Below are 56,100 nucleotides of genomic sequence, written 5' to 3' on the forward strand. Positions count from 1 at the left end.
ATCTGGGTTGAGACGAGAACGCCAAGTGCCTCGGGAAAGGTTGTCAGGCCCGAGGTAAACGCGGAGACGCCACGCGCCTCCTGGAGGAAGAGCGGGGCAGCGTAGAGCAAGCCCATAAAGCCCGCGCCCGAGAAGACTGTGACCAGGTTACAGGTGCGGAAGAGTTTGTTATTGAACAGGTGCAGATCGAGCATGGGATGCGTCGAGCTGAGCTCGACAAACACAAAGGCAACCAGCATAAGCAGGCCCACGATACCCGTGCCCAGAATGGTACCGTTGGTCCAGCCATAGACCGGTCCCTCGCTCAGCGCATACATGGTCAACGCCAGGCCGATACCTGCCAGGAGGAAGCCCAGGATATCGAAGCGCTTATTAGTGTTTTCGTAATACTCATGCAGGAAGAACAGGGCGAAAATACTGGCCAGGATGCCCAGGGGAACATTAATATAAAAGACCCAGCGCCAGGAGAGCTTATCCACCAGCAGGCCTCCGATAATCGGACCCGTGGCGGGCGCGATCACGGTCGGGATATTGAGGATGCGTGAGACCTGCACACGCTCCTCGGGCGGAAAGGTCCGGTAGAGAATGGCGGTGCCAACAGGGGTCAGGGCGCCACCCGCCAGGCCCTGCAAGACGCGAAACGCGACCAGCATTGGCAGGCTCGTTGCCAGGCCACAGAGGGCGGAGGCGACAGTAAAGAGGACGAGCGCGCTAACAAAGATTCGCTTGGTTCCCACGCGATCACCCAGCCAACCCGAGACAGGAATAATTACCGCCAGACTTACGAGATAGCCCACAACAATAGCGTCAATAGCCGTACCAGTCACATTAAACTGGCGGCTCAAAGCGGGGAGAGCCACGTTCACGACCGTCGAGTCCATAATACTCATAAACATTGCCGCGACGAAGACCACACTAACCGCCACCTTAGGATTCATCTGCACACGAGAAGACATTGATGCTCCAATTCATAGTATTTTAAGAAAAATATGTGGATATACATATGAACAAAGTGGGAAGCTGCAAATCTTCCCACTTACTCCTGGCTGGCTTTTTTCGGGCGGCGTGTATGTTGGAGACGTTTCTTTTGAGAATTGAATTCTCCACGCGACACACAGACTGGGCAGGTACACCAGGCGCGTTCGCGCGCACCTGGCATATAGCGCCAGCCCACCACCCGCGAAATAGATTGGACTTTGCGAATATCTTTGGCGCTAATTGAGCGCGCAATGATCAGCTCAAACCCTTGCAGGTCATCTTGCTGCATAAGTTCGCTGATAGCCTCGGTAACAGGTAGATGCTCATGCGGTTGAGCATAGCGGCCAAACCAGACCATTTCCTCGTCAGGCACATAAAAGTAAATGCCCACAAAGGTACGCTGACCCCAACGCTTGAGTTCGCGCATCCACTGATGCGAGACATAGTAATTTTGCATGACGGGCATGCAATAGACACCACGCCCTTTGCGAATGCCAGCTTTGCGAATACGTTTTACATCTTTTGCAGCTGTCAGGTGGACCAGAATCGGCATAGAAGATACCATCCATTACAATCTCAAAGGGGGAGCGGTTCCACACATTACCGACCGCTTACTCTTATGACGAGTAGCGGCCGGATTTTGTCACAAGAAAAGGCGTTGTGCCTCCACTGAAGGCTCTGAGAAAAGAGACGCCTCCTGCCCCATCCAACAGACTCCAGGTGAAGCAGGAAGATACGCAAAGCTGTTTCTCTCAAACATTAGAAGGACGCTGCCGCGGCGGCGACAAAGAGTACCAGGCAAAGGGGCGTATAAACTATGAGATTGAGTTTGTAGAACATTTCACTCCTGGATGCGGCCAGGCGTAGTGCCCACGCAATCCCTGCTAGACCACGCAGTAGGAGTCCTATCGTAACGGCCAGAGTGCCGAGTTGAAGCAACGAACTGGGAATGAGTTGTTCAAACATCCCAAGATAATGGACCCGAGCTAACACAATCAAGGCACCACAAAACAGCAGGCAGGCGAGTGGAACAAGGATCGCTGGCCTGAAGGAGCGGGTTTTGTTTATATTGAGTACCGCCTGTGCCAGTGAGAGCCTATCCTGTGCAGGCCAGATTCGGCCTGTTGCCCAGTAGGCATGCACCAAACCATCTGCGATAAGCACGATTGCTACGAGTATACCCGCAAGTTCTTTTATATTTTGACTCATGGCTTTCTTCTCCTCCCTATGCTGCTAAAAAGCTCAAGAGCAACTGTTTCACTTTTTCAGGCTGATCGTCATAAACGAGGTGTCCGGCATGATCGAGCACAACAATGGTGGCCTGTGGATCCAATTGGTGCCAGCGTTGAACATAGCTGGATGAGTCCTCAATCGTATCTTGCTTGCCCCAGATGACCAGGGTCGGCGTCTTCATCTTTGGAATGAGTTGATCTGTCACGCTCCAATCAAGATTGCGTTCTAGTACCCACTGCGAGGCCAGGTTGCACTGAAAAGTCAGCGGGGGATAGAGTTCTTGTGCCATATCAGCTGTCATCTCTGACTTATTGGCCAGGAGTCCCTCCAACAGTTGCCTCGTCGCATCAACGCTTGTTGGCATAGAGAGCTTCATTGCGGCTTCGCCAATTACCGGCCACTTTGCAAGCTCATAAAACCAAGGGTCGGGGAGATCTAAACCTGTATTGTCCATGCCGACATATTTGATTACCCGCTCAGGATGTTTCTCGGTAAAGTACAGAGCCATGCCACCGCCCCAGGAATTCCCGCCGAATACGGCCCCTGGGGATGTGTAGCTTATTCATAAACGTTAGCAACGACTGATCAATCGAGTCCAGCGTGTAAATGGTCGTAAAGTTGGGATTCTTTGCGGTCGGCGTTGTATACCCATCACCTGGCGGATCAATGATGTAGACTGAGTAATGCGGTGCCAGAGCGGCGGCGATAGAACGAAATTCATAGATCCAGGCACCACCACCTGGCATGAGTACGACCGGCTCTCCACTCCCTTCGTGCAGATAATGCAAATGAAAGTTGCCCGCGTCGATGTAGTGATCGAGGTGCTGCTCCTGAATTTGTATCAAATAGGCAGGTACATGTGTATGATCCTCCGGAGGCATGTAGATATAAGCAACGAATAATAAGGCAACGAGGCAAAGTGACAACAAAGCGACAAAACTATAAATCGTTCGACGTAACCACCTGTGCTCTAACCAGAAATGTTTCATATGCTTCTCTCTTTCTATTGGCAGCCGTATATTCGCTGTATGTTCAGCGAATATAACAGGCAAAAAAAACAGCCCTACCTTACAGACACTCCGTCATATGAGTGTTGACAGGGGTGGTCACTCAATTTGAGCAAAAAACGAAAGCTTCTTTGGGCTTATAAAGCCGACTCAGACAGTTGACCTCCTGGTGTTTTTGCTCATTTCGACTGCCCACGGGCGTCAATACTCATGTGACGAGGTATCTACCTTACAAGGATAGGATCAATTAGTCTGTATTGGGATGGTCAGGGATGTCTCCAAGCAGCAGATGCACAACATGCTGTTTATACCGGGCATGGAAGTTGGGATCATGGACATCGACGCCCAATGGTCTGAGGAATGTTTCAGCATGGGCCGTGGGGAACCAGCAGAGAGCAGTGAGAGCAATGAGAAATTGCTCGGCATCACCTTGCCACCCTAAATCCTCCTGTAACGCGTGTATGGCCTCGCGCAAGAGCTGGAACTGAGATGGAAGATTGCCCAGGTAGCGGGCACCATGCAAAGCTTCCCATTCGGTCAAACGCACAAAAGTTGGATGCGTTGTAAGGTCATCAAACAGACGCTCAATGACCACACGCAGAATCTCCTGCGCATTGACACCAGGAGCATGTGCCTGTTCATGAATAAACGTGACCAACTCTTGCGCGTGTGTAAAGGTTCGTGCCAGGACAGCGCGATAGAGGCCCTCCTTCGAACCAAAAAAGTAGTTGGGCAGACCACGCGTCACTCCCGCCAGATCACAAATCTCCTGAAGACTCGCAGCATCATAGCCTTTTTCCGCAAAAACTGTTTCAGCGGCATCCAGAATCGCTTGTTTGCTGGCCTCGGCAGCCTCCGTTCTGCGGGTGCTTTTTCCCTGCTTGTTCATGTTCACCTTCACTCTCAAAACAACAACGAATATTTTACTCGCTATACGTATAACTAATTTAGCAAAAAACAGAGTGATAAGTCAAGAGGCAAAGGTGTAAAAATTTCATCTAAAAACGCTCGGCGAGAAAGAAAAAAACTCCCCAAATCCAGTAAGAACTGGCTGAAATTTATCATGGGAACAATTGATGGCTTTGTGCAGGCTTATGAATAAATTTCAGAGTGAATTCAATGCAACCCTTCATGTTGGACAAAGACTTTGTTTTATCATCAGGGGCAAGGAATTACAAATAGCAGCGCGTAATGCGTTCGCGTTAATGAGAACCAGAGCTGGGCGACTGAAAGAGCAGGCTATTGCTAACGAATATGAAGACGCAGCAAATGCTTTCCTTAGTTTTGAGGAAGTGGCTGAGGCATTCAGTTTTCGTTTGCACTCAGTGCAAACGAAAACTCCATCGTTGGAAATGGAGCAAGGTCATCCTTGTGTGGCATGCTACTCCTCGATTTTCTGTACGCGCCCAACCTGTCCATCGATAAGCCGTACCTTAATCCCATGTGGGTGAGAAACAGAGTTGGTCAAAATGTCCTTGACGATTCCTCGGGTCAGTTTTCCTGTTCGCTGGTCTTGCTTGAGGACGATTGACACTTCGATTCCCGCACGTATATCTTGACGGATGCGTCCATCTGGCATTCAGTTTCGCTTTCTACTGCCATCCCTGGTGAATGGATATCTCTTTTACCAGAGCGGATTTCAAGTGTTTCCTGATTTTCACAATCACACGTTGGATGTTACGTCACTATCCATAGCAATACACTTTCCCTTCATGGGTCCATTTTTTTCTGTTGCTTTCAGGAGAGACAACACACCGGCACCGGAGCCACTTGCTATGACAATGCGGCAAGAGAAAGCTTCTGCGGGCTCGCTCAAAAGCGAGTGGACAGACCGTTACACGTATTGTACTCCTCAAGAGGTGCGACTGTCCATCTTTGAGTCTATGGAGGTACTCGGCAACCTGAAACACTGCTTGCGTATGTTGATGTGTTACATAGATGCGTTACCGAGATCCCGTAAGGCTTCAAGATGATGCGGACGAAAGGAAACTAGCAACCGCATATACCTTTCATAGTGCATGGGTTGCTTCTGCGACAAGTTGTTGCCGCTTCTCCTTCGTTTCAGTGCTGCTCGAACAGAGGGTTGCCTGGCCCACGAGATGCGCAATGAGCTAAGCGCAAGGAATTGGACGGGAAGCCCCGTGCCGCGCTGTGAACTGGAGGAATCAGTTCGAGGAAGGGGGCATTAGGGAAGGACTGAGTCGTTCCATAGCCTGGCGAATGGAGCGAGCCAGTAAGGCCATTTCCTCATCTGGAATGGCGAGCACCCCTTTTGAGGAGTCAAGAGCAGCGGTTTGCTGAAGTTCATAGGGAACACCTGGAGGCAAGGGAGCAACGTGCCAATGCACATGGCGATTGCCTTGTTGACTGCCAAGTGTTTGAATGTAGAGCCGTTCTGTCGGTACCACCCGTCTGATCGCTTCAGCGACCTGATAAATGAGCTGCTGAAGCTGGAGGTACTCCTCCAAAGTGAAGTCCCCGGTGGCTTGTTCGCGGTGCTCTCGTGGAGCGACCAGCGTGTAGCCATAGAGCGAGGGGTATTTGTTCAAAAACACAATGGCGCTCTGATCCTCATAGATCACATGATGAGGATTGGTGCCCGCCAACAGTTCACAGAGAAAACAGGAGCCTTCTTTCACTCGCTTTTCGTAGGCGCCGATATCAAAGGGATGCTTCTCAAGCATGTACTGTCTCCTGAATAGGTCATGAACGGCCTTGTCACATGAGTCCATTGTACGCACCTCAACCAGTTTTTGCAAGAAAGGCCCGGCGAAGACGCTCCCAGGTGAGCCGCTTCTGGATCGTGTGTGTTCTATGCACTCGTCAGGCCAAGCCATCTGGCAAAGGCTTCGGGGATGCCGAACAGCTTGAACGTGAGCTGACCAGTCTGAGTCTTGCGAGCATTGCGAGCCAACTGCTCATCCCATGACAAGCGGTAATGCGCACGCTCTGCCCGAGAAATCGTCGGAGGAGAGCCGGTCGGAGTGGAAGGAAGATCTGGCCCCATCTGGATGTCCAGGTGTTGACGGTGGAGCCGCAAACAGGCTCGCCACTGGTGCCGTCTGCTCCAGTCTCGCCAGAGCAGCGGAGCCGATCCCACCGGCAGAGGATGAAGCAGGAGGCTCAGCTGGCGCGGTTTGGTCGTGGTGCTGCCGTTCCATTGGCACTGTTCGCGCAAGGAACACAGACGGCAATCGTGAATGCTGGCCCCATAGACCATGCGCAGGGTGCCATCGGCTTCGCGGCGGTGTTCGTGTGGGAGGAGTGTGCTCCCAGAGGGACAACGCAGAGTCCCATCCGGTTGGAGAGGAAAGTCAGCTCCGGTGAAGCGGCCAGCTTTCCAGGCCGTCGCGGGAGCTGGTGGAGCATATCCTGAAGCGGGAGCGGAGGCAGCAGGTGAGGCCGGAGGCGTGCTCAGGCTTTGATGGGAGAGCGGGGCAAACTCGGTAGTGCGCACGGGTTCCGGGGCGAGTTTGTGGCCCAATTCGAGTCGGATATTCCAGGTCCATTGGGTGACGATCTGCCAGGCTTCCTGTCTCCAGGCTGAGTGACTACACCAGTGGTTGGGCTCTTGCTCGATGTCTTTGTCTTCCAGGGCCGTTTTCGTCCAGGCGCTGGTCTGGACAGTCGTAATGCGCACGGCAGACCCCACTCTCTGCGCTGTTGAGGTGCTGATCCGCAGACAGGTGCAAGCGCGCCTGGATGGCGGCGTGATCGATCTTTGCCACGGGTGACATACGACAAATCGCTCACATCCGCCACGACCGCCCTGCTACCATATTGGCCATCCAGGCGCAGCAGTGTTCGCTCGGCGGGAAAGCCATGGGCCTTGATCTACGTCTGAATAGAAGCCTTCGCCCGACGCAGTTCCTCGCGATACTGCCCGTTGCCAGGGTTGCAAAAGTTTGCTACCCACTGATGGGTATGCATGTGCAAGACGGTGGTCCGGGTACGAACAATTTCTTCCCGTTTTCGTCCGGTGTAGTCGGGGGCACAGAGGGGACGGAACCGCCGCTGCGGGGCAGGTCGATCCGGCGTCTGCGGTAGGGCCCGTTGACGGGCTGCTTCTCGCGTCCCATCAACATCGAAGACGAGCCAAAGGTTCCCCTGCCGATCCCACAAGCCGGCTTCCTGCTCTTCGGGGGAAAGTTGGCGTGCTAACAGATCCTCCAGAAAGAGGTTGGCAGGGCTTCGACAGGCTCGGCAGGCAGGGCGGCTAAAAAGCGGCTGAGCATCGAGGCCGCAGGCAACCGTGTTCGTCCGAACAAGGCCATGAAGGCGAAGGCAAACGGATGCACAACCTCATAGAAGTCTTGTAGGGTTCGTTCGCCACACTGATCGCATAGCCGAAAAGCACCGCGGCAAAATCCAGCACGTCATAGCGTCCGCACCGCCGCCGCGCGAAACGTACGCGCTCGGCTATCTTGTTCAGGATTCCTTGTTTCCGAAGGTGGGAAGCCACTAGAGCCACTTCACCCAACCAGGATGGAGTCACAAACTGCAATTCTGAAGAGGTTTGGATGTGGACCAGTCCCTCAGCGATACTGACCATATCTGCCTCCTTGAGCGGAATATTCGTTCTTCCCCTTCAAAGAGGCACATTTTTGGGCTTATCTGCTACAAGGTCCTATCTCATTGCGCATGTCGAGGGCAGTGTGGGGGCAGTTCATACATCACTCCTCATCAGATGGGCTGTTGTTCTCAGCATACCTCCCCAGCGATCTCCAGATCGAGTCTTCTTCTGGACTCTGACACTACCATCATATAATTGTCAAAACTACATCATCAAGTCATCAGATTTACAGTCTGCACGATCTGAAAAACGCCATCGATCATATGGATCTTTTTGGCCGGTCAGCATTCCTCACACGTTCATAGGAGTGATTTTTCCGTTAGCTGTTCAGGAGCGCGAGTGACTCCTCCCAAAGTCGGGCAGCGGCGTCAGGATCGAGTGCATGCGCGGCGACTCCGTTTTCCGCAGGGGGCACGTTCGGGCCAGCTTCGTTGTTATCTTCGAAGTAGCGGCCACCGATGCCTTCTAAGAGCGGCGAAGTGGCAAGCAGGACCGAGGTAGAGGCCCCCTCCTCCAGGGTCTTCCACGGGTAGCTGTCGGCGATTTTCTGATATTCCGGGCTTGTCTGGTGGCGTTGCAGGTTAGTGCGAATACCACCTGGCATGAGGGCGTTTGCGGTGATTCCATCCGCAGCCCACCGCCTAGTGGCTTCAACGGCGAAGAGCACATTGGCCGCCTTGGACTGCCCGTAGGCCGACCACGCTTCGTACTCGCGATGCAAGAAGTGGATATCGTCGAACACAATTGGGGAGCGCCTGTGCGCCGAGGAACTCACCGAGACAATGCGTGCATTGCCGGAGGCGGCGAGAGCGTCATGCAGGCCGAGAGCCAGTGCGAAGTGGCCGAGATGGTTGGTGGCGAACTGCAACTCCCATCCTTCAGGTGTGCGGTGGAGCTCGGGCAACGCCATGATGCCAGCGTTGTTGACCAGGATGTGCAACGGCTTGTCCCATGCGGCGACGAACGCGGCGATGGACGCACGATTGGTCAATTCGAGTGGGGCGACGAAAACGTTTCGGTTGCCAGTCTTTGCTGTAATCTCGGCTGCGGTCTGCGCGCCGACTTCCACATTGCGAACCGCGAGCGTGACCTCGGCTCCGATCTGGGCCAATGTCCGCGCCGTTTCGGCACCGATTCCCGACGTTGCCCCTGTGATGATAGCCTGCTTGCCGGATAGGTCAATGCCCTCAGTGACCTTGGCGGTAGTGGAATGAAACCCAAATGGAGTGGTAATGTGTGGCATGAGATGACTTCCTTTCGTCAACTATGTAAGCCTTGGAATAATACGACGAATTTCTTCAGTGACGCGCTCGACTGCATCGGCGTCTCCGCGTTCCACCGCATCCCAATAGGCCTCTTTGCTCTTGAGATACTCTTTTCTCACCTGTAAACGCTCGATTTGGCATTCGAGTTCTTTGGCATGAGCAGCAAAGAGCTCCTTTTGCTGTGCGGCGCCTTTAGTTCCTTCCTCGAGCAGTTGCAGATAGGCTCGCATCGCTTCGATGGAGAAACCACTGGCATGAAGGCAAGCAAGGGCATGGACGGCCCTCGCTATCTCGGCAGTGTATCGTCGGTGACCGCTCCGAGGATCCCTCGGCACAGGTTTAAAGAGGCCAATCTTCTCGTAGTAGCGAAGGGTGGGCTCAGTCAAACCACTCTGTTTAGACATCTCTTGAATCGAGAATGATTCCGAATTTCTTAGGGTGAGTATATCTTCCATGGCTCTTAGTATAGAAAACTTCAAGCGCTTTAAGTCAAGGGGGTAAAAACGAAACAAATACATGACTACGATAGTGATGGTTGGGATTGTCTGGCCAGAACTATAAGAGGGAAGAGAAATAGATCCTAATCCTGGCGGTTCTGCTCTGCTGTGGTTTGCCTGCTCATGCGGCTTGTCGCAGATAATACGTTCTGTTATCCGAAAAGGCTGTTACTAGGCTCCTGGATAGATGACATCGAGGGTGCGAGCGCCGTTAGGATAGGCGATAGAGGGAGCGTACCCACCGTGATAGATCATATCGAGGGTGCTGGTGCCGTGTGGGAAGAGTACGTTGGGAGACGCGCTATGTAGGTAGGCGACCAGTGTGTTGGCGCTATAGGGCTAGACGACGTCAGCGGAAGGGCTGCGGTCACGATTCTGGGAGAAATCGGGACGTAGATGTCCTGCTTCCCTTCGGCCAAACACCTGGCTTCCTGGGCGGGAGTCTGCCCAGGCAATCGGAAAAGCGCTGGCAAACGGCTCAGAGGAGAGAAACGCCAAGGGAATGCCTTCCTGCAAGCACCGCTTGCGGAAGTGGTGTGGACCATTTCGCATACCAAGGGGAATTTTCTTTCGGCTCAATACCATCGGCTCGTACGCTGCATTGGTAAGCCGAAAGCCGTGGTAGCAGTGATGCATAGTGTGCTAGTGATCATCTATCATGTCTTAGCCGAACGGAAACCCTACGAAGATCTGGGGGAGAACTATTACGAGCAACATGATCAGGAGCATGTGATGAAGCAGGCTCTTCGCCGCTTAGAGGCTTGTGGATATGCGGTCATGTTAACCCCTCTAGAGGAGGTGGCAACGTAAAGCAGTTCACCTGACATGAAGGTCCCCCCCAACTCCCAACGCCCCCCTGCATTGGGAGCGGGAGGGCGTGCCTTTTTCCCTCGCAGCCAACCCGCAGCATTTTCGTAGGAAAACCCTGTAGTTTATGATTGTTTGGTAGACCTTCGTTTGCTGTTGTGCTAAAGTTTGTATACATCGAACATTGTGATTGCCAGAAAGGTTTGACGTTTCTATGTTACTCCATGGAGAAAAATGTTACCTGCGTACTTTTACTCAGGAAGATCTGCCAATCTTCAAAAAGATGCAGGCCGATCCTGAATTTTTGACGGAATATAATTTCTTTGGGCTATCTGGTCAGACCAGTCGCCGCGAGCAGGGCTTTCAGGAAAATGGTCTGATCGGACCAAAATATGGTGCTTTGGTGGTAATGACGCACAAAGAGGAGATTGCTGGCGATATCAGCTATCGGCAGGTCCACGGCGGTCCCACCGCCGAAGGGACTTACGCTTTTAATATTGGGATTGCCCTTTTGCCAGAGCATCGTGGCAAGGGTTATGGTTCGGAGGCTCAACGTTTGCTGGCTGAATACCTCTTTGCCGTGTTTCCCGTCAGGCGTGTGGATGCCACCACTGATATCACCAATATTCCTGAACAGAGGGCGCTGGTCAAAGCCGGTTTTACACGTGAAGGTGTGCTCCGTCAGGTCCAATGGCGCATGGGTGACTGGCACGATATGGTCGTCTATAGTAAATTGCGCGGCGAATAATCTCCTGCCTAACCCTTTCTCGGAACAGACCCATTTTCCAAAGAAGGTTTCTCTTACTGCTCAGAATGGAATCCACACTCCTATAACGCGGGCCAGTATACCTAGTGAATATGCAAGACCTGAGAAAGGAATGGTTTTTATCCTGATGCAAGACTATCCGAAACGCTCTGCTGCTGAACAGGAACGTCTGATCTGGTTGGCCGCTATTTATCGGAACTACTCGTTTGAGATTCAGCGTAGGTGAGGCGGCCCTGGCCGAAGATTTAACCAGTACCGTTTTTCTCAAAGCTATACGATGGTTACGTCAGGAGCAGAGCGAAGCGCAGGTGCGAGCCTGGCTTTATGCTACAGCTCGCACAACCATTGCGGATCACTGGCAGGCACAAAGTCAGTACGAGGTCTACTCTCTCGATAGTGATAGAGACCACTGGCAGGCTTTAGAGGAAGATGCCGAACGTGCTCATAGGAAAGCTGAACAACGTGTACAGCACCTGCTTGGCCTTTTGCCAGAACGTGAACGCAATGTGCTTACCCTGTGTTATCTCCGGGGTTATACGGCCTCGGAAATAGCCAGTGTGTTAGGAACAAATGCCAGCCATTGAAGCTGGTGCCTTGCCATGTGATGGAGCAGAGGAGCTACCTGCTAGGAATGTTGTGCTGTTGTTTCGGGAGAGAGGAGCAGGAGGTGCGTGATTGGTCCCAGGGAGAGAGACCAGCTCAGAAGAGTTGTTCTATACTACTGCTAGTACCCCCGCGAGTAAAGAGTTTCATCCATGGTATAGCGTGAAAGAGCGAGTCCTAGCGATCCGCTCTTTTTTGTGGGCTGGGGGCAGGCGGGAATGCGAGAGCGCGTATGTTGTGGGAAAACGAGAAAGCTCAAGAATTGTATCTTTCTCAGACTCATTTTGTGACGGTGAGCGGCTTAGACACCAATCTGAGCGGCAATTTGCTCACTGGCGACCAGCCTTACAGTACCGCAAGCGATCTCCTTACGCTGACGCGTTATGCCATGGGCATTCCTCTGTTCGCGCACATTGTCTCTCAAAAAACTATGAGATTCCGGAAACGACGACACATACAGCTCACTCCTGGAGTAATAGCAATAGGCTCCTGGGGAGTTATCAAGGGATGCTTGGCGTGAAGACTGGCTGGACAGGAGTTGCTGGTGGTTGTCTGGTTTTTGCTGCCACTCGCCAGGGGCATACCCTTATCGGAGTAGTCTTACATTCTGTAGGAGAGGCGAGCCAGCAACTCCGAGATGACCAGGTAGCCGAGCGTCAGGCATTAGATGGGCAGACTCGTGACGCTGATGCTGTATCACTGCTCAATTGGGGATTCGCCCAGCCTTTAGGGAAGGATAAAAAGTGATGATAGCGGTCACATCTTGTGCCAGTGTATACCTTGCCTCACCGATAGCAAATCGGTTGTGTTGGAAGAAAAAAGCCCACCTGTTCAGGTGAGTCGCAGAACAGAGTGTGTTTATCTGCTTCTTCAGACCATACAAAGAGTCTTCTTCCCACAACAGAGCGCCATATTTGCCCTTGCAGCCATCCTGGCTCCGTATCTTTTTGCGCCCTTTCTTTTCTTCTTGCCTTTCTGTTTTCTGAAAAATCGGGGATTGATACGGATTGTTGTGCTATTTGCATTCTGTCTTTTCTGCTTGTGTTTCTCTCCCCATTTTGCTGCGGCCAGCACTGCTCCCAGTGGGGCGCAGCAGATACGTGTTCTAACCTGGAATTTTCTGGCTGAGAAGAATAGCCGTAGTTCCTTGCGCGATCTACTCGCTAAGCAGAAGCCAGATATTGTGGCCTTGCAAGAAGCGGATTGGCAGGGAATTGATGAATCTTCAGATCTCCTGGAGGAGTATCCTTACCATATTTATCGCCCTGATCAAGGGGCGCCCTCGGGCGAAGCTATTCTTAGTAAATATCCTATTCTGCAGTATGATACCTATAGTGGCGGCGCAAACGGCACCTGGGATTTTCAACGGGTGTTATGGGCTCAACTGGATCTTGGCCATGGAAAGACGATGGTGGTGGTTGATGCTCATCCTATTAATGCGATTAATAGTGTCTATGGCTGTTTCTATTGTCCCCAGATGCGTGACAGGCAAATTACCGAAATTAATCATTTTACTATGGGGCTGGTAAAACAGGGAGAGAATGTCTTGCTCGTCGGAGATATGAATGTAACCGACCGAGAAAAGGCCTATAGCAGTCTGGTTCAGGGCTTACGGGACATCCAGGTGCTTGTTGGAGGGGGATCTGGCAATAGCTGGGGCTTGCCGCAAACCAATCGTTTCTGGGCGTTTGAGCGCATCGATTACGTGCTGTCTGGTCCAACAGTGCAACCATTATATCTCACCACTGATTGTCAGGCGGTTGGAAGCGATCATTGCGCGTTGATCGGAGTGTTTGCTCTTTGAATGCTCATGGGTAAAACCCCTGGGGGAGGAAGAGACCATATTTGAGTGTCATCTGTTCCATTCTTCTTTCTTTGTGAGTAAGAGCACTCATAAGAACGAGTGCCTTCTATGCAGCCAGAACCAGGGCATCGGTGCTCAATAAAAGAAGATAGTTCATCTGTTCCTTCCTTCCTTCCTTCCTTCCTTCCTTCCGTTCGAGCAATTGCGTTTCAAAGGATGCCTGATATTTGGCCTTTATCCATACGACGAATAGGCATGATCTGAAAAGGACATCCTTGATGAGGAGGGAAGAACAGCAATGGCTACTCCACAGATTGGTCATATTCACGTGTAAAAATTGAGGCGGCTCAGCTGTCTATTCGAAGATCACCTGGTTTCACTCCAGCAGGCGTTTCTGTAAAATGGCATGATATTCCCTGGTATGTAAGTAGTGCCTGCATGGCTGAGATGCTTCACGATGGGCGCTATCAGCTGAGAGAAGGGGTCGTGTATGCTTGGTTGATATGAATCTCAGGAGCAAACTACTAGTTATGGTGTGTCAATCGTTGTGCTCGTGTCGGATAGAATGGATACTGCTTACCATTGCCATTCAATGAAGCCTTACACGATGAGAAACCTTCAGGACTCGAGCCATGAGGGTAGATGGCGTTGGGAGCGAGTGTGCCCGGATAGATCATATCGAGGGTGCTGGTGCCGTGTGGGAAGATCACGTTTGGAGACGCGCTATGGGGATAGAGAGCGAGAGTGCTGGAGCTGTGTGGGAAGACGGCATCAGGGGAAGGGTTGCCGTGTGGGAAGATCGCGTCAGGGGAAGGGCTGCCATGCGGGTAGACGGCGCTCGGGATGGAATCTGACGTGAGCCTGGTGTGCGTTGTGGTTTGGTGGGTGGTGGTAAGAGAGAAGGCAGCGATGAGTGCCAGGGTAGCGACAACTGCGAAGATAAGGGTGATGCGCATCCTATTCTGTTGTAAACGGTGCTGTAAATACTGCATACTAGTGTGTGTCCTTTCCTGTAAGGTAAGCTTAAACGAGACGGTGTGAGATGACCGAGCGGCGAGGGCTGCTCGGTGTGCTTGCGGATGCTGTTAAGCTTCTTTAGGACATCCGCAAAGGCTACTTTTCTTTCTGTCATTGACATCCGCCCTCTTTCCTGGCAAAATGACCAGGGTCATTTTGCCAGGAAAGAGGAAGAAGCGCTATGTCACAAGAAAAGCCAGGTTTGCGGGAGCGCAACAAGCAAGAAAAACGCCAGCGTATCCAGCGCGCCGCGTGGCAATTGTTTACCCAGAAAGGCTTTGCTGCAACCACCATGCGGGAAGTTGCAGAACTGGCGCAGGTGGGCAGTGGAACACTTTTTCTGTACGCCAAAGATAAGCCGGATCTGTTGCAACTGGTCTATTACGAGGTTCTCGCCGAAACAATTGAGCAAGCCTTTCGCAACCTGTCAGCCGAGGGAGAACTGCTTGAGACCCTGGTCCATCTCTTCCAGCAATTTTTTCAATTCTACCAGCAGCATCCTGAGAATGCTCGTGCCTATATTAAGGCTGTCTTCATGCCAGCGCAGGGGCAGATGTATGGTCCTCAAACGCTCCAGCAAGTCAGAGATTTCCAGCAGCGCCTGGCTGATTTATTAGCGCAGTTCCAGCAACAGGGCGCAATTGCTCCCAACGTTCCTTTAGACCAGGCGAGCAGCAATTTTTTTGCCCTCTACGTATCCACCCTCGGCCTGTGGTTGAGTGGTTTTCTTTCTTTTGAGGAGGCTCAGGGACAGGTACTACATCGGGCGTTTGCTTTGCAAATCCAGGGCATGCAGTCGAGAGAACCAGGAGTAGAACTATGACAACCCAGGAGCAAGATTTCCCTATCCTGATTATCGGAGCAGGCATTGGAGGACTGGCCACGGCTCTGGCCCTCCAGCAAGCCGGCTTTGCGGTACAAATCTTTGAACGGACAAAGGAGATCCGCGAGTCCGGGTCCGGGCTGACCCTCTGGGCGAACGCGGTCCGCGTGCTACAGGAACTCGGTCTGGCCGACCTGGTGCAACAACTGGCCCAGCAGCCTGCACCCACGCGGGCTGGCTTCTACACAATGCGAGGAAAACAACTGGTCCATCTCCCGCAACGAACAGTTGAGGAACAGTGTGGGGGACCAACCATAGCGATCCACCGCGCGGAATTCCAGGCAGCGTTACGGGAGCGGCTCGCGCCGGGCACACTTGTCCTGGACAAGCAGCTTATCGATCTTGAGCAAGACACTACAGGCGTGACAGCCTGTTTCGCGCGGGGCGAGCGGGTACGCGGCAGCCTGGTGATCGGAGCTGATGGCATCCGTTCGCAGGTCCGTCGACTGCTCTTTCCCCAGAGTCAGCCGCGCTACGCCGGGTACACTGCCTGGCGAGGTATCGCCACGGGCGTAACACCGCCACTGATGGGCGAATTGTGGGGGCGCGGCAGGCGCTTCGGCATTGTTCCCCTGACTAAGGAGCGCGTCTACTGGTACGCGACCTGCAATACCCCGGAAAACGCGGCAGAGAGGCCGCAGGGGCGCCAAAAAGAATTGCTGGATCTGTTCAAAGGCTGGCATCCTGTTGTCAGCACGCTTATCAATGTGACAGAAGCCTCGACGATTCTGCGGAACGAGATCTCTGATCTCCAGCCGCTGACCTATTGGAGCAAGGGGCGCGTAACTCTGCTGGGGGACGCGGCGCACGCGATGACGCCGAATATGGGTCAGGGAGCCTGCTAGGCGCTCGAAGATGCCCTGATCCTGGCCCGGACCCTGCGACACGCGCATTCTCTTGAGAATGCATTAGATATGTATCAACAGAAGCGCCTGGCGCGCGCCAACATGGTCGTCGTGAACTCGTACCGGATGGGCCTGGTCGCGCAATGGGAGCATCCCCTGGCCTGCTGGCTGCGTGATTCTCTTCTGGCGCTCACTCCACCACAAATGCTGCTGAAACAATTCAAATCAGTGGCAAGCTATACCTGGGAGAGCAGCTGTTAGCCTGCAAGAGCCGCGAGCATGCTGGAATGGTTAGCCTTTAGCCAGGTGCCAGATCATTAAGCGAGTCATCGCCAGGTAGATCATGGCCTCGCTACTCTCAGGAAGCGTTTCATAGATGCGCGGGTGCACCGGATGTGGTAATATGCCAGGCGTCTGGTGCTGGTGGAGAAGTGAGTGAGAGGTGAGAAGAATGAAGGGATGACAGGGAAAAGAGGGCAGTGGCCCCCAGAGTGAGCGTGAGCGTGGTCATGTCCTTGCAATCGCGATTTTGTCCTGACACCATGCCGAGTGGTGCGTCAAGCCTCAGAAGAGAATGATGGCTCTTTACGAGTATGTTCACTTTGGCATAGAATACCCACGAGGAGAGCTGTCGCAATAATCTCCTAAGGGGTGGTGTCAGAACGTCGAGCGAGAAAGGCAAAGAACATGAGTCATCACACGCGCAGGATTGACGTTGGTATCGCGACCGTTTCTGTCATGAATGTCGGCGATATCGAGTTTCGCCTGTCCGATGAGCTGGTTATTCCAGAGGAGAAGCAGGATCCTGCGATCGCAGCGCAGCTTGAGCAGCCAGCACGCTTTCCCACCCAATGTTTTCATATTGCCCTTCCCGGGGCGTCGGTCTTGATTGATGCGTGCAACTACATGCGTTCTTTTCCACCATCTTCACCATACTTCCTGCCGGGCTATCAGCCACCGCCAGACCTGGTTACTCAATTAGGCGAGCAAGGAGTACGGCCCGAAGACATCACACACCTCGTCATTACACATGCCCATTTTGATCATTATTCGGGTACCACGACTGAGTGTGATGGGCAGATGGTCCCCTGCTTCCCTCTTGCCAGGTGCTTTCTCGGGCGCGCTGACTGGGAGCGGTCCGAAATGCAGAAAGCGCTCCAGGAACTCCATTCCCAGGATAGGAGCACGCTTGGTGTATTGTACCAGAGGAGGTTGCTGGAGCTGGTGGAGGGGGAACGCGAACTTGTCCCTGGTATCCACATCATCCCAGCTCCTGGCGAGTCTGCTGGTCACCAGATTGTGCGTATCCACTCACAGGGGCAGACACTTTATTGTCTGGGTGACCTCTATCATGATCCAGTGGAGGTCGAACATCCAAGTTGGATGACCTCATGGGCAGATTTCAACACCAATGTGAGCAGTCGCCAGGCGCTCATACAGGCGGCTTTGGACGAGCAAGCCCTGCTCACCGCTGCTCATATTGCTGGCATTGGTCGTGTAGAGCACACTTCTTCTGGCCTCAAGTGGAAGCAGCTCTAGGATGGTGTGGTATCCAAATTTTTGCATGGCATCGTTGTTCTTCATCCACCAGTTCCTTATAAAATGCCGATGGTTTTAGCGGCTGCAAGCAGACAGGCAGTGCCACATAACTTGGCGAAATATCGCTGGAGAATACAATCAAACATCACATCAGTTTGCGCCTTTACGTTTCTCATTATCGCGCCAAATTATCTGACAAGGCAAACCTTCAACTGAAGCAAGTGCGCATCCCCAGGCATATGACCTGGCTGCACGTCGCCAACTTCAACGGATCAACGAGCACCTCATCGACCTGTTTGATACACAACTATGACACAGGCAGGGTAGTGGAAAGAGGCGCTCTTACTACCCTGCCTGTGTCGCTCAATCGCTTGCGCAGAATCTTCTGGCAAGCGATTAGTACTGCCATGCCTTTATCATCTGGTAAGCGGCATCCGTTGGATCTCCAATGCTACGCGCGGCCAGGGCTACAGTGCCATTATTGGGTAGCGTAACCTCGTTGACGGTCAGTACGGGCTGCAAGTTCACATAGAATGTGACAGTAGTATCGCTAATATTGATCGCGATTAAGTTGGAGACCTTCGTTCCAGTTCCGGTATTGATCGCGCTACTCTTTCCCTTGCCATTCGTGAATGGCTTCCCGTTCATACCAATCTCGTACTCTCCGGTTTGAGTGATATAGAAGTAGCAGTACGAATCTTGCGTTCCGAATTGCATCCCACTACTATCACCTATCAGGATAAATGCCTGCACCTGTAGTAATAAGTTAGTTCCTCGTTCGAGCGTTCCCACCGATCCTGATGAATGGCATAACTGTACTGTGCCGCTCTTGCTTGCTTTGGCGTGATAGAAGTTATCACTCTTACCAAAGAAACAGGGAAGATTCTGCTGAGATGTAGAATCGGAGCCATCGTCGGTCGCGGAATTCTCCCATTGTCCCGAATTGGACTTATTTAACAGGTCGTTAAAGACAAGGCTCACGTTTTCAGGAGCAGCGTTAGTATGGTAGAGAGCAGGGATAGTCTGTGAGTCCGCCGCCGCCTGTACCGACTGTAAGTATGTCGCGGTCGCCGTAGCCTGGGCGTTCTTGCTCGTGGTTGCGGTGCCATTAACATTTGCCTGAGCAGTGGCTGTCATGCCCTTGTTGGTTTCCATTATCGCATCGATATTGCTGGTGCCATTCAAATAAATGGCCTCCTTGAGCTGACCCGAAAGCACACAGTTGCTCAAGATGATAATGAGCGCCAGCACGATGCCAACAATGACCAACCCTGGCCGAAATTGTTTGGCGAGATAGCGTGGGATGTCCTGCGGCCCTTCCACCTCTACATAATCATCGAATGTCCTGAGGATGCGTATCATGTGCTCAATCCTAGTCACCTGCTCCGACAACCCGGCTATGTCTGCGCTGGCATTGGCAGGAGTCGTGCTGGCATTGGTGGGTCGTGCCTGTAGAGCTTTAATATCATGAGAGAGGTGCTGTAATTCTTCCAGCACAGGCTGATTATTGCCCGGCTGGATGCCAGGGGGATCAGGACGAAGCGCCAGCGTCACCACCAGCGCGCCGCGTGGGCCGCCCGACTGCGATGGCTTTCCGGCATCCTCGATTTGCAAGACCTGTCCCGCATGCGCATTTGGCGGCACGTTGATCATTACCTGGCGCTTACCCGCCAGCGTCACTGGTAAGCTCGTGCCGGATTGTGCCTCTGCTCGGCTGATGCCAAGCAAGATGTAGAGGTTCTCCCCGCGCTTTCCCCGCTCCGCCACGTGAGCGAACTCTTCGGCGAACTCAATAATTGATGTGTATCGCGCCTGGGGGTCAGGCGCGAGTGCCCGTTGCAGTACTTCACTGGCCCCGGCTGAAAGCCTGGAAGCCTGTACGTCAGCGGCAAACAACGCGGAGTAGCTCTGCCCATTCGGCCTCATAAATGTATAGGGATGTCCTGTGAGGAGTTCGTAGGCCATGGTCGCGAGCGCGTATTGATCACTAGCCGCTACTGGTCGTCCCGCTAACTGTTCTGGTGCCATCGCCGTTTGGTCACGAGAAGGAGTGCCCAAACGAGCTACACTAAAATCTGCTAGCTCCAGGTACGGAAAACGCTCATCATCGCTTTCACGTCGTACCAGGAAGTTTGCCTGCTTGATACCAAGGTGGAGCACATTGCGTTCGTGCGCGTATTGCAAGCTCTGCGCTGCCTGGTGTACGAGTTGTTGTACATCCTGCAACTCTAATTGCGCTGGGGGGCTATTCCTTCTCTGCCAGTAGTCACGAAGCCATCCATCAAGCGAGCGCTCCGCTACCAGTGGCATGACGACATAGATATAATCGTGCTCACGATCAATCTGCTCGCCTGCCATGACCCCGAAATCAAGAACCGGAAGAATATGGGGATGATCCAGTGTGACAATCCCCTCCATAATCTTTCCGAACTGTTGGATGCGTTGTTGCCTATCCGTTGGCCCCTGGTCCAGACGCATAAGCTTGAACGCGACAGGCCGTGCCGTGCGGACATCAACAGCCTGGTAGACCGATTTCGTCTCTCCACGGTTGATGAAGTGTAGCAAGCGATAACGGTCAATAATTGGTTGGTTGACTAAGTCCTGCGTCGATTTACCAATCATAAGCTTTACCCATAGAATTATTCCGATATTCCATCATCAGCTAATTAAAAAGAGTCCGAGAAAATACTCTCTGTCCCTCTATCCCCACTTCCACTACCCCTTGCTTGAGACATATAAACCTCAGTATACCAAGCTCGATCCGGCCCGAAAAGGGATAAATAGGTACAATTCTCAAACTATTGCCATTTCGGCCCGGCTTTTGCATCACCCCGCTTGATAAATGGCATATCTTGCGCTGTACACGAAAAACAGAATGCTTCTTTAGAAGCCGTTAGAAGTTGTTCATGGTTTGAAGGAGAGTACTTTTGGCTATTCATCATTGTTTCGATATCGCGTGCAAAACGGCAACCGACTTTCGTTTCAGGGTTTCGTGGAGTAGACCTTTCTTGCAACAAATGTCCTTTCGCAAAGGCGAGAGTTCCGGGAGGAAATGCATCTGTCAATGGCACTCGTGAACACTCGTACACCATTGCGGCAGGTGATTGCTTGCGATACAGGTGATGCTCGCGTACAATGAGGGGAGACAGGAAGAACGAGAAAGTGAGTAAAAGCAGACTTGCAGCCATTTGAAACCCTTTCGTACCAGGAACAATTGCATCGTTTACAGCATCTCGTCGAAGACATCCTTCCCCATTACGGTCTAGCGTCTGCCCAGTTCGTTCTGTTGCAATATGAGGATAATGCTGTCTATCGGATCATCCCCCGTCCAGGAGAGCACTTTGTACTCCGTGTCAGCGCCGCCGATGGGCATAGTCCGGCAGCGCAACGCTCAGAGATGCAGTGGTTGACGGCGCTGCGGCGCGAGACCGATTTGCTCGTCCCTGAACCCATCCCTAATGATGTTGGAGAACTCGTCACGATGGGGGTAGTCAGAGACGTGCCAGAGCCTCGACCGTGTGTACTCCTGCGCTGGGTTCCTGGGGAACCACCCACACCAGGAATAGAGCCTGCAATCGTCGGACGTATCGGAGCTTTCACCGCTCAACTCCACCAACATGCCGCGCAATTTGTTCCTCCACCAGCCTTTGTTCGACCATCGTGGGATTGGCAACGCTTGTTTGGGGTAGCATCCGTGCTGGGGAACGAGGAAGTTCTCTCCTCTCTTGCTTCACATCAATACGAAGTACTAGCAAAGGTCGCTACCCAGCTGCAACATACATTGTGCCTTCTTGGGAAAAATACGCCTCGGTGGGGACTCATTCATGCTGATCTTCACCGGGATAACATTTTGCTTCATCATGGAGCAGTCGGGGTGATCGATTTTGATGATTGTGGGTGGGGCTACTACGTCCTTGATCTCGCCTCTGTGCTTGACTCCTTTTTCCGCCGTGTCGTCGAGCATCCCAAAGACTACCTGTCGTTACGGGGTGCTTTCTTGAGCGGATATGATCGCATCCGGGCCTTGCCAGTCGATCTAGATGTTCACTTGAGAACCGCCAAGGTGATGCGAGATATGGTCAATGTCAACTTCATTCTCTCTTCAAAGAATGCCAGCGTGCATACATGGGGGCGAGAGCGTTTGGACCACATCATCGTCGGGCTGGAAGCGTATCTGGAGGGATCTTCTAATCTCGGGATCTAAAGATCCCACTGCGTGCTTGCCGCGCCGTTACTTCTGATACTCTTGCCGTTGTACCTGCAGGCGCAAGCCCTCGAAGTACTCACGGTAGCGCGCTAGTTCAGCCTCTAGTTCGGCCAGCAGAGGATCACGTGGTGAAACGGTGTCTGGACACGCTGCCTGGGCGCGTTTCCGCCCGTGCTTGAGGAAGGTGCTGTGTTGTTGGTACAACAAGAGTGGGACTCGCCGCCCATTGGAACAAGTACCGTTCATCTGGTGCATCCCTTGCTTTCCGGTTCTCTGGATGAGTGCGTACCACAGTGGCGAGAGCAGCAGCATAGAGCGCACCACGATAAAGAGACACCGGATCAAATATCAACGCCCCGGTACGAGCTCTGGCAAACGCAAGCTGACGGATGAAACCCGAATGGGGAGTTAAGAGACCGTCTCGTGTGCAAGAGAGGCCAGTAAATTTCCCCAGACTCTTTAGTAAGTCTTTGCGGCGCTGTATATCTTTAGAAGACATGCTAAGTGTCGTATTTGCTTGTAAAAGACTATATTTGAATATCTAGCCAATCCACAAGAGATCTTCTTCAGGGCCCAAAACTCGCCGAAGAATTCACGTTTGGCTTGTACAAATTCTCCTGAAACGAACAAGCCCCACAAGCAGAGTGTGCGATGGGGCAAGAATACCGCTCTTGTCTTTACGACGCCGCCTCTGCTCGTCTCTGAATGCAGCATCGTTAAAATGTTGTTTGAGAAACCGATAGGGCAAGCGCGGCAAAAGCGCGTGTTCGATCTGTGCTCGTTGCTGAGGAGGGAGTTGCTGCAAATAGCCTAATCCTACAGTTGTAGATGACTTGCAGGATTGAATCGACGTTTGTAATGGCAAAGTCGCGCGAGAGCTTGATGCGTGCGTCGCCAGAATGACCAGGCCAGGTCATAGGCAAAAGAGAGAGACGGTGTACCAACAAGACGAAAGAAAAGCCGTCGTATTTCGGCAATAGAGAGAGGAACCATTACAGGGAGATCAGAAGATACGTGCGTTTGAACAGAGTCAGCCTCCTCTGACTCTGGAGTCTGGAGAGACTGCCCAGGTTTTTTGAGTGCGTCTTTTTCTCCATTGGCTCGCAAAGCCGTTAAAAAGGCCATAGCAAACATGGAAAAAGTTACGTGACGGTACCAACCGTGCCAGGAGCGGACTTCCGTATGGTCGGCGATGAGGTCGCCCTCACCGCCGCCAATCCCAAACTGGACATGAAAGTTTCCCTTCATCCAGCTTTTCAGTGTATGGTCATTTGATATTGATACCTGCGGCTGCGAGTCTGAGGAGTTTTTCGGTCTCAAGATGTTTCGCATGTCGCTCATCATGGCAATGTCGATGGATCACCATTTTGTTACTCAGGTGTTTGTGTTTGTGGTCCCGGTCAATATGGTCCACTTCTATGATGTCTCCATCCTGAAAGTGCAGTTCGCACCAGCGGCATTTTCCCTGTTGTTTCTGGAGAAGTCGCGCTTTCGTCTCATGCATCATCGGATGAGATTTCAAGCGTTGGCTCCAGTAAAGCAAGTTTCCATCATACGGACTCGCTGTTCCCTTCACTTTTCTGTACCTCTGGATGGCAGTTTTGCTGTGTGTTCGCATTTCTGCGCCTGTGGATGTTGCAAATACCCATTTGCGTTTTCCCACCTGATGCCAGTATCGCTGCATCATCCATTGGGTTCCTTTATCGGGATGTCTGGCCCTTGCGCATGCGGCAAGTTGTTTCCACAGCACCTCGTCACATCGGCTAAAAACCGCCGATGCGACTGATGTCTTGTAATAGGCTGCCCATCCCCAAATGATGGGATTCAGTTCTTTGATCAGTTGCTCTTGCGAGGCTGAGCGGAACTTGCGCAGTCGTTCTTTGATGGTTAACTTATGCCGTTTGATCGCTTCTTTGCTCGGCGTGATCAGGGTTCGGAAGCCCAGTGCCTTTCCTGCTGTGCCTTTGCCGGTGTGGGTTTTCCCCGCCGGGAACTGGCGGATCGTAAATCCCAGGAAATCGAAACCCACTTGCCCTTGATAGGAAGTGAGCGTGTGCGTCATGCGCGCTTTCGTTGAACTCAGCTTCAGTCCCATCTGTGCCAACCAATGCGTTACCCGTTCGGCCACCTTTTGTATCTCTTCGAGATGAGAGTGAAACAGGACAAAATCGTCGGCGTACCTTACCAGGAGCGGCTTTTCAACCGTGTAGCTTTTCGAGTACCCCTCAGTGATTGCTTGTTCCATCCCATGAAGTGCTACATTCATGAGTAAGGGCGAAATCGCTCCTCCCTGTGGAGTTCCTCTGTCCGTTGGAGAGAAAACCTGCCCCTCCATGACCCCTGCTTGTAGCCAGCCTTTGACTGCTCTACTTAACACAGGAGATGCCTGAAGTTTGCGGAGTAACGCCTCCTGATCGATGTTGTCGAAGGCTCCTTTGATATCAGCATCAAACACATATTTTGGTTTACTTCTGATCGCATTGAAGATCGCTTCTTGGGCATCATGGCAGGAGCGACCTGGGCGAAAGCCGTAACTGTTGGGTTCAAATTTGGCCTCCCATTCTGGTTCCAGAGCCATTTTTGCGAGAGCCTGTTTACACCGCTCAATCATCGGTGGAATGCCCAATGGGCGCTGCTCAGCTTTTCCTGGCTTGGGTATCCAGACCCGACGTACCGGTTGAGGAGTCTGCCCTTTCCAGTGCTTCGGGTGAATGCGTTTGGCCATGACGAGACGATCGTGCGGTTTGACGGATTTTACCCCGTCAATCCCGGCGGTCTTCTTGCCCTGGTTATCTTGCGTTACTCGGCGCACTGCCAACAATCGTGCCGCTTCTGATTTCATCAGGAGTTTTTGAAGTTTTTGAACTGTTCGTGTCTTGCCACGCTGACTGGCTCGATAGATTCGCTTTGGGATGTGGAAACAATGTTTCTCTAGCTTGCGCCAGGGAAGTTGGTTCCAAGCCTCACTCGCGGGGTCTGGCTCACGCCTTTCCCTGGGTGCTTTTCTGTCTTGCATCTGACTTGTTCACTATCTTCCATACAGCAGTGCCTCCGTCTGCTTGCGCTTCTGAGGCAATCGCTCCATCGGGCGCTTGCGGCCTGGCCGCCTACTCATCGTATCGACCATCGATGAGAGCGTGCCGATGGTTATCCCGTTCCAATGTCTGTTTTGCGCTCCTTTAGATGGGTGCTGTCCACCGGAGATCTTCCTGAATGCAATGAGCAGAAGAGTACAGACTGCTCACAGTCGTGTCCAACGGATGGGTAGGGCACTGCGATCTCGTCCCTTTTGGGCAAGCCTGTTATCCTGCGTAGGCTTGTGCCTGGTTACGATGGGTCCATCACACCTTCGACTACTCGCCGTGTTCGACGAGCAACTCATCATGGGAGCTAGCTTGCAACTTGTCCGTCTCAGGATGACGATTGGGCCGCTTTCTTTCCCGCTTCACGGATTGATGACCAGTCGCTACCGTGGGGAAAGTGCTGTCTGCCTTTCATCTGGCAGGAGAGGAATTTCGCCTCTCATCAGATCATTAGTTGTCAAATTGCTTTGCCACGCATCCCCCGTGTTTCTACGGTTTCGCGTGAACGGGTCGCGCATACTTATCCAGGCCCACTTCTTCTTTGCCTTCCTCAAAACATTGCTCCACCGTCCAGCGCATGCCGAAAGCCTCTACCATCTCCTGTAATGTCGTCCCAACGGGGGCAAAGACCGCCTTCTCCACCGGTTTGGCTCCCTCATCCAGGCGTTGTCGAACGAGCAGCCAGCGCTGCCACCCGCTGCTCTCAGGTGCCGCGAGTTCAATGCGCGCCCAGGCGAAGAGACGCGGTCCTTTGCTCCCTGTGCCTGCACTCAGCTCCTGCCAGTCTTCCCTCGCGAGAGCCTGGGCGAGTTGATCCACTCGCCTGCGGGTTCCCTGCACCTCCACATGCTCTTTGCAAGCCACTGCTAACGTATACGCTTGCTTACGGGCCTCCAGACCAGAGCGCAGCGCCTGCACGCTTCCATACACGGTATCACCAGTTACCCAGGCGACGAGGAGACCTGCATCCAAGGTGCGCCAGAGCATGCGGGCAGCCAGTTCCGGCTTGGTGGCAAAGGTCACCGAAGCAGGCACATGAACTTCTTGACAGCGCTGCTGATCATTAGTCCAGCTCTTGGGCAGATACAATTCGCGGTTCAGCAGTGTGTGTCCACATGAACTGGCGTAGGAAAGAAAAACGCCGATCTGGCAGTTTTCGATGCGCCCTGCTGTGCCACTGTATTGGCGTTGCACACCTGCAGATTTGCATCCCTTTTTGAGAAATCCTGTTTCATCAATGACCAACACTCCGTTGGGAGTTGCAAGAGTCTCCAAAATATATATCTGCAGCATATCTCGCACCCCATCGCAATTCCACCTGGCTCGATCCAACAAATGTTGCATGGCATACGGCGTGGCGTCACCCACCTCTTCAGCCACTTGCCACCCGTTTTTTCGTGAGGCCCCACTCATTAACCCCTGCACATAGGCGAGTGCTCGTTGATGAGACTCTGGTCGAACGAAGCAATGCCTGATCCGTCGGTTCAGATCGTTGAAAGCCGTAGTCCACACTTCTTCAGGAGATGGACTGACCGAGGGAAAACGAAGAGGCATATGGAGTTCTCCTTAACGGCGCGGAGGCTGCTTTTCTTCTTGCCAAGAGTGAACTTTGTAGAACGATGGGAGAGGGAAGAACTATCAGAGTATGAAGATAAAAAGGATGCAAGAGACAAAAACGAGTGAGAGGAGCTTCGGCACTGGTGCTAACCCCACCCACTCTGATATATTCTCTATGACCCAATGTGCTTCTGTATGTCCTGCAAACTCGCTTTTTCCGCAACAAATTGCAGAGCCTGTGCTACCTGGTCAATTGCTGTTTTCCCAGCATCGAGAACTCCCGCGAAGCCGAAGAAGCCATGGATCATGCTGGGATATCTCGTCAATGTGACACTCACTCCTGCCTGCTTGAGGCGGTGGGCATACGCTTCTCCTTCATCGCGCAGAGGATCACATCCAGCAGTGACGATCAGTGCTGGCGGAAGGTGAGCCAAATTACTCGCCTTGAGGGGAGAAATCCAGGGATGGCTACGGTCCTGATCGCCATACGTGAGGTCAAAATCACGTTTCACCTCTGCTCGATTGATCACGATACCATCGTAGTCCTGCCAGGAACGAGTGTCAAAGTCAGGATATCCAAAAGTGCTTGGATTGATCAGGATCTGCAACGCTATGGCAGGTTTGCTCCGTTCGCGGGCCATGATGGTGGTGGCGGTCGCAAGTAAGCCGCCAGCACTATCGCCGCCAATGGCAAGCAGGTTAGCATCGGCGTTGATCTCTGGAGCATGGGTCGCAACCCATTGAGTTACGGCGTAAGCATCTTCCCAAGCGGCAGGAAAAGGATGCTCAGGAGCAAGGCGATAATCCACTGAGACAATCAGCCCGCTGGAGCGGTTAGAAAGCTGGCGCAATGGGCGATCAACCGTATCCAGATCACCAATCGTGCAGCCACCTCCATGTAAATAGACGAGGGCTGGTAAGCCCGTCGCGTCACATGGTTGATAGATGCGAAGAGGGAGAGGACCACCAGGGCCAGGAAGCACGCGTTGAAAAATGCGGAAGACCGGCTCCGGCTCTCCTGCAAGAGGATCGAGCCGGTGAAAACCGATACGACTGGCCGCAATCTGTTCCGTTATGGTGAATGGGTGAGTTGGCAGCGGTCTGCTCGCCGCGTCCGCTGCCCATTGGGCAAGTAGTTCTCTGGCCTGTGGATCGAGTTGGTTCTGCATTGGTTCTTCCAAAAGAGCAAATGCTCTGTAACTGGGAATAGTGTACCCGTATGAAAGCCAGATGTACATTGTTTTTCAAAAGTGATATGGTAAAATACTTCCAAAAAACAAGAAAAAATTGCGTATGACTTTGAAAGACGAGTATCTGCTTGATGAGACTGGATGGAGCATTCTTCGAGAACTCCAAAACTGTGGACCAGTCACAACATCCGTTGTGTTATCCACTCCACGTTCTGGAGAACCTCTCAAACAAGAAGCTGTTGGTAAAGAGCACTCTGGGCGACAAGAAAAGCTGTGAATGCTGAGGGGAAGGTTGCGGGGAAAAGCCGTTACCTTATCTACAACTGTAGGACTAAGATACGACTCTGTGAGTGTACGATATGTTTTGAAGCCTTCATAGAGCTTTGAGGTAGTTGCATTTTGAACGACCACGCTTTTCCATATTTCTTTGGTCAGTTCAGCGGCAGATTGAATATGACAGGCGATCTGGATATCCCTTAGAAAGCGGTAGAGCCTTTGGATCAGAGCATAGAGGTCGTTTTCATCTCTTGACTCACAGGTGTAGCCCGCGACAAGAGCTACACCTGCGTGGCAAATGGACTGTTTGCCACTGTGTTCACAAGGTAGCCCATGACCTTCCCAGGAAGGTAGGTCCAATTGATGCCTGGAGCATGATGAAGATCCAATGGGAGTCACTCAAGGAAGATCTGGAGATGTAAGGTATGATTGTCATCACTGAAATTCATCCGTCTCTTGGCCGGCTGTTCTGCTTCTTGCTTCGCCAGGGTTTGGCTCATCCTTTATCCTCCCAGAAAGCAAGATCGGCTTGTATTTGTTGCATAATCGATGGCGAAATAGTTCCGTCGTGACTAGCGAATCCTGACAGAGGCCAGGATTTTCTCGCGAGCGGGTTTGTGAGGGAATGACAGCCTCACGGGATGGACTACCGGCAGATGAACCCTGCGCTCCCCATCCTCTACTCCCTCCGACCCGAAGGCATCAGGAGCTGCTTTTCTGATGATGTTATAGGACCCGTTGCAATCGGCGTGAATGAGTTGGCCATTGGATGCCCGATAGAGCCTCCGTGTGATCCGTTTGCCGCTGAAAACAGGCGCATGCTCCTGGCTTTGCTGGTAGATCGGCAAAGGATCGCGATCCAGGAAACTGGCCTTGCTGGTGTAGCTTTCTTCGGTGAGGATCACCTGGATGCCTTTTTGCTCAGCTTTGTAGGTGAGCATCTGGATGAACTGGGCATGAGGCACCTGAACAAAGTTCTGATTTGTCCGTTTCCCCAGGTTGATCTCCTGTTTCCAGCCCACGTTGCGACCAATCACGAGCGTTCCGATCCCCTCAGCCACCAGCACATCAATCACAAAACGCGAGATGGTGTGCAGATCATGCTCAATCCGCCGATTGCGCCAGAGAGTCAAGCGCTCCATGCGCCGGGTGTTTCCAGGACGACCAAGAGCTTGTTGGAGTTCTGCTCGCCGCTTGTTGTAGAACTGATTCGTACTTTTCAGACCGCGCCCGTTAACGACGACCGGGACAAAACCCGGTTTATTTGAAGTTAGTGCGATCAGATTTTCCAGACCAGGATCGATGCCAGCGATGAGCGCGGGATCGACGGCGGAGCGGCTCGGCTCCTGTTCATAAATGATCTCAACGACGACAAAACCGTGTTTGGGAACCACACGGACCTGAGTGATCGCCTTGGGATCTTGTTGGGTTTTGATCTGAATGCCCAGTCCCGAAGGCTGAATGAGGTGTCGTCCAAGGGTCCGTTTGCTGCGGCTTACGGCCTGCATCGTGTAGATGAGTACGTTGCGGCCTGTCGTTTTGTGCTTGTATTTGGGGAATTGGGGGCGTCGGCGAAATTTTGAGGGATCGCGCTTGTAGGCATCGAGCGCTTCAAAGAAGGATTTCCAGTTGCGTTCGAGCAGCAGCAATACCTGTTGGGCCACTTTCGCAGGCAGTGCTTTGTACGCTTCATGCGACTGCATCCGCCGATCCATTTCATTGTAGTTGAGGTGTTTTCCCTCAAAGATGAAGGCCTGACGGATCTCATACAGCGCCGTATTGTAGAGATTTTTGGAAGCAAAACAGGCCGCGTCAAGCGTGGCATAGCGTGGATCACTCCGAAGAATGATGTGCTTTTCAACCAGGTGCACGGTCGGCCTCCAATTCCTGCACAAGACGCTCTGTTTTGCGTTTGGCACGCCGTTGCCCATAGAGCCGGGCGCAGAACGAGTACACGATGCTGGTGAGGTCTGAGAGCAGGTCTTCTGTGCCATTGTCGGCCTGATTGACGACCTCGATCTCACGCCCATAGGTTTGAAGCAGGGTCTCGATGTAACGGAACCCGAAGCGGGTCCCCCGGTCCTTGTGTTCAATGACGATACGGCCCACACTTGGATCGGCCAAGAGAGCCAGAAACTTCGGCCGATTGTCATTGACGCCAGAGCCAATTTCCTTGACAACTTTGCCCACTTGATAGCCACGGGCAGCGCAGTAGGCAACCAACCGCTCAGCTTGACTGTCCAGGTTGGTCTTGTTTTCTGCGGAAGACACCCGCGTGTAGACCACGGTTTGAGGCTTCGATGAGGGGACTGACACCCTGATTGGCTCGTCGATGAGAATCGTGTGAGCCCCTACGCGCCGCCCCTGGATTTTCCCGTCCCGGAACCAACGCCAGGCTGTCTCATAGCGGACCCCTTGTTGTTTCGCGTAATCACTGAGTTTCATGCTCAAATCATACTATGCTACTCAATGATTGTCAAGAATTCACTATACTTTCAAAGATCGGTTTCAATACCTTCATGGCGTTGTGTTGTAGAACGGCTCTTTGTTGCTTGCACTGACTGTAACTCCCAACATTAAACGGCTGATGCCCAATTTCGGGGATTACTGCTCGCTTGTTTGTGGAAAAGCTCTCATTTCCTCCCTCTGTGAGGAAGGGATGAGATATACTACAGAAAGGTCTTCTGATCGTTCTCTCGCAAATAAAATGACAGGAGGTGATCTAGGATGATTGCACGATTGTGGAGAGGCTGGACATTGCTTGAAAATGCGGATGCCTACGAGGGACTGCTTCGAGAACAGGTCCTGCCAGGGTTGCGACAAATCGATGGCTATCGAGGCGGATATATTCTTCGACAAGAGAGTCAGGGCGAAGTGGAATTCGTCGTGATGAATTTCTTTGAGTCGTTGGAGGCGGTGTGCGCCTTTGCGGGGCCTGACTATACAGTTCCCGTTTTTGAACCGGAAGCGAGACAGCTTCTCTCGAAAGTTGAACCCCTCGCGCACCATTATGAGGTCAAAACCACTCCATAGGAGACCAGCAAAGTCGTTGCTCTTACAAAGCATGAAGGACACGCTTACGGAGCAGGGGAAATCCTGCTCGGCCATATCCCTGCCTTTTGATAAGCTTCAGCTTTGTTACGTGTCCTTCCACCACGCCGTTATTGATCCACCAGGTAAGACCGGCTCTCACCGCCTCTTTGTCTTTCCCGACTCCTGCGGCAAAGGACTGGAGTTCGGGAAGGTTGCTGCTGGCTACCTGCTCCAGCCAGGCATCAAGGCATTCTCCCGTGCGGTTGCGCAGCATCTGGGTAAACTGTTGAACGAGATCATAGGCCAAATCAACCTCCGAGTGAAGCTGACGAAGCTTGGCAAGCATTTCCTGCTCCTCGGCACGGACTTTGTCCGGACAACGAAGAAACAGAAAGGCAGCCTGTCGTGCGCTCACAAGAGCAGGGGCCTTCAATGAGGCGGAAAGAGCATTCTTGCGCCCGTTTGGAAGCCGAGTTCCGTATGCTCTCATAGGACCCCTGATAGCCTTGTTTTACGGGTTCTTGGAAGAGGTCGGCAATATTGTGGCACCCATCTTCCCAACGCCGGATCAGATAGGGGAGATAACGATCCACGTGGCTAGCCTGCTCACGTGGTTTGCGTTCGGGAAACCTCCCAGCAGCCAGCCAACTCTGCACGGTGCTCGCGCCGATTCCTACCTGCCGAGCAAAAGCCGCTCGGCTCAGACCGAGCTTGCGCAACGCGATCACCTGCTCATAGCGGGCCAGACGCTCCTCACGCCGGCTTTGCTGCAGGCGCTCCAGCGCTGGGGAAATTTTGACTGCTCGTTTCGGCTGCCACATTGGTGCCTCCTGTTCATCGAGCATCGCTTGTGTCTGTTGTTTGTACTCCGCTACCAGATGACGTGCCAGAAGTCCCTCCAGTGACTCTCGAAGATTTTTCAACAGGTGAAATCTGTCCGCATACTGCATAGCCTGGGGAGCACCTTCTCGCGCAGCAGAGGCATATTCTCCTCCGCGATCTCGACTGACCACCATCAGATCCGGGTGCTGGCGCATCCAGGTCGCCGTTGTTTTCGCTTCCCGATCAGGTAAAAGATCCACAACTCGCTGACTCTCCAGGTCCACTTTAAGGAGTCTACGGTTTCTTTCCTGGGATAGCTATTCTCAGGGTGCCTATCCAATTTCAATGGTACCCAAAATCTCAGAAAGAAACAAGGTTTCGTCTGTCTTCCGCTTTGCAGGCACACAGCGTGATGAAACGGCCCCAGACCGCGTCCAGGATGCTTTTGTTCAGTCCACTCTTGGCCGTCGCCCCATTCGGAAGGTAGTGCTCTCCCGCCGCTGCCGTGCCACCTGTGGTGGGGCTCTCATTGGGGCTCCCTTTAGCAGCGGCCTCTTCTTTCTTGGGTTTGGGTCTTGCCGTCATGTTGCCAATCTGCAACGCCTCAAAGACCAGGGTCCCGTACTAGTTCACCAGGCGGCGCGAGGCCTGATGAAGGAAGTCCTGCCGGCGATGGCGCACCTTGCGGTAGAGTCGTGTCAATTCCCGCTTGGCCCGGCTGCGTCGATGGTTGCCCCGCTTGCGCTGAGCCAGCTTGCGATGCGCGGCCTTGATCTGCTGTTCTGTGGAGCGATAGAGGTGAGGATTGGCCATCTGCTCGCCCGTGGAGAGCGTAGCATAGGAGGTGATGCTCACATCAATGCCCACAGCCTCACCAGAGGGGGGATGGCCTTGGTGGGATCCAACCTCTGCTCCACGCTCAAAATCGCATACCACTGGTCGCCATCGTGCTTAATGGTACAGGCTTTGATGGTGTCGTGGATGGGTCGATGCATCAGCATCTTGAGATGGCCAAGCTTGGAGAGGGCCAGCCGACAGGTTTTCTTGCCCTTGGTGTCGTGGGAGGTGAGGGCACCAAGAAGTTCAAAGCCACTTTGGACATAGGTGAAGGAGTGATAGAGGCTGCCTGATTTGTAGCGTGGGTAGCCTGGGCTTTGTCCCTCAGCAACCCGACGAAAGAAGGCTTGCATGGCCTTATCGAGGCGGCGCAGCACATCTTGCTGGATCTGGGAATGGATCTCCTGATATTCAGGACGCTCCTGTTTGATCTGGGGTAATTGGTCGGCTTGCGTGGATAGGAGATCGAGACGCCAGCCATCTGGTAGGCCAGGGTGCGTTCTTCGAGGCCTGCATTGTAGAGCTCTTTACAGCGGCGAAGCGTCCACAGGAGGGTACCTTCTTGTTTGCGCGTGGGATACAAACGGTAGACATAGGCTTTGACGCGTACAGGCAACGACGTCTCCTCGGCCTGCGGTCGATGCTCCTCTTTCGCCTTTCCCATGCCTGCTCCTCCTCCTCTTCTGGCATTCCTGCACCTTTCCACGTGAAAACCTGCTCACAAGCGTAAAACATGCTTTCGAGCATCAGCATACCGAAACATGTCTCTTCTGCCAAGTTTCCATATATCCATTTTTTTCCTCTCTTCCCATAAGGAACGCCTCTTTCATCCCTATGCATGAATGCAGGGGTCTTCAGAGGCGGCCAAGGATAAGTTTTGAGATTCGTCAAGAGGGAACCTCACGCTTGCAGAAGTGATGTGCTGTGACATTGAAAAAGCAGAGCCATGTATCGCAGAAAACCGTCCGGTTTCGAGACGCATCAAACGATCGGTTTTGGAACTCATTTAACGGTTGATGGTGATACACGTCTCATCACCCGCCCAGTATAGGGAGAGGATTGCCTTTGTAGGATGAGGGAATGAAGGAGATGGCCTCTCTATGAAGGATGTATCGGAGAAACTGCCAGAAGTCTTGACACCCAACGAAAGCGAGTCTACAATAAATAACGAATGAACAAATTTTGTGAAAGTGAGAAATCATGGGGATTGATGAGAAAGAACGCGAACAGGCCATCTTAGATGTGACGGCTGAACTGCTGCTTCGGCATGGGTACAACAAAGTGACGATGAGCGATGTGGCGGATGCTGTCGGCTTAAACCGCAGACTGGTTTATCTCTTGTTTCCTTCAAAGGATGCATTGATAAAAGCCCTTCTGCTTCGGGAATTGAACATCTATGCGGAAGTCTGGAATCGCTATCTCGATAGCGATCCTTTGGGAGGCACGGTCGCTAGCGTCTATCGGGGTCTGCTTGCTGCCCTCAAGCAGTTACCATTGATGACTGCGATGTATACGCGAGATGAGCAGACATTTGGCAAATATCTCTCCAGACCAGGTAATTTCTTCGCCTCCTGGCCGCCTGATCCTGGTCCAACACGGGAGTATCTCCAGGCCATGCAAGAGATCGGAGTCGTTCGTCAGGACATTAACACGAGAGCCATGGCTTTCATCCTGGATGCGTTGACTCCTTCCATCCTTGCCGCCCTCTCTTCTCACACGAAGGCACCTCTCGATGACGCCAACAGGTCGAGCCAGCCATCTTTTGATGAGCTAGTGGAAACGGTGGGCGGGATCTGCGATTGCTTGCTCACGCCGAAAGTGGGTGCGAACCTCGAAGCTGGAAAAGCGATGATGCGTCGGAAAATCGAAGAGGTGCAGGCACAGTTTACTGAGGCAGATGATACGGAAAGGAAAAACCAATGACAACTGAGAAGATCCACTTTACCAAAGAAAAAGAAACGATGCTCATGACCTTGAGCGGTCGAGCTCTCCAGAGCCAATGGAAGAATCCCATCTTGCGTGATCCCTGGGCTGAAGAAGCGATGCGGCATATCGATTACGACATCAGTAAGCACTATAGGGGAGTGGGCTCGTGGAGCATGTGGAGCAAGATTGGATGTACCATCATCGCTACGCGCGCCGCGACCTTTGACCTGCTTACGAACCGCTATCTGGCCGATCACCCGGATGCGACTGTGCTGCACCTGGGCTGTGGCATGGACAGCCGTGTTTTCCGAGTTGATCCGCCTGCCAGCGTCCAGTGGTTCGACGTGGATTACCCGGATGTGATCGACCTACGCCGCCAACTGTTTCCCGAACGGTGCGCCTATCACCTGATCGGCGCACCGTTGGATGATTTGAGCTGGTTGAACGAGGTTCCACAGGACCGACCCGGGCTGCTGATCGCCGAAGGGGTGCTGCACTACCTGAGCGAACCAGAAGTGAAAGCGCTCCTCAATGCAGTGGTCGCTCACTTCCCCGGCGGTCAGATGATCTTCGATATCGGCAATCCGTGGATTGTGAAAAGAGCGGGATCGAACGTCGGGGGCACGGGTGCCACCTACAAGTGGGGTCTTGATGATCCCCAGGACATCAAGCAGCTTGAGCCAAAACTTGAACTGATCAAGGAATTCAGACCAAGCGAACTGGTCGCGTTTTCCCGATTCCCGTTATGGTGGCGGGTCCTTTACCACGCGCAGGAGGTCAACCCCACATTGCGTAGGATGGAACGTACAATAGTTTACCGATATGAGAACGCAAGCTCGGAATTACGATCCTAAGCCAGGTGAAATGAAAAAACGTATTGCAGTGGAAAAATACAATTTAGCATGATTTGATGTCCGATCCCAAAGAACATGACAGGTGGTGAGCATGGAAGAGGGGAGAAATCCCAAAGAAGAAGACGCTCCATCCCAGAGAAGGTGGCGTGACGCAAGCGGCGATCCCAGAGAACGTGGTTTTGCCTGCTGTGGTTTGGGAAAAGGTCCGTCTGAGTGAGAGCATTGTGGAGAGAGAAGGGCAGTCGCGTTGGCAACGATCGACGAGGTTGCATCAGTGGTCACGAGAAGAAGAAGTCCAACAGGAACAGAGCATGGCAGAGAGCGTGCTCTGTTTTTTTGTGTGGTGTGAGCCTGGGAGAGCATGAGGGTAGGCCGAGTCACCACGCCCGAACCTGAGTCAGGGAGGGAGCAGGGGCAGGAGGAAGCGGCAGGCCAGGTGTCAGCGTCCCCGGGGGAGCAGAAGGAAGGTATCCCGGCGCCCAGGCATCTGAAGAGGTATCGCGCAATCCGTGAGATCCCGCAGACGAAGGGACTGACCGTGTTGGCGTCAGGAGAAGCTGTGGCGTGCGTCGACCGACTAGGTGAGGAACTGCAGGGAGTGGGAGAGGCGCACGGGCGAGGAATGGCATTGGTACAGACGAAGGAGTATCGACGCTTTGTGGAGATGTGTGAGGAATGTCGTCGTTCCCAGCTCATCGGACTGTGTTATGGTGTGGCGGGAGTGGGGAAGACGGAAGCCAGTCGGGCGTATGCGCGGCTTCGATGAGATCGAGCCGCTCTTGTCCTGGCATGGAGTGGTGCAACCGCGGTTGTCAAAAGACGAATCCGCGCCCGTCAGCGGCCTTCTCTACGCCGACGGCGACGGTGACGGCCCGGCAGATCGAGCGTGACGTGGCGCTGTTGCGCTGGAGTGTGCGGGTGATTGGAGAGGCAGCGCCCGCACGCGGCTTTCTCTACGCCGACGGCAACGGTCACCGCCAGACAACTAGAGAAAGACGTGGCGCTGTTGCGCTGGAGTGTGCCACAAGAAGTGGAGACGGTGGAGGGGCTGGTGCGTCCGGGGCAGGTGGAACTGCTGATTGTGGAGGAGGCAGATCGGCTGAAGCCGCAGGCGTTGGAGGTGGTGCGCGCTGTCTATGATCGCAGTGCGCGCTCGCCTGATTCTGGTGGGGATGCCAGGGCTAGAGAAACGGCAGGCGCGGTCTCCCCAATGGTATTCCCGCGTGGGGTTTGTGCATCAGTATCGGACGCTGGACCGAGCCGAACAGCAAGAGATCATTGCCCAGCAGATGCAGCAGTTTCCCAGCCCAAGTGGTGGCGAGCGCACGATCGAGAAGGAAGCGCTGGCCCAGATCCTGCGGATGACAGGGGGAAACGGATCGCGCAGATGGAGCGGTTGCTGACGCAAATGAAGCGGATTCTTGTGCTGAACCGGGGAGGCGTGAACTGGTGAGTAAGGAGGTCGTGGAAGTCGCGCGCGAACACCTGGTCTTTGGCAAGGGAATCTGACTTCAGCCAGAACATCCCAAAAATCGGGTCTTGGACAGGGGTCAGATCCTTCAAAAGCTTCCTCGAAAGTGGCCTGCGCGTCCAGCAACCCCGTCTTTGGCCGGCCTTTTTTCCAGAAACCCTGCCTGTATCTTTTGTGACGCGAAGAGAACTTGCCCAAAGATGGGTTCCCTCAATTTGCTCATAGTGTCATTGCCTCTTGCCTGCGTAATCAGGGACTCACGCCAGTGTTGTATGAGTTCATCCGGTGTGGCTTGCGCGCATCTTCGCGGCAGTGTGGCGGAATTTGTCACGGTGTGCTTACGGGAGGAAATGCTCTTTGGGATTGGGCACTGCAGCAACCGTTTGAGACGATGGGGTTCCCTGGATTGAGGGCAGGTGATCCTCCACAAGTATCGCGTCAGATTCCTCACGAGGAAGGCCGCAGGCCCGGTGAGACGAGAATGAGGGCGGTTCTCTGCGAACTGCAGCGCGCGAGAGGGTTGCGCTGCTGGAGGAGGGGGGTGTGTGCGGAGGTGATGACCTTGGAATTGGGTGTACCGGCTGTTGCTGGTCCTGCAGCGCGCCGGTTCACGCGAGGAGGGCGAAAAGCCGTGCGTCGCGCAAAAAGTGCGTGGTAGGGGGTTCTTGCGCAAGGAGAGGAAAAAGAGGAAAAAAAGAGAGACCCACATGGTCTCTCAAAAAAGCTGACCTAGTAAGTGTAGCTGAAGAGCAGAGAAAAGTCAAGTTGTTCGTAGAGCCGTCGAATCTCACGCAGCATGGAGAGACGGGGGCAGACCCATTTCTGCGTTCTCTGGTGCTTTTGGGGACAAGGCGTGGATGCGGGGAAAGAGCAAAAGGGATGCTCGACATGATCAGTGTTGGCCTGATCAGCCGTGTCTGGTCCGCAACTGACGAGAGAAATCATCTGCTTCTCTCGTCAGTTGCGTGTCTGTTTGCGGGGCTCTCTCTCTGTCCCCTTGGAAAATGGCGCCTGCTTCCTTTGACGCCTGGGGCAGGCATTCACACCATGGACGAATGCCTCTTGCGCATCTTTACTGTAGCATGAAATGCCGCGATGTGCAATCCTCGAGAGAAAAGCGCGGAAATGTATGGAAGAGTGTGATGAGCATGGGAGTCGACATGATGCCATTGTGGAGCCGTGGTGGAAGGGAGTGCGAGCGTCCATTCATGGTGGGGTGTCTTGATGTTCTCTTCGCGCCTCTCTTTGCCAACCGGTAGCCACGTTTCTCTCACCATGTCGCGCGAGAAAGGGAGCCATCATCAGAGCCAGGCTGGTAGCCAGTTGGCCTGGCTCTGACGATGGCTTGTGTTTTCTCCACAATCGCTGCACACCCCCCTGGATAAGTTCGTGGAAAAGTGGGTTGCGTCGGGCCCTCTGGTTCAGGTATGCTTCGGAGGAACGAGCGTTCTTCCCTCTCTTGTGCCCGGTGTCGGCCCCTCTATTTCTTCTTCGTCCTTGTTGTGCTTTGCGTGTCAAAGGAGGGAACCATCATGCCTGCAACCATCGGGGGAGAGGAGCCTCGTCTGGCTCCACGCAGTCTTGTTGTACGTCGGCGTCCGAGGCCCTCGCCCGCCAAAGCGCCAGCGGTACAGACGGCGCGCGCCTCTCAGTTCGCCAAAGCGCGAGTGCGGCGTCCCACGACAAGCGAAGAGGTGCCAGAATTCGTGCGGGAGGCCGCGCCAGAGCCGAAAACGTCCCGAGGAGGGAGCTGGCTCCTGCCCCTTGGGCTAGGCATGTTGTGTGCGTTGCTTCTGGCGCTTGTCGGATCTGTGGCGATGAATGGGAGTAGCACGCTCATTGACAACGTTCGCTATGGCTATCCGCGAACGACGCAGGTAGATCACATCGTGGGCCATGAGTTGGATCCCCATGTGCCAACCCATTTTACCGCTCTCAATCTCAAGGGGCAGGTGTTGATCGTTGAGGTGCCCGGCGGCGATGGTGCACAGGCTCGTCTTCTGCAAGGGCCTCACCTGGTTGGGACTGGCGCGGATCTGGCACCGATCACGCTCACCTTCTCAGGCGATGTCCACCATCCGGATCTCGTGGTGACGGTGAATGGGCTTGAGGTGATGTTTCACAACACCGGAACGAGCTATGCGCCAATGCGGTAGAAGACAAAGGGGCGACCGTCATAGCCCCCTTCACAGAATCGCGGCAAGGAAGCCCCTTTGTCTTTGGCAGAGTCATGGAAACGTGGCAACCGGTTGCCACGTTTCCATGACTCTGCCTGGATACATCCAGGGGATTCTTCGAGGAGCAGCAGCTGAGAAAGGAGCTGTCTTTTTCTTTGCGTTCTGGTGGCGGTATCGGCTCATCTGCTTCTCTGCTCGCGAGGGGTGTCATGGCGGGAGTGCTCACGCGACACGCGCCTATGGGATGCGCAGAGAGGATGGGTGGGATCCTTCTCTCCTCTGAGAAGAGAAAATATGGTCACTAAGAGTGTATTGTGTAATATAGCTTTTTAAGCTCGGTTATGGTATACTCTAGGGAAGAAAAGAGGGTATGATGTGACCAAATAGTAGTCACATCACGAGAAGGATGCAACGCTGCACTTTCGCGTGTGAAGGAGTGGGTCAATGCCAAAGATTCCCGGGTGGGAGCGAGACTACTGGCAGGGGGTGTTGCCCCAGGTAGAGCGCCTGGCGCACGAACGCAATGAGCCTGCTTTGGCTCAGTTAGCGAAAGAGGTCTTTGCGTATTGGCGTGAGGAGCGTCACCTCTCAGAGAGTAGCATTCGTAATCCTTTGACGAATCTGCGCAATCAAATTAAGCACCTGCCGCTCACTGAGCAGAATAGTTATCTCACGGATTCGGGGCAGCGGGAGCATCTGGCGCTCAAATATGTTCGCCTCACGCAGCAGGAGTGGGTTCAGTTGAATGCTCCTGCCCGTCAGAAACTGGATGAACGCCTTGGGGATTCTCTGCCTCTCAAGGAGGTTGACGTGCTGGTGGAGCGAGGTACCCGTTTGTTGTCGTCACACAATCCCGCAGAGGTCGCCGTGGGGCTGGCGCTGTGTTGCGGTCGCCGTTTCATTGAGGTGATGAAAACGGCTGTCTTTGAACCCAAGACGGCGTACACCCTCTGGTTTCGTGGGCAGGTGAAAGGGCGTTCGCGTGAGCAGGCCTATGAGATTCCAACGTTGGCGCCGGCTGCTCTGGTTCTCGAGGGCATCGCGCGGCTCCGGCAGCTGGTGGATGCGCACGAAGAGGAACAGAGCATTCGTGCCCGCTATGGGCAAGCAGTGCGCGAGGCCGCTGATCGCCATTTTCACGACCTGGTGCCTGTGCGTGATGAGGAGCGGGACGCCTTGTATACCCACCTGCTCAGAAGCGTCTATGCCACCGTCGCGGTGTCCTGGTATGCTCCCGAGCAGGTGAAAGCCATTGCCTATATTGCCGAAATTCAGGGACATCGCTTGGTGACCACGGCAGAGCGTCACCCGGGAGCGGGGAAGGTGGGTGAGGAGGATGTGGAACAGCAGCAACGTAATTATGCTTCCGCCCTGCACTACTTTGATTATGTGGTCGTTGCTTCTGATGGGACCATTGATCGACGTCAGGGGCGAAAGTTAGGGGAGCCTGGCGTCGAGGTGCTTGAGATCTTTCAACCAAAGGAGAAGGGCGTGAGGAAAGAACCGAAGCTGGAGGGACGGCCCCTCAAGAAGAAGAAAGGCAAAAGGAAAGAGGGGGCTACCTTTTCTTTGATCCGCTTGGCGATCCCCACGCGCGATCGCTTTGACGACCTCTCCGAGAGGATGGTTCCATATCCTCAAGATCAGGATGAAGTGGTACGCAACCTGATGGATGGCTATGAAGCGGCTACTAAAGCGGCGACCCCACTGCCTCAGCCAACGGAACCTCTTGCCTGGACGATTGATGCTCTCGATGTTTCTGCTCAGCAGTTGCAAGAGATCCGTACCTATCTGCTCAGCCAACAGGTGACCGATCTGCGAGCCTTGGTAACCTCCTGGCTTCTGCATGAAGCGGAGAAGATGAAGCAGGAGGGGCCACACTTTGCCGCCATGCCCACATCTCAGCTTTCGCGCTATCGGCAGGAAGGGGCGACCAAGGAACGTCTGCGCCGCGCGATCTATGCGATCATGCAGTGGAATCGTGCCAATGAACCCAGACGACGGTGGTTTCTCAATGTCAGTTTATTGAAAGCTCTGGCTGGTGGTCGCAAGGATCTCATCGGTGCTGTGTTGAAGGAGCATCAGGCTGAAGTCGATCAGCATCATCAAGAGTTCAATATTCCGCGCGGGTATAACAAACATACTGAGCTGGTGCAGGAGGATATTCAGTTGCCTGAGGAGCCTGATGCCTATCCCTGGAATCGATCCAGATAGCTGATACCAATTCGCCATCTGTCGTAGAAAGAATGGGTCTCCCTCGTTTTTATCTCATCGGCTCGCCCTGTTTTTCCGCAGGCTCCGACCGATGGTGCGACGCATCACGCGAGCATGCGGCTCGCCGTGCTCCCACAGTTCGAGTCGTGTGAGCACGGGCACGACTCGAACTGTGGGAGCACGGCGTTTAACGGGCGGCGGTTCGTCAGTCGTCGAGGACCGCAAGGAGCACCTGGCGCAGGCGTGCAGGATCGGTAATCGTGGTGATCGCGATGATCTTGCCTCCCCTGATCGAGACATCAAAGACGCCGATCAGCCGCCCGTACGGGGCCACCACGACTCCCACGGAGCCATTCACCAGCGCAGTCTGTGTTGCCTGGGCACGTCCCACAAACTGGTTCGCCACAGCCGCTGCACCATGAAGCTCTCCTGCTCCGCCCGCAGGCACGGACATGGGATCGCGCCGGAGCACCACCTCTGGATCGAGCACGGCGAGCAGCGCGTCAAAGTTCCCGACACGCGCGGCGATGAGGAAGGCTTCCACCACTTCTCGGCTGGCGGACAGGTCCGCATCCTGAATATGGGCTCTTCCCCGCACCCGGCGGCGGGCGCGGCTGGCGAGCTGCCTGGCTGCGCCCTCTGAGCGCTCCACGAGAGGCGCGATCTCGTCGAAGGGCACGGCGAAGATGTCGTGCAGCACATAGGCGAGGCGCTCGGCAGGAGTCAGCTGATCGAGCACCACCAGCAGCGCTAGACCCACCGCATCGACCAGTTCGGCTTCTTCCTCGGGGTCGCTTCTGCCAGGCTCTCTCGTGATGGACCCAGCAAAGGACGCTTCCAGGGACTCTTCTCCCCGCGATTTCCGCGCGCGCAGCATATCCAGGCAGATCCGCGTGACCGCCCTGCTCAGCCATGCGCCCGGGTTTGAGACGGTGCTTGGGTCCGTGCGGACCAGACGCAGCCAGGACTCCTGAACGGCATCCTGCGCCTCGGGAAGGGAACCCAGCATCCGATAGGCCATCGCCTGCAGTTGGGGACGTTCTGCCTCGAAGCGCTTCACCAGCCAGTCTTGTTCATCCATTCCTTCTCTTCCTTCTTTCTCCATTCGTCATACCACCGACGAAGGAAACCGGGCTGATGTGACAGGCTGCCAGCCCGTCTTGGCGCGGAGCTCGCAAGAGAGCAGGATGTTTCCTTCCAATCGCACACGAGTTTGCCCGAAGCAGCATGCCCCGTGCCGGGACACCACCAGGGATGAAAGAGGATATACTGGAGAGATCGCGGCCAGGTGAGAACGGACGCCCAGTTATGAACATGAGCGTGAGCCCGAAGCTGTCTCCAGGTACCCGTTTGCACCGCCAGTTGTCGCTCTTTTCCAGAAGCACGTAGAGGAATCTAACCTCACAGGCCGGGTACTTCCTGGTCGCTGATCGCTAACCATTGACCACAGCGTATCAGAAGGAGGAACCCTGATGGAAGTCCTGTATCGAAGCTGTTGCGGGATTGATGTCCACAAACAATTTCTGGTGGCATGTTTGCTCGCTGTCGATGAGAAAGGACAGCAACACAAAGAGCTGCGGCGCTTTTCGACGATGACGAGTGAATTACTCTCGTGCGTTGACTGGCTGAAAACAGCGCGGTGCCAGGCCATCGCGATGGAGTCAACCGGGGTGTATTGGAAGTCCCCTTTCAACCTCATGGAAGGGCACTTTGAGCAGGTCATGATTGTCAATGCCGAACATCTCAAACGCGTTCCAGGTCGCAAAACCGATAAAAAGGATGCGGAGTGGATCGCCGAACTCTTGCAGTTTGGGCTCCTCAAACCCAGCTTTATCCCGTCACCCCAACAACGAGAGCTTCGTGATCTGACCCGTCTGCGCACAACTCTGATCGCCGAGCGAACCCGGCTGGTGAATCGGCTCCACAAAACGCTGGAAGATACCAATCTGAAGCTCTCGTCCGTGTTGACGGATATCATGGGGAAATCAGGACAGCAGATTCTCTCGGCTCTCCTTCGCGGAGAGGAAGATCCAGCCGTGTTAGCAGATCTGGCTCTGGGACGTGCGATGAGCAAACGTGACGCGCTGGCACAAGCGCTGCGTGGACGCCTGAGGGACCATCACCGCCTCCTCTTGCAGGAACTGCTCTCCCTGATCGAGCGACATGATCGGGGAATTTCGCGCCTGGACAGGGAGATTGAGGAGCGCTTGCGCCCTCAGGAGGCGTTGATTCAGCGGCTCGATGCTATTCCTGGATGTAGCCGTCGAATCATCGAAGTTCTCCTGGCTGAGATAGGCTCGGATGTGTCTCCTTTTCCGGATGCCGCTCACCTCGCCTCCTGGGTGGGCATTTGTCCTGGCAATAACGAGAGTGGAGGCAAACGCAAAAGTGGACGCATTCGCAAAGGCAATCGCTGGATTAAAGCGATGCTGGTTCAAGCCGCCAATGCCGCCGCTCGAACCAAGCACAGCTATCTCTCGGCACAGTATCATCAGATTGCTGCTCGTCGTGGCAACAAACGTGCTGTCGTGGCGGTGGCTCACAGCATTCTGGTGATCTACTATCACATGCTCACGACTGGTGAGCCCTATCAGGAAAGAGGAGCAAACTACTTTTCGGAATTAGATCGCAAGCATGCTGAGCGACGGGCAACCAGGCAGCTTGAACGGTTGGGATATCAGGTGACGCTGACCCCTACTCAGATCGCTTAATCCTGCTTCCAGCATACGAGCTTGCGGATGAGGTTCTCTTGGGTCACTTGACCCACAGGGGGGTGTTTTTGTCTCTTTCTCCAGCTCTTTCAGAGGAAGAGGAGCAAACTACTTTTCGGAATTAGATCGCAAGCATGCTGAGCGACGGGCAACCAGGCAGCTTGAACGGTTGGGATATCAGGTGACGCTGACCCCTACTCAGATCGCTTAATCCTGCTTCCAGCATACGAGCTTGCGGATGAGGTTCTCTTGGGTCACTTGACCCACAGGGGGGTGTTTTTGTCTCTTTCTCCAGCTCTTTCAGAGGAATCAGGGAAGAAACCGGTCACAATCTTTGCGTGTCATACGTCGGGAGGATGACGAGGGAAACCCAGCCAAGGTGAGAGGGAGTCCCACTCCTCTTGACCGCGCTGACTGGGCAATCTCATCACCATCAAGATGCACCTTGGGGTTGTGTGCACCGCCAGCGGAAAAGCACCACTTTCCCTCGTGGAAAAGTGAAAGGACCTGTTCCCATGAAAGTAGCGATTTCCCATACCAAAGTCAAGCCTGACAAGCGCGCCGAAATCGATGCGGCGGGCTGTAGGATCTCATAATTAGTGTCTTTGCCTCAGCTCGCCTCATATGAAAAATCCCACAAATCCTGTCTTTGCTTCCCACAACATGTGTCATTTTCCTACAGAATTCCCACAAAACATGTCTTTACCCTCCAGCGTGTTCCTGGCTTGGTGATGGCGGAGTCGGCTGATAGGCTTCTTTGCGCGCGATAAGTGCGATGGGAGATGGGTCCAAAGACAGGAATTGTGGGAAGAAAGACACGATTGGTGGGATCCTACTTGGCGTCTGTGCAGGAGAGGAGTTTTGTGGGGAATCCCAGAAATAGTGTCCTTGAGGTTCCTGGACTGCGCTCTCTGCTGGGTCATCAGCTGCCAGTTTATCCTATAGTCATTAGGCATATTGAGGTGTTATGGGGAAGAGGAGGAGGCGGTATTGCAGGCGTCGAGGTGTTCTTGGATGCGGTGCTCAAGGGTTTGCAACGAATAGGTTGGTTGATACTGCTGGTAGGCGTGGGAGACGATGGCGAGGGCGTCTTTGGCGAGGTCGCCAAGGAGGAAGTGGTGGGGGAAGTTGTCAAAGGCATGCTTTTTTTTTGTTTTCCGAGACCAACATGCGAGGACATCGAGAAAGGCGAGGAAATGGTCGGGCCAGGCGCTAAAGATCCAGTGCGTGATGGCGACTTGGAGTGGGGGGACCGCGTCTGGATAGGGACGTTGGAACAGCTGGTTGGTGTGAAGGAAGGCGGTGAACGCGTTGGGCAGCAACGATTGAACGTCAGCGGGTTGGAGACGATGGAGGCTGATACAAAAGGCGCGCAGAAGCGCAATATACTGCTGCGGTGGTAAGAGGGTGCGTGGATCATTGAGCTCCAAAGGAATAGATGGATGGTCAAGAGGAGGAAGAACGCCAAGAGCACGGAGGGTCAACTGATCCCCAGAGACCAACCCCATGGCTTCTGGTGCGATGCGCAGCGTTACTGTGGAAGCATAGGAGTGTCGGCAATAGGGACAGGAGGTTGGATCAAGCCGTTGTGAGGGAATGCGCCTGGAGCAGTGTGGGCAATGTCGCAGGAGCAGCAGCCTATGCTTGTGACAGGTCAGCAGGTATCTGGCTTTCCAGTACAGGCGGTCATAGGCGACCTCCTCCTGGAGGCAGAGAGGGCAGATTTGTGTGGTCTGGTTGGGAAGAAAAAAGGTGCGGTGAAGATCTCGTTGAAGCCGCGGTCGCTCAATAGGATCGTGGTGGAGGGCTATTTTCGGTTTGAGATACTCAGTGAGGCCGGAGCGCCAAGAAGGAACTTTGATGACGGGAAAGTATTCGAGGTGCTTAAATGGGGCCGAGAACCGATGTAAGGTCATCTGGTAGAGCGCTTCCTCACTGAGAAGAAGAAGATCTGAAAGGAACCGATAGTCAGCTCGCTCAGCGAGCAGAGACACCTGAGAAGAGGCAATGCGGAAATGACTCATCTCAGGTTGAATGACCTGATTCACGCGTTCGTAGTGCATCTGTTTGGCGGTACGGGTGAGGAAGGAATGCAGGTCTTCCCAGGGTTGTGGAGGAACGCGCACTGGCAGTGGTGCGATGCTGTGTGTGGTGGTGTGCATGTGAACGTGTCTCTCCTGTTTTTCTCGCGCACGTGTGAGCCTATGAGCGGACTGTCCGTGACAGGGTGTGCGCCATCTCGGCGTCGTGAGCGCAGATGGCGCGTTTGTGGCCGGAAAGCCTGGGCATTTAGGTAAAACGCTTGACCGAAAAAGGGTTCATTTTTTTCTCGCCCATCACGGTGCCAGCAATGCAGGCGTTATAAGCATGCTCTAATAAGATGCGATTGAGGGTGGAGCAGCCCTGGGAGATAGCGAGGTGCGCGGCATGGCGAACCAGATGCATAATCCAGCCGAGATATCCATTGGTGGCATAGTGAAAGCGATAGGCCATGTCCAGGCTTCCCAACCCTGAAGGATCAAGGGGGAGTTCGAGATCAATGCTTTCCATAAGCGTGCGGAATTCGGCGGTGGTTTTGGATTGGGAGCGGTCCCAGGGAAACGGGGTCATATAGCGAGGTGTCCCGACGCGTCGGCTGAGTTGTGGATTGGTCTGAAGGATAGGTTCTGCTTCCCCTTTTTGCCCGATAAGAATCATCGGGATGTTGCTCTGATTGATAATATCTTTGAGGAAATCCGTGACGGCGTTGAGGACGCGGAGGGTGTCTCGGTCGAGAATGTGCTGGAACTCATCGACGAAGATCATGCGTACCTGGCAGCTTTTGAGCAGCATGTGCAGGCGAGTGACCATATTCCATTGGGTGCCACGTCCCGGGTTGGGATCTCCCAGGGTGGAGAGAAACGCCGCAGCGGTGCCTTTAATACTGGCCTTAGCGGGAACGGAGACGTAGAGATAGGGGATGATACTCCCTTGCGGTGTTTCGCTGCGCGTATTGTTGTTGCGTGCTAACCATTCCTGGACCAGGGTGGTTTTGCCAGCTCCAGTCTCGCCAAGAATGGCCAAGCAGGGTGGATTATGTGTGGAGCTGCTTTGGGTGAAGCGATTGCAGTAGTCGAGTTCTGCAAGCAGGGCGGTAAATCCTTTATGCATGATGAGGATGTGATCAATGATGGCGTAACGTTCAGCATCACTGAGAGTTTGCCATGCGGGTGTGGGTGAAGGATCCTGTGTCATGGTTTCTTCGTCTCCTTGGCGCGGTTACGAGCGCCAGTGTGTGGAACGAACGGCAATTCCAAAGGATTGTTGCCGTTCAGTAATGGTGGTTGTGAGTTCTGTTATGGAAGTCAATGGGAGTTCACTTGTGTGTTCCTGCTGACCTGTGTGTAAGGGGGGGATATGTTCCTCTGGTTCCTGGGCGGTGGCCGATGATTGGCCCTGTCTCGCTCTCCTGTGTCTTGGGGCTGTGGTCGACTTGCGCGGTGGACGCTGTTTCTTGTCGAAAGGGGTACACTCTTCGAACGAAAGAGGCGGGAATGGCTCGAATGGGGTTTGTCCATTTTGGTCAGGCTGGAGGAAGACCTGCTCCTGTATGTCCCCGAGAGGGGCAGAGAGATCGGCAACACCGGCGAGTGTTGTGGTGGTTGAGTGGTAATGTGGGTCCATTGCCTCGGCTTCAAGAGAAGATTCCAGCGGTGCATGTTCTTCTGTGACCTCTCTGTTTCCGTCTTGCGATGTGTCCACTGGAGTGTTGATGAACGTCTCGGCAGCCGCATGCGTTGATGCATTGATCCATGTCGTCACTTGTTCATTCCACCAGCGTGTCATGCTCTGGCGGGTGCGAAGCTTGCGTGTCAGACGTATCTCATCCGTAATACATTGCTGCAAGCGCGCTTTGGCGAGCACAAGAGCCTGCTGATTGACCTGGCGCTTGAGTTCCTCCTGAACATAGCGTTTGATGACACGATGTTTCCATAAGGAGAGCTGTTGGGTATAGTCTTTGTCCACGGCTTCCACTTCGAGGTAGCGGTTGGAAAAAGGATCAAGGACCCAGATGCGTGAGAGGTCTCCTGGATAGTATTTGATGTGGACGATGCCTTCTTTGATCTCGTCTTCCCGATGGCGAGCGATGGCGCTGTGCGTTGACCGATATGTTTTGGCACGTGCAAGCTTGCTGCGAAGTGCGGCCAGCTTGGGGTCCTGATAGCGTAGCTGTTCAAATTCGATGCCATAGTGATGAATGGTGCGTGTGGCGGTTCTGCTGACCAGGACCAGTAAGTCATTGCGGCTGGGGGGAAGACGTGGAACAAAGTGTTCTTCAAGCGCTTGCTCCCAGAGCCTGGCGGGTATTCCTTTCCCACGGGGATGGCCTCCCACCCCGCGGTGAACCTCTTGCGTATAGACATCGACAATCCAGAGATGAAGCAGTTCCCAGAGTTTGTCGAGCGTGATACAGGCATGGTGCTGAGATTGATAGTCACCGCGTTCGAGAAAGTGAGAGAAGGTGGTGCCAGGCGTGACGTGAATGAGATCGGTATTGAGCGTGCGAAACCACCGTTCAATACTGCCTTTAAACCAGGGTTTGCGTACTGGCATGTGTTGGAGTTCAATGCCCAACTGCAAGCACGCGAGCTCTAAATCTCGATCAAGTTCCATGCCATTATCGACGACGAGCACTTCTGGAATGCCAAAGGCCAGGTAGGCATGTTGGGTGTGAAACTGTGTTTGCACATGCTCTTTTGGCAAAAAGGCATAGAGCATGCACTCCATGGCCACACGATACGAGGGTGGGTCGAAACTGATAAAGACCCCAAGAGGGTAGCCGGTGTACTTATCGCGGATAGCTGCGATGGTTGGCCGTCCGATAGGGAGGCGATCATTGGGATCAACAACGAGAAGGTCGAGGCGCGCGAAGTCGAGTTCTGCTCGCTGATTGGGCCGGGTGTGGAGAGGACCGAGTTGGGTCTGATGGTGCTTGCGCTGGGCATGCGCTTTCCCCAATCGAGCCGTGTCAACGTCCAAGGCGTCAAGCCGCTGAATGTAGCGGTAGATCGTCATGTTGCCAGGAGCAAGAAGATGTTCTTCCGCAGGTCGTGTCGCATTCTCAAGAATGATGCGTTTCTTAAAGGCTGTGATCACATGCGTCACTGGAGCGCGAACGTTGGTCAGATATGTTTCTTTGATGGCTTCTTGCAAGAAATGTTCAAGAAGAGGACTGAAGCGGTGGTGGCGAGGACCACGTTGATGATAGGAAGGGACCAGGCTACGAATGTCTTCGTGACTCTCTTGGTAGCGACGAATCCAACGCGAAACCGTACGAGGGGTGATGTCAAAGAAGGGAGCAAGGTGAGGGGATGATGCAAGCATGGTTTGATGTTCCTCAGGCTCAAGTGGCTGAGGCGTGTGTGGAGCACTGGCCGGATTGAGAGACGAGAGGTATGTTTGAATACGTGCTTCGACCACCTCTTTGGTGCGCTGGCGAGATGATAACAGAAGGAGTGGACGAATCAATTGATAGCGATGTCGCGCGATCTCCTGGAGGTGTGGTGGCAAGTCAGCAAGTTCGGTAAAGGTCGAGCGAGTCTTGAGTGGTGTCGTTGCTTGCTCGTCCAGGTTGGGTCCTTCGCGAGCAAATTCCAGGGTGTTCTCTTGCCAATGGTGCCAGAGTTCGGCGAGACGCTGAGAAACGAGTGCGTTCGTTTCAAGATTGCGTGCAACGAGCATGCCACCGCTTAAGATCAGAACGACCTGGTAGCCTCGCCCTTGGAAGAGGTACCGGATGCCGGGTTCAAAGGTAACTGGTTGAGACATGGTGTTTGCTTTCTTGCACTAGCTGATGGTCTTATCGTTGGTCTCAGACAGAGACCAACTTCCTCGCCCTTGCTCTCTTGCCGGGAACGGTGCTCTGGATGGGGATAAAAGCTCATCTGTCATCGAGGAGGGGGAAGATGCTGGAGGCGATATGATGGAGCCCTCGTGTTCACAGACGAGATGCGCTGGCGAGGCATGAGAGTGGTGTCCTTTCCAGAGAAGAGAGGTCGAGGAGAACTCTAATGGTTGTGTTAAATCAGTGAGGAGCTCACCGTGATAGACAAGGTTCCAGAGAAATGATTTTGTCTGAAAAGGGCGAAGCAAGGAGGTGTGTTGAACCAAGTCCAGAGGCGAGAAGGGGCCTCCAATGGAGAGAATGGTCGTGAGTAAGTAGTCATAGATGGGTGGTGGAATCGGCGCAAACGAATGAACGGCAAGCATTTCGAGATTCGAGAGGAGGACCCGGTGACAACTGAGCGTCTCCTCGGTGATAAGGGCAACGTCATGGTCGTGTTGCTGACCCCACAACTGTGCGGCTGTGAAAGCGGCGAGCTCAAGGTCAGTGATGCGCGGACGGCAGGTGACGAGCCGGGGGCGTTGATGTTTCCAGACGACGCGAAAGTCAGGAGTATACTGAGCAATCTGCTTGCCAGAACGATAGGAAATGGAAAAGGGATGTTCCTCGTAGTGAAGCACGAGTGGATCATACTCGAGAAGATAGATGTAGGCTCTCTGGAGCAGGCCGAGATAGTGAACCATGCGGCGTGTCGATTTCTTACTCGGAATGCTCCCTCGAATGGTGGTGTGGCTGTGACGTGAGCGTGTTGTTGACATGTGGCCCCCCTTCAACATGGTCATACCCCTCTAGGCACTCCTCAGACCAGGAGGATGTGCACTTATTCTTTGTTATATACACCATGATCTATCCTTAAAACAAGCTACTGGTACTTTTAGGTTTAACAGAGAAGAAGAAGAGAGTTTGATCATTTTCTAGTAGAAGCAGCGTACTTCTTGAGGAGAAGAGACGAATGGGACGAGTATCCAGTTACGCGACAAAAGGGACAAGGAATTCCTGCGGTCGGCGCTCTGATCGGTCCTCATCCGGATTTTTCCCTCTGCAAGAGAGATGGGAGGCTGCATGGGTCACTCGTGCCATTGCTTCTGTTCCTCTCGTGCGTGCCCGATCCAAAAGACGCGACCCGATACGGAAAGCACAGGAAAGCGGCTCTGTTTCACGAGCCGCGCTCACCAGCTTCACGAGCCATGTGGCTCGCGTCTTCTCGCAAGGCTTTTCACCGGAGATCGCCGAGAGGATCTGGCGAGTATGATCGGCAGCGGCTGCCTCACTCGCCAGACGCTCGACTCCTGGGTCGTTAGAAGGACCGATAGGAGCTGGTAGCCGTCAACTGTTCGGCGGTTGGCGGCTCAGCGATCCAGGTCTTGAAGTTCGCGACGAACGCCTGAAATTCTGGGAAGGCCACCAACGGATTGTCGACGCCGTCGTCAGTGACGCTGAGCGTGACAAAGGTCTCCCCGTCGGGGAGCGGGCAGACGGCATAGAGAAACCCCTGCGGACGTTCTCGTTCAAGCGCCTCGAGCACGCGCTTGCCCGCCGCATCGATTTCGGCGCGCTTGTCAGGCTTGACTTTGGTATGGGAAATCGCTACTTTCATGGGAACAGGTCCTTTCACTTTTCCACGAGGGAAAGTGGTGCTTTTCCGCTGGCGGTGCACACAACCCCCAAGGTGTATCTTGATGGTGATGAGATTGCCCAGTCAGCGCGGTCAAGAGGAGTGGGACTCCCTCTCACCTTGGCTGGGTTTCCCTCGTCACCCTCCCGACGTATGACACGGAAAGAATGTGACCGGTTTCTTCCCTGATTCGGGCAAACTCGTGTGCGATTGGAAGGAAACATCCTGCTCTCTTGCGAGCTCCGCGCCAAGACGGGCTGGCAGCCTGTCACATCAGCCCGGTTTCCTTCGTCGGTGGTATGACGAATGGAGAAAGAAGGAAGAGAAGGAATGGATGAACAAGACTGGCTGGTGAAGCGCTTCGAGGCAGAACGTCCCCAACTGCAGGCGATGGCCTATCGGATGCTGGGTTCCCTTCCCGAGGCGCAGGATGCCGTTCAGGAGTCCTGGCTGCGTCTGGTCCGCACGGACCCAAGCACCGTCTCAAACCCGGGCGCATGGCTGAGCAGGGCGGTCACGCGGATCTGCCTGGATATGCTGCGCGCGCGGAAATCGCGGGGAGAAGAGTCCCTGGAAGCGTCCTTTGCTGGGTCCATCACGAGAGAGCCTGGCAGAAGCGACCCCGAGGAAGAAGCCGAACTGGTCGATGCGGTGGGTCTGGCGCTGCTGGTGGTGCTCGATCAGCTGACTCCTGCCGAGCGCCTCGCCTATGTGCTGCACGACATCTTCGCCCTGCCCTTCGACGAGATCGCGCCTCTCGTGGAGCGTGAAGTCGCCGCAGCCAGACAGCTTGCCAGCCGCGCCCGCCGCCGGGTGCGGGGAAGAGCACCTATTCAGGATGCGGACCTGTCCGCCAGCCGAGAAGTGGTGGAAGCCTTCCTCACCGCCGCGCGTGTCGGGAACTTTGACGCGCTGCTCGCCGTGCTCGATCCAGATGTGGTACTCCGACGCGATCCCATGTCCGTGCCTGCGGGCGTAGCAGGAGAGATTCATGGTGCAGCGGCTGTGGCCAAACAGTTTGTGGGACGAGCCCAGGCAACACAGACAGTGCTGGTGAATGGCTCTGTGGGAGTCGTGGTGGCCCCGTACGGGCGGCTGATCGGTGTCTTTGATCTCTCGATCAGAGGAGGGAAGATCACCGCGATCACCACGATTATCGATCCTGCACGCCTGCGCCAGGTGCACCTTGCGGTCCTCGACGACTGACGAACCGCCGCCCCTGTGGGGTGTTATTGCGAGAACGGTTATTTGAGCATGAGGAGCATATTTTACGGTGGGCAAGTAGTCCAAAGGTGATTGCCGATATCACGCAGCATGTGGGGACAGGGGGATAACGGTTGCTGAGTGCTCTGGTGCTTTTGGGGACAAGGCGCGGATCCGGGGAAAGAGCAAAAGGGATGCTCGACATGATCAGTTGTATGATGATCAGCCGTAGATGGTGCGAGGCTGGCGAGAGAAGAGGAGTAATCCGCTTCTCTCGCTGCCCGTGTATTTTTGAGGGTCTATATAACTGTCCCCTTGAAGAATGGCGCCTGCTTCTTTGACGCCAGGGGCAGGCATTCGCGCAACGCGCGAATGCCTCTTTCTATCTTTTACTGTATCATGGAATAGCTTCATTTACAAGCCCTTGAATAGGGAAATAGATGGAAGAGATGTGTTTGTAGCGGAATGGAAGAGATGTCGAGGTGGAAGAGCATTGGCAATGGATCGCTTGCCATGAGCATGGGAGTCGACATGATGCCATTGTGGAGCCGTGGTGGAAGGGAATGCGAGCGTCCATTCATGGTGGCGTGTCTTGATGTTCTCTTCGCGCCTCTCTTTGCCAACCGGTAGCCACTTTTCTCTCACCATGTCGCGCGAGAAAGGGAGCCATCATCATAGCCAGGCTGGTAGCCAGTTGGCCGGGTGCGGCAAGTTTTTTTGCGTCAATGACCAGGACAAAAACACGGTCAAATCACACACTACAGAATAGATGTGTGTATGCTTGCGAATGTACACCGTGTTCGTTCCCCATTATTTAAATTTAACTAGGAGGTACAACATGTCTAATGATAGGGAGAATGAAGGCCCTACGAACAGCTGGCAAAAAAAAAGCAGTTTTGTAGGCGGACCCCAAAACACTGCTGACCCTTTATCGAGCCATCAAGGTCAGCCACTCCTTGGTCAGCAAGAAGCAAGCAGTCAATACTTAGGGCGCGTCGTTGTGGAGTTGTGGGATGATGGCAGACAAGTGGATGATTCTTACAAGATCGTTTTTTCAGTCGATGCTATTGACGGAAATGCGGAGGCACTACTGCAACGCATTGCTCCCGCGCTCTTCAAGAGAGCTCAAAAAGGACCAATCTTCAAAACAGGCCAGAAGGAGTGAGTGTTCTGTGAAGCATATATAAAGGGAGAGATTGTTTGTCCTCTCCAGATTTGCCAGAACAAGTCTCCTGCCGCACATAAGCTTGGCAAAATTGTTCAGCAACTGACAACCAGCATTGCCTTTTTCTTCCCTTCGCGATGGAGAGGGCTTTGCTAAGCTCTCTTCCATGAAGAGAGTTGTTTGTGAGAGGTGTCATATCCGAAACTTCTTTCCTGGCCAGCGTTGCTCAAGGCCAGAGTAAAACAGTTATACTTTTTTACTGCTTTACTGTCAGCACAAAATATGATCAATTTCTGGCCAGAAGGGGCTACATCCGAATATGCCCTCTCACCGGCAATGATTTGAGTCATATCTTAGCCGCAAAAATCAGATGGAAGAGTGCCGAAAACCTTGAAATGATACCGGAATGACTCATTGCCACGAATTGCTTCGCAAATCGGAATCACTGCCAAAGAGGGACTTCACACCCGATGAAGCATGTGCCCCTCAATAAGCTGTACGCAAAAAAAACTTGCCGCACCCCAGTTGGCCTGGCTGTGACGATGGCTTGTGTTTTCTCCACAATCGCTGCACACCCCCTGGATAAGTTCGTGGAAAAGTGGGTTGCGTCGGGCCCTCTGGTTCAGGTATGCTTCGTAGGAACGAGCGTGCTTCCCTCTCTTGTGCCCGGCGTCGGCCCCTCTATTTCTTGTGTGACTTTGTTGTGCTTTGCTTCTCAAAGGAGGGAACCATTATGCCTGCAACTCTCGAGGAGAAGGAGTCACGTCTGGCTCCACGCAGCCTTGTCGTGCGCCGCCGTCCGATGTCGTCACCAGGAAAAGCGCCAGCGGTCCAGACAGCGCGTGCATCTCAGTTCGCCAAACCACGGGTGCAGCGCCCTGTTCCCACCGAAGAGGTCCCGGAATTCTTGCGGGAGGCCTCGCCACAGCCAAAGATGTCCCGAGGAGGGAGCTGGCTCCTGCCTCTTGGGCTGGGGATGTTGTGTGCGCTGCTGCTCGCCCTCGCCGGGTCTGTGGTGGTCACCTGGAGTAGTACGTTCATGGACGATGTGCGCTATGGATATCCGCGAACGACGCACGTCGACCACATCGTCGGCCATGAACTGGATCCACGCGTGCCAACTCACTTTACGGCTCTGAACCTCAGAGGCCAGGTGGTCATCTTTGAGGTGCCCGGCGGTGATCCAGAACACGCCCGACTCCTACAAGGCCCTCATCTTGTTGGGACTGGCGCGGATCTGGCCCCGGTTCTGCTGACCTTCTCAGGCGATGCAAAGCATCCTGATCTGGTGGTGACGGTCAATGGGTTGCAGGTGCTGTTTCACAACACCGGAACGAGCTATGCGCCAATGCGGTAGAGAAACGAGGACAATCGGCACCACACCAGCAGGGTATTGCCCCTCACGGTCATCGTGGAGTGTGGTGCCTTCGAAACGCACGTTTCCAGTTTCCTCTGTATCCCCATGCCTCAAGGCAGGGGTCTTACGCTCAGTCTCATACTTCTTCTCGCCGTAACACCTCCATTCCTCTTTTTCTGCGTTCCGTTCTTGCGGAGGAAGAGCATGTTCCTTTGTTCCTACTTGACAGTAACGAAGGAACATTTTATACTGAGGAGAGAAGAAGATGATGCCGTGATGGCGAAGAAGGAGGCGAAGCAGATGGCGGCGATCTTAGGCTGGGTGCAGCGGCGCTGGAACGAGGTGTTGGAGCCCGTGGTGAGTCGTGCCACCGTGGAGCAGGAGGTGCAGTTGCGTGAGGTGTGGGAGCGTGAACTAGACTGGTGGAAGACGCAGCGAGGATTGTCTGGTGACTCGTTGCGCAAACCGATCACGCAGGTGCGGCATTTGATCCGCCTGTTGCCGGTGACGGAGGACAATAGTTGGGAGAATCCCCGGACGAATGAACGAGAGCATATTGGGCTGCGAGTGTTTAACCTGTCGGAGGGGGAATGGGTGCAGATGAATGCGCGCACCCAGGGAGTGACGCAGGAACGGTTGAAGCAGCAGGTCTTGCTCAAAGACCCGGACGCCCTGGTGGAGCGAGCCCTGTCGTTGTTGTT

Annotated in this window: 55 protein-coding genes and 2 pseudogenes (1 of these 57 cut by a window edge); 25 read left to right on the forward strand and 32 right to left on the reverse strand. The window is 53.9% G+C overall.

Going from position 1 to position 56,100, the window contains the following annotated elements; translation table 11 throughout:
- The 12 genes from JMJ04_RS40725 to JMJ04_RS40775 all read right to left on the reverse strand — a co-directional run.
- Window positions 1-956: the 5' portion of an MDR family MFS transporter gene (locus JMJ04_RS40725; protein WP_201376070.1), read on the reverse strand. It extends 514 nt beyond the left edge of the window; 956 of the gene's 1,470 nt are visible here — the first part of the coding sequence; the start codon lies at window positions 954-956; its stop codon lies off the left edge, out of view.
- 80 nt (window positions 957-1,036) lie between these two features.
- Complete coding sequence (locus JMJ04_RS40730; protein WP_201376071.1) at window positions 1,037-1,531, reverse strand: hypothetical protein; 495 nt, start codon at window positions 1,529-1,531, stop codon at window positions 1,037-1,039.
- A 206-nt stretch (window positions 1,532-1,737) separates the two neighbouring features.
- Entirely contained in the window at window positions 1,738-2,187 is a 450-nt protein-coding gene (locus JMJ04_RS40735) for a DUF3995 domain-containing protein (RefSeq protein ID WP_201376072.1), read from the reverse strand.
- 16 nt (window positions 2,188-2,203) lie between these two features.
- Window positions 2,204-2,719: an alpha/beta fold hydrolase gene (locus tag JMJ04_RS40740; protein WP_201376073.1), complete on the reverse strand. Its 516-nt coding sequence runs from the start codon at window positions 2,717-2,719 to the stop codon at window positions 2,204-2,206.
- On the reverse strand, window positions 2,688-3,200 hold the full coding sequence (locus JMJ04_RS40745; protein ID WP_201376074.1) for an alpha/beta fold hydrolase: 513 nt from the start codon (window positions 3,198-3,200) through the stop codon (window positions 2,688-2,690). The genes JMJ04_RS40740 and JMJ04_RS40745 overlap by 32 nt, the downstream gene beginning before the upstream one ends.
- 265 nt (window positions 3,201-3,465) lie before the next feature.
- Window positions 3,466-4,107, reverse strand: coding sequence for a TetR/AcrR family transcriptional regulator (locus JMJ04_RS40750; RefSeq protein ID WP_201376075.1), 642 nt, complete (start codon window positions 4,105-4,107; stop codon window positions 3,466-3,468).
- A gap of 492 nt (window positions 4,108-4,599) precedes the next feature.
- Window positions 4,600-4,797 carry a YwbE family protein gene (locus JMJ04_RS40755; RefSeq protein ID WP_201376076.1) on the reverse strand — a complete coding sequence of 66 codons (198 nt, stop codon included), beginning with the start codon at window positions 4,795-4,797 and terminating at the stop codon, window positions 4,600-4,602.
- A gap of 586 nt (window positions 4,798-5,383) precedes the next feature.
- A complete protein-coding gene (locus JMJ04_RS40760) occupies window positions 5,384-5,902 on the reverse strand; it encodes an HIT family protein (RefSeq protein ID WP_201376077.1) in 519 nt (172 codons plus the stop codon).
- Window positions 5,903-6,030: 128 nt separating this feature from the next.
- Window positions 6,031-6,858, reverse strand: a complete 828-nt coding sequence (locus JMJ04_RS47525; protein WP_236038952.1) for a hypothetical protein — start codon at window positions 6,856-6,858, stop codon at window positions 6,031-6,033.
- 194 nt (window positions 6,859-7,052) lie between these two features.
- On the reverse strand, window positions 7,053-7,340 hold the full coding sequence (locus JMJ04_RS47530) for a hypothetical protein (protein ID WP_236038954.1): 288 nt from the start codon (window positions 7,338-7,340) through the stop codon (window positions 7,053-7,055).
- Window positions 7,341-8,110: 770 nt separating this feature from the next.
- Window positions 8,111-9,034: an SDR family NAD(P)-dependent oxidoreductase gene (locus tag JMJ04_RS40770; protein ID WP_201376078.1), complete on the reverse strand. Its 924-nt coding sequence runs from the start codon at window positions 9,032-9,034 to the stop codon at window positions 8,111-8,113.
- Window positions 9,035-9,055: 21 nt separating this feature from the next.
- Window positions 9,056-9,511, reverse strand: coding sequence for a MerR family transcriptional regulator (locus JMJ04_RS40775; RefSeq protein ID WP_201376079.1), 456 nt, complete (start codon window positions 9,509-9,511; stop codon window positions 9,056-9,058).
- A gap of 438 nt (window positions 9,512-9,949) precedes the next feature.
- Between JMJ04_RS40775 and JMJ04_RS40780 the strand changes: the two genes are divergently transcribed.
- The 4 genes from JMJ04_RS40780 to JMJ04_RS40795 all read left to right on the forward strand — a co-directional run bounded on the left by JMJ04_RS40780 (window position 9,950) and on the right by JMJ04_RS40795 (window position 12,476).
- Window positions 9,950-10,363 (forward strand): transposase, encoded by a 414-nt coding sequence (locus tag JMJ04_RS40780; RefSeq protein ID WP_201376080.1) that lies wholly within the window; start codon window positions 9,950-9,952, stop codon window positions 10,361-10,363.
- A 211-nt stretch (window positions 10,364-10,574) separates the two neighbouring features.
- Entirely contained in the window at window positions 10,575-11,108 is a 534-nt protein-coding gene (locus JMJ04_RS40785) for a GNAT family N-acetyltransferase (RefSeq protein ID WP_201376081.1), read from the forward strand.
- A 224-nt stretch (window positions 11,109-11,332) separates the two neighbouring features.
- Window positions 11,333-11,710, forward strand: a complete 378-nt coding sequence (locus JMJ04_RS40790; RefSeq protein ID WP_201376082.1) for an RNA polymerase sigma factor — start codon at window positions 11,333-11,335, stop codon at window positions 11,708-11,710.
- A 256-nt stretch (window positions 11,711-11,966) separates the two neighbouring features.
- Window positions 11,967-12,476 carry a D-alanyl-D-alanine carboxypeptidase family protein gene (locus JMJ04_RS40795; protein WP_201376083.1) on the forward strand — a complete coding sequence of 170 codons (510 nt, stop codon included), beginning with the start codon at window positions 11,967-11,969 and terminating at the stop codon, window positions 12,474-12,476.
- A 38-nt stretch (window positions 12,477-12,514) separates the two neighbouring features.
- Here JMJ04_RS40795 and JMJ04_RS40800 read toward each other — a convergent pair whose 3' ends face one another.
- The gene (locus JMJ04_RS40800; protein WP_201376084.1) at window positions 12,515-12,754 is read right to left on the reverse strand and encodes a hypothetical protein; all 240 of its coding nucleotides are present in this window, start codon (window positions 12,752-12,754) and stop codon (window positions 12,515-12,517) included.
- On the opposite strand from JMJ04_RS40800, the gene JMJ04_RS40805 reads away from it, so the two are divergent.
- On the forward strand, window positions 12,742-13,533 hold the full coding sequence (locus JMJ04_RS40805; protein ID WP_201376085.1) for an endonuclease/exonuclease/phosphatase family protein: 792 nt from the start codon (window positions 12,742-12,744) through the stop codon (window positions 13,531-13,533). The two genes, JMJ04_RS40800 and JMJ04_RS40805, sit on opposite strands and share 13 nt — an antisense overlap.
- Before the next feature lie 524 nt (window positions 13,534-14,057).
- On the opposite strand, the gene JMJ04_RS40810 is transcribed toward JMJ04_RS40805, so the two are convergent.
- Window positions 14,058-14,525, reverse strand: coding sequence for a hypothetical protein (locus JMJ04_RS40810; protein ID WP_201376086.1), 468 nt, complete (start codon window positions 14,523-14,525; stop codon window positions 14,058-14,060).
- 206 nt (window positions 14,526-14,731) lie between these two features.
- On the opposite strand from JMJ04_RS40810, the gene JMJ04_RS40815 reads away from it, so the two are divergent.
- The 4 genes from JMJ04_RS40815 (at window position 14,732) to JMJ04_RS40830 (ending at window position 17,817) form a co-directional block, all read left to right on the forward strand.
- Window positions 14,732-15,373, forward strand: coding sequence for a TetR/AcrR family transcriptional regulator (locus JMJ04_RS40815; RefSeq protein ID WP_201376087.1), 642 nt, complete (start codon window positions 14,732-14,734; stop codon window positions 15,371-15,373).
- Window positions 15,370-16,278 carry an FAD-dependent monooxygenase gene (locus JMJ04_RS40820; RefSeq protein ID WP_201376088.1) on the forward strand — a complete coding sequence of 303 codons (909 nt, stop codon included), beginning with the start codon at window positions 15,370-15,372 and terminating at the stop codon, window positions 16,276-16,278. The genes JMJ04_RS40815 and JMJ04_RS40820 overlap by 4 nt, the downstream gene beginning before the upstream one ends.
- Before the next feature lie 69 nt (window positions 16,279-16,347).
- Window positions 16,348-16,539 carry a hypothetical protein gene (locus JMJ04_RS40825; RefSeq protein ID WP_201376089.1) on the forward strand — a complete coding sequence of 64 codons (192 nt, stop codon included), beginning with the start codon at window positions 16,348-16,350 and terminating at the stop codon, window positions 16,537-16,539.
- Window positions 16,540-16,965: 426 nt separating this feature from the next.
- Window positions 16,966-17,817 carry an MBL fold metallo-hydrolase gene (locus tag JMJ04_RS40830; protein ID WP_201376090.1) on the forward strand — a complete coding sequence of 284 codons (852 nt, stop codon included), beginning with the start codon at window positions 16,966-16,968 and terminating at the stop codon, window positions 17,815-17,817.
- Window positions 17,818-18,213: 396 nt separating this feature from the next.
- Here the strand turns inward: JMJ04_RS40830 and JMJ04_RS40835 are convergent, their stop codons facing one another.
- Together JMJ04_RS40835 and JMJ04_RS40840 are read right to left on the reverse strand one after the other, a co-directional pair.
- Window positions 18,214-20,439 (reverse strand): serine/threonine protein kinase, encoded by a 2,226-nt coding sequence (locus tag JMJ04_RS40835; protein WP_201376091.1) that lies wholly within the window; start codon window positions 20,437-20,439, stop codon window positions 18,214-18,216.
- 176 nt (window positions 20,440-20,615) lie between these two features.
- Window positions 20,616-21,005: a hypothetical protein gene (locus tag JMJ04_RS40840; protein ID WP_201376092.1), complete on the reverse strand. Its 390-nt coding sequence runs from the start codon at window positions 21,003-21,005 to the stop codon at window positions 20,616-20,618.
- On the opposite strand from JMJ04_RS40840, the gene JMJ04_RS40845 reads away from it, so the two are divergent.
- Window positions 20,996-22,021 (forward strand): phosphotransferase enzyme family protein, encoded by a 1,026-nt coding sequence (locus JMJ04_RS40845; protein WP_201376093.1) that lies wholly within the window; start codon window positions 20,996-20,998, stop codon window positions 22,019-22,021. The two genes, JMJ04_RS40840 and JMJ04_RS40845, sit on opposite strands and share 10 nt — an antisense overlap.
- Window positions 22,022-22,048: 27 nt before the next feature.
- Here JMJ04_RS40845 and JMJ04_RS40850 read toward each other — a convergent pair whose 3' ends face one another.
- Entirely contained in the window at window positions 22,049-22,270 is a 222-nt protein-coding gene (locus JMJ04_RS40850; protein ID WP_201376094.1) for a hypothetical protein, read from the reverse strand.
- A gap of 900 nt (window positions 22,271-23,170) precedes the next feature.
- Between JMJ04_RS40850 and JMJ04_RS48305 the strand changes: the two genes are divergently transcribed.
- Window positions 23,171-23,299 carry a hypothetical protein gene (locus tag JMJ04_RS48305; RefSeq protein ID WP_268887425.1) on the forward strand — a complete coding sequence of 43 codons (129 nt, stop codon included), beginning with the start codon at window positions 23,171-23,173 and terminating at the stop codon, window positions 23,297-23,299.
- Here JMJ04_RS48305 and ltrA read toward each other — a convergent pair.
- From ltrA to JMJ04_RS40875, 5 genes are all read right to left on the reverse strand, one after another.
- Window positions 23,292-25,040, reverse strand: a complete 1,749-nt coding sequence (gene ltrA, locus JMJ04_RS40855; RefSeq protein WP_201376095.1) for a group II intron reverse transcriptase/maturase — start codon at window positions 25,038-25,040, stop codon at window positions 23,292-23,294. The genes JMJ04_RS48305 and ltrA overlap by 8 nt on opposite strands.
- A gap of 556 nt (window positions 25,041-25,596) precedes the next feature.
- The gene (locus tag JMJ04_RS40860) at window positions 25,597-26,661 is read right to left on the reverse strand and encodes an IS701 family transposase (RefSeq protein ID WP_236038958.1); all 1,065 of its coding nucleotides are present in this window, start codon (window positions 26,659-26,661) and stop codon (window positions 25,597-25,599) included.
- A 176-nt stretch (window positions 26,662-26,837) separates the two neighbouring features.
- Window positions 26,838-27,833, reverse strand: coding sequence for an alpha/beta hydrolase (locus JMJ04_RS40865; RefSeq protein ID WP_201376096.1), 996 nt, complete (start codon window positions 27,831-27,833; stop codon window positions 26,838-26,840).
- An 869-nt stretch (window positions 27,834-28,702) separates the two neighbouring features.
- Entirely contained in the window at window positions 28,703-30,001 is a 1,299-nt protein-coding gene (locus JMJ04_RS40870; protein ID WP_201369097.1) for an RNA-guided endonuclease InsQ/TnpB family protein, read from the reverse strand.
- Window positions 29,988-30,575, reverse strand: a complete 588-nt coding sequence (locus tag JMJ04_RS40875) for an IS607 family transposase (protein WP_201369098.1) — start codon at window positions 30,573-30,575, stop codon at window positions 29,988-29,990. Before JMJ04_RS40875 ends, JMJ04_RS40870 begins: the two co-directional genes overlap by 14 nt.
- Before the next feature lie 282 nt (window positions 30,576-30,857).
- On the opposite strand from JMJ04_RS40875, the gene JMJ04_RS40880 reads away from it, so the two are divergent.
- Window positions 30,858-31,163, forward strand: coding sequence for a hypothetical protein (locus JMJ04_RS40880; RefSeq protein ID WP_201376097.1), 306 nt, complete (start codon window positions 30,858-30,860; stop codon window positions 31,161-31,163).
- A 22-nt stretch (window positions 31,164-31,185) separates the two neighbouring features.
- On the opposite strand, the pseudogene JMJ04_RS40890 reads toward JMJ04_RS40880, so the two are convergent.
- From JMJ04_RS40890 to JMJ04_RS47545, 4 genes and pseudogenes are all read right to left on the reverse strand, one after another.
- Window positions 31,186-32,269, reverse strand: a pseudogene (locus tag JMJ04_RS40890) (ISL3 family transposase); the annotation flags it as partial.
- A 340-nt stretch (window positions 32,270-32,609) separates the two neighbouring features.
- Window positions 32,610-32,852, reverse strand: a complete 243-nt coding sequence (locus JMJ04_RS47535; RefSeq protein WP_236038960.1) for a transposase — start codon at window positions 32,850-32,852, stop codon at window positions 32,610-32,612.
- Entirely contained in the window at window positions 32,837-33,199 is a 363-nt protein-coding gene (locus tag JMJ04_RS47540; protein WP_236039022.1) for a hypothetical protein, read from the reverse strand. Before JMJ04_RS47540 ends, JMJ04_RS47535 begins: the two co-directional genes overlap by 16 nt.
- A gap of 161 nt (window positions 33,200-33,360) precedes the next feature.
- Window positions 33,361-33,486, reverse strand: a pseudogene (locus JMJ04_RS47545) (helix-turn-helix domain-containing protein); the annotation flags it as partial.
- 536 nt (window positions 33,487-34,022) lie between these two features.
- On the opposite strand from JMJ04_RS47545, the gene JMJ04_RS40900 reads away from it, so the two are divergent.
- The 8 genes from JMJ04_RS40900 (at window position 34,023) to JMJ04_RS40935 (ending at window position 41,464) form a co-directional block, all read left to right on the forward strand.
- Window positions 34,023-34,745 carry a TetR/AcrR family transcriptional regulator gene (locus tag JMJ04_RS40900; RefSeq protein ID WP_201376099.1) on the forward strand — a complete coding sequence of 241 codons (723 nt, stop codon included), beginning with the start codon at window positions 34,023-34,025 and terminating at the stop codon, window positions 34,743-34,745.
- A complete protein-coding gene (locus tag JMJ04_RS40905; protein WP_201376100.1) occupies window positions 34,742-35,602 on the forward strand; it encodes a class I SAM-dependent methyltransferase in 861 nt (286 codons plus the stop codon). The genes JMJ04_RS40900 and JMJ04_RS40905 overlap by 4 nt, the downstream gene beginning before the upstream one ends.
- A gap of 361 nt (window positions 35,603-35,963) precedes the next feature.
- The gene (locus JMJ04_RS40910) at window positions 35,964-36,368 is read left to right on the forward strand and encodes a TniB family NTP-binding protein (RefSeq protein ID WP_201376101.1); all 405 of its coding nucleotides are present in this window, start codon (window positions 35,964-35,966) and stop codon (window positions 36,366-36,368) included.
- Between the two features lie 23 nt (window positions 36,369-36,391).
- Window positions 36,392-36,742 (forward strand): hypothetical protein, encoded by a 351-nt coding sequence (locus JMJ04_RS40915; RefSeq protein WP_201376102.1) that lies wholly within the window; start codon window positions 36,392-36,394, stop codon window positions 36,740-36,742.
- Window positions 36,739-37,005: a TniB family NTP-binding protein gene (locus JMJ04_RS40920; RefSeq protein ID WP_201376103.1), complete on the forward strand. Its 267-nt coding sequence runs from the start codon at window positions 36,739-36,741 to the stop codon at window positions 37,003-37,005. Before JMJ04_RS40915 ends, JMJ04_RS40920 begins: the two co-directional genes overlap by 4 nt.
- A 947-nt stretch (window positions 37,006-37,952) precedes the next feature.
- Complete coding sequence (locus JMJ04_RS40925; protein WP_201376104.1) at window positions 37,953-38,159, forward strand: hypothetical protein; 207 nt, start codon at window positions 37,953-37,955, stop codon at window positions 38,157-38,159.
- Window positions 38,160-38,605: 446 nt separating this feature from the next.
- On the forward strand, window positions 38,606-39,229 hold the full coding sequence (locus JMJ04_RS40930; RefSeq protein ID WP_201376105.1) for a hypothetical protein: 624 nt from the start codon (window positions 38,606-38,608) through the stop codon (window positions 39,227-39,229).
- A 465-nt stretch (window positions 39,230-39,694) separates the two neighbouring features.
- Window positions 39,695-41,464 (forward strand): protelomerase family protein, encoded by a 1,770-nt coding sequence (locus JMJ04_RS40935; RefSeq protein ID WP_201376106.1) that lies wholly within the window; start codon window positions 39,695-39,697, stop codon window positions 41,462-41,464.
- Between the two features lie 205 nt (window positions 41,465-41,669).
- Here the strand turns inward: JMJ04_RS40935 and JMJ04_RS40940 are convergent, their stop codons facing one another.
- Complete coding sequence (locus tag JMJ04_RS40940) at window positions 41,670-42,545, reverse strand: sigma-70 family RNA polymerase sigma factor (RefSeq protein WP_201376107.1); 876 nt, start codon at window positions 42,543-42,545, stop codon at window positions 41,670-41,672.
- Window positions 42,546-42,936: 391 nt separating this feature from the next.
- On the opposite strand from JMJ04_RS40940, the gene JMJ04_RS40945 reads away from it, so the two are divergent.
- Complete coding sequence (locus JMJ04_RS40945; protein WP_201371172.1) at window positions 42,937-44,175, forward strand: IS110 family RNA-guided transposase; 1,239 nt, start codon at window positions 42,937-42,939, stop codon at window positions 44,173-44,175.
- A 965-nt stretch (window positions 44,176-45,140) separates the two neighbouring features.
- On the opposite strand, the gene JMJ04_RS40950 is transcribed toward JMJ04_RS40945, so the two are convergent.
- The 5 genes from JMJ04_RS40950 to JMJ04_RS40970 form a co-directional block, all read right to left on the reverse strand.
- A complete protein-coding gene (locus JMJ04_RS40950) occupies window positions 45,141-46,337 on the reverse strand; it encodes a TniQ family protein (RefSeq protein WP_201376108.1) in 1,197 nt (398 codons plus the stop codon).
- A 127-nt stretch (window positions 46,338-46,464) separates the two neighbouring features.
- Window positions 46,465-47,409 carry a TniB family NTP-binding protein gene (locus tag JMJ04_RS40955; RefSeq protein ID WP_201374549.1) on the reverse strand — a complete coding sequence of 315 codons (945 nt, stop codon included), beginning with the start codon at window positions 47,407-47,409 and terminating at the stop codon, window positions 46,465-46,467.
- 24 nt (window positions 47,410-47,433) lie between these two features.
- Window positions 47,434-49,983 carry a Mu transposase C-terminal domain-containing protein gene (locus JMJ04_RS40960; RefSeq protein WP_201376109.1) on the reverse strand — a complete coding sequence of 850 codons (2,550 nt, stop codon included), beginning with the start codon at window positions 49,981-49,983 and terminating at the stop codon, window positions 47,434-47,436.
- Window positions 49,984-50,001: 18 nt separating this feature from the next.
- Window positions 50,002-50,817 (reverse strand): PDDEXK family nuclease, encoded by an 816-nt coding sequence (locus JMJ04_RS40965; RefSeq protein ID WP_201376110.1) that lies wholly within the window; start codon window positions 50,815-50,817, stop codon window positions 50,002-50,004.
- Between the two features lie 539 nt (window positions 50,818-51,356).
- Window positions 51,357-51,656 carry a hypothetical protein gene (locus JMJ04_RS40970; RefSeq protein WP_201376111.1) on the reverse strand — a complete coding sequence of 100 codons (300 nt, stop codon included), beginning with the start codon at window positions 51,654-51,656 and terminating at the stop codon, window positions 51,357-51,359.
- Window positions 51,657-52,004: 348 nt separating this feature from the next.
- Between JMJ04_RS40970 and JMJ04_RS40975 the strand changes: the two genes are divergently transcribed.
- The 4 genes from JMJ04_RS40975 to JMJ04_RS40990 all read left to right on the forward strand — a co-directional run.
- Window positions 52,005-52,880, forward strand: coding sequence for a sigma-70 family RNA polymerase sigma factor (locus tag JMJ04_RS40975; protein WP_201376178.1), 876 nt, complete (start codon window positions 52,005-52,007; stop codon window positions 52,878-52,880).
- Between the two features lie 835 nt (window positions 52,881-53,715).
- Window positions 53,716-54,042, forward strand: coding sequence for a hypothetical protein (locus JMJ04_RS40980; RefSeq protein ID WP_201376112.1), 327 nt, complete (start codon window positions 53,716-53,718; stop codon window positions 54,040-54,042).
- Window positions 54,043-54,775: 733 nt separating this feature from the next.
- Window positions 54,776-55,399 carry a hypothetical protein gene (locus tag JMJ04_RS40985; RefSeq protein WP_201376113.1) on the forward strand — a complete coding sequence of 208 codons (624 nt, stop codon included), beginning with the start codon at window positions 54,776-54,778 and terminating at the stop codon, window positions 55,397-55,399.
- A gap of 300 nt (window positions 55,400-55,699) precedes the next feature.
- A partial coding sequence (locus JMJ04_RS40990) for a hypothetical protein (RefSeq protein ID WP_201376114.1) occupies window positions 55,700-56,100 on the forward strand: 401 nt, incomplete at its 3' end.

Source organism: Ktedonobacter robiniae (assembly GCF_016587375.1).
Lineage (GTDB): Bacteria > Chloroflexota > Ktedonobacteria > Ktedonobacterales > Ktedonobacteraceae > Ktedonobacter > Ktedonobacter robiniae.

Coding starts and splice junctions, on each gene's coding strand:
- JMJ04_RS40730 (WP_201376071.1), bottom strand. CDS start 1,531: ATGCCGATTCTGGTCCACCTGACAGCTGCAAAAGATGTAAAACGTATT.
- JMJ04_RS40735 (WP_201376072.1), bottom strand. CDS start 2,187: ATGAGTCAAAATATAAAAGAACTTGCGGGTATACTCGTAGCAATCGTG.
- JMJ04_RS40740 (WP_201376073.1), bottom strand. CDS start 2,719: ATGGCTCTGTACTTTACCGAGAAACATCCTGAGCGGGTAATCAAATAT.
- JMJ04_RS40745 (WP_201376074.1), bottom strand. CDS start 3,200: ATGAAACATTTCTGGTTAGAGCACAGGTGGTTACGTCGAACGATTTAT.
- JMJ04_RS40750 (WP_201376075.1), bottom strand. CDS start 4,107: ATGAACAAGCAGGGAAAAAGCACCCGCAGAACGGAGGCTGCCGAGGCC.
- JMJ04_RS40755 (WP_201376076.1), bottom strand. CDS start 4,797: ATGCCAGATGGACGCATCCGTCAAGATATACGTGCGGGAATCGAAGTG.
- JMJ04_RS40760 (WP_201376077.1), bottom strand. CDS start 5,902: ATGCTTGAGAAGCATCCCTTTGATATCGGCGCCTACGAAAAGCGAGTG.
- JMJ04_RS40770 (WP_201376078.1), bottom strand. CDS start 9,034: ATGCCACACATTACCACTCCATTTGGGTTTCATTCCACTACCGCCAAG.
- JMJ04_RS40775 (WP_201376079.1), bottom strand. CDS start 9,511: ATGGAAGATATACTCACCCTAAGAAATTCGGAATCATTCTCGATTCAA.
- JMJ04_RS40780 (WP_201376080.1), top strand. CDS start 9,950: ATGTCCTGCTTCCCTTCGGCCAAACACCTGGCTTCCTGGGCGGGAGTC.
- JMJ04_RS40785 (WP_201376081.1), top strand. CDS start 10,575: ATGTTACTCCATGGAGAAAAATGTTACCTGCGTACTTTTACTCAGGAA.
- JMJ04_RS40800 (WP_201376084.1), bottom strand. CDS start 12,754: ATGCAAATAGCACAACAATCCGTATCAATCCCCGATTTTTCAGAAAAC.
- JMJ04_RS40810 (WP_201376086.1), bottom strand. CDS start 14,525: ATGCAGTATTTACAGCACCGTTTACAACAGAATAGGATGCGCATCACC.
- JMJ04_RS40815 (WP_201376087.1), top strand. CDS start 14,732: ATGTCACAAGAAAAGCCAGGTTTGCGGGAGCGCAACAAGCAAGAAAAA.
- JMJ04_RS40820 (WP_201376088.1), top strand. CDS start 15,370: ATGACAACCCAGGAGCAAGATTTCCCTATCCTGATTATCGGAGCAGGC.
- JMJ04_RS40825 (WP_201376089.1), top strand. CDS start 16,348: ATGTATCAACAGAAGCGCCTGGCGCGCGCCAACATGGTCGTCGTGAAC.
- JMJ04_RS40830 (WP_201376090.1), top strand. CDS start 16,966: ATGAGTCATCACACGCGCAGGATTGACGTTGGTATCGCGACCGTTTCT.
- JMJ04_RS40835 (WP_201376091.1), bottom strand. CDS start 20,439: ATGATTGGTAAATCGACGCAGGACTTAGTCAACCAACCAATTATTGAC.
- JMJ04_RS40840 (WP_201376092.1), bottom strand. CDS start 21,005: ATGGCTGCAAGTCTGCTTTTACTCACTTTCTCGTTCTTCCTGTCTCCC.
- JMJ04_RS40850 (WP_201376094.1), bottom strand. CDS start 22,270: ATGAACGGTACTTGTTCCAATGGGCGGCGAGTCCCACTCTTGTTGTAC.
- ltrA (WP_201376095.1), bottom strand. CDS start 25,040: ATGCAAGACAGAAAAGCACCCAGGGAAAGGCGTGAGCCAGACCCCGCG.
- JMJ04_RS40860 (WP_236038958.1), bottom strand. CDS start 26,661: ATGCCTCTTCGTTTTCCCTCGGTCAGTCCATCTCCTGAAGAAGTGTGG.
- JMJ04_RS40865 (WP_201376096.1), bottom strand. CDS start 27,833: ATGCAGAACCAACTCGATCCACAGGCCAGAGAACTACTTGCCCAATGG.
- JMJ04_RS40875 (WP_201369098.1), bottom strand. CDS start 30,575: ATGAAACTCAGTGATTACGCGAAACAACAAGGGGTCCGCTATGAGACA.
- JMJ04_RS40880 (WP_201376097.1), top strand. CDS start 30,858: ATGATTGCACGATTGTGGAGAGGCTGGACATTGCTTGAAAATGCGGAT.
- JMJ04_RS40900 (WP_201376099.1), top strand. CDS start 34,023: ATGGGGATTGATGAGAAAGAACGCGAACAGGCCATCTTAGATGTGACG.
- JMJ04_RS40905 (WP_201376100.1), top strand. CDS start 34,742: ATGACAACTGAGAAGATCCACTTTACCAAAGAAAAAGAAACGATGCTC.
- JMJ04_RS40910 (WP_201376101.1), top strand. CDS start 35,964: ATGAGGGTAGGCCGAGTCACCACGCCCGAACCTGAGTCAGGGAGGGAG.
- JMJ04_RS40915 (WP_201376102.1), top strand. CDS start 36,392: ATGGAGTGGTGCAACCGCGGTTGTCAAAAGACGAATCCGCGCCCGTCA.
- JMJ04_RS40920 (WP_201376103.1), top strand. CDS start 36,739: ATGATCGCAGTGCGCGCTCGCCTGATTCTGGTGGGGATGCCAGGGCTA.
- JMJ04_RS40925 (WP_201376104.1), top strand. CDS start 37,953: ATGCTCGACATGATCAGTGTTGGCCTGATCAGCCGTGTCTGGTCCGCA.
- JMJ04_RS40930 (WP_201376105.1), top strand. CDS start 38,606: ATGCCTGCAACCATCGGGGGAGAGGAGCCTCGTCTGGCTCCACGCAGT.
- JMJ04_RS40935 (WP_201376106.1), top strand. CDS start 39,695: ATGCCAAAGATTCCCGGGTGGGAGCGAGACTACTGGCAGGGGGTGTTG.
- JMJ04_RS40940 (WP_201376107.1), bottom strand. CDS start 42,545: ATGGATGAACAAGACTGGCTGGTGAAGCGCTTCGAGGCAGAACGTCCC.
- JMJ04_RS40945 (WP_201371172.1), top strand. CDS start 42,937: ATGGAAGTCCTGTATCGAAGCTGTTGCGGGATTGATGTCCACAAACAA.
- JMJ04_RS40950 (WP_201376108.1), bottom strand. CDS start 46,337: ATGCACACCACCACACACAGCATCGCACCACTGCCAGTGCGCGTTCCT.
- JMJ04_RS40955 (WP_201374549.1), bottom strand. CDS start 47,409: ATGACACAGGATCCTTCACCCACACCCGCATGGCAAACTCTCAGTGAT.
- JMJ04_RS40960 (WP_201376109.1), bottom strand. CDS start 49,983: ATGTCTCAACCAGTTACCTTTGAACCCGGCATCCGGTACCTCTTCCAA.
- JMJ04_RS40965 (WP_201376110.1), bottom strand. CDS start 50,817: ATGTCAACAACACGCTCACGTCACAGCCACACCACCATTCGAGGGAGC.
- JMJ04_RS40970 (WP_201376111.1), bottom strand. CDS start 51,656: ATGAAAGTAGCGATTTCCCATACCAAAGTCAAGCCTGACAAGCGCGCC.
- JMJ04_RS40975 (WP_201376178.1), top strand. CDS start 52,005: ATGGATGAACAAGACTGGCTGGTGAAGCGCTTCGAGGCAGAACGTCCC.
- JMJ04_RS40980 (WP_201376112.1), top strand. CDS start 53,716: ATGTCTAATGATAGGGAGAATGAAGGCCCTACGAACAGCTGGCAAAAA.
- JMJ04_RS40985 (WP_201376113.1), top strand. CDS start 54,776: ATGCCTGCAACTCTCGAGGAGAAGGAGTCACGTCTGGCTCCACGCAGC.